This is a genomic window from Pontibacter sp. LHS1 (assembly GCF_058932855.1).
The window spans coordinates 55248-112761 of record NZ_JBZYWF010000005.1; the positions used below are offsets into that span (position 1 = coordinate 55248).

At 49.0% G+C, this 57514-nt stretch carries 54 protein-coding genes and 1 tRNA gene (2 of these 55 only partly in view); 35 read left to right on the forward strand and 20 right to left on the reverse strand.

Annotated elements, in window-relative coordinates; all coding sequences use genetic code 11:
• A protein-coding gene (locus tag AC5FXQ_RS11485; protein WP_493602568.1) for a DNA cytosine methyltransferase crosses the window boundary here: on the forward strand, positions 1-422 show its end. Its footprint begins 508 nt before the window's first position; only the last 422 of its 930 coding nucleotides appear in the window; its start codon lies beyond the left edge, outside the window; its stop codon occupies positions 420-422.
• A 37-nt stretch (positions 423-459) separates the two neighbouring features.
• Here the strand turns inward: AC5FXQ_RS11485 and AC5FXQ_RS11490 are convergent, their stop codons facing one another.
• Positions 460-828 (reverse strand): hypothetical protein, encoded by a 369-nt coding sequence (locus tag AC5FXQ_RS11490; RefSeq protein ID WP_493602569.1) that lies wholly within the window; start codon positions 826-828, stop codon positions 460-462.
• A 13-nt stretch (positions 829-841) separates the two neighbouring features.
• Positions 842-1024, reverse strand: coding sequence for a hypothetical protein (locus AC5FXQ_RS11495; RefSeq protein WP_493602570.1), 183 nt, complete (start codon positions 1022-1024; stop codon positions 842-844).
• Between the two features lie 124 nt (positions 1025-1148).
• Here AC5FXQ_RS11495 and AC5FXQ_RS11500 point away from each other — a divergent pair, with 124 nt between their 5' ends.
• From AC5FXQ_RS11500 to AC5FXQ_RS11515, 4 genes are all read left to right on the forward strand, one after another.
• Positions 1149-1880 (forward strand): hypothetical protein, encoded by a 732-nt coding sequence (locus tag AC5FXQ_RS11500; RefSeq protein WP_493602571.1) that lies wholly within the window; start codon positions 1149-1151, stop codon positions 1878-1880.
• A 19-nt stretch (positions 1881-1899) separates the two neighbouring features.
• Complete coding sequence (locus AC5FXQ_RS11505; protein ID WP_493602572.1) at positions 1900-2286, forward strand: hypothetical protein; 387 nt, start codon at positions 1900-1902, stop codon at positions 2284-2286.
• Positions 2287-2545: 259 nt separating this feature from the next.
• Positions 2546-5695 carry a type ISP restriction/modification enzyme gene (locus tag AC5FXQ_RS11510; protein ID WP_493602573.1) on the forward strand — a complete coding sequence of 1050 codons (3150 nt, stop codon included), beginning with the start codon at positions 2546-2548 and terminating at the stop codon, positions 5693-5695.
• A gap of 39 nt (positions 5696-5734) precedes the next feature.
• The gene (locus tag AC5FXQ_RS11515) at positions 5735-6292 is read left to right on the forward strand and encodes a hypothetical protein (protein WP_493602574.1); all 558 of its coding nucleotides are present in this window, start codon (positions 5735-5737) and stop codon (positions 6290-6292) included.
• 76 nt (positions 6293-6368) lie between these two features.
• On the opposite strand, the gene AC5FXQ_RS11520 is transcribed toward AC5FXQ_RS11515, so the two are convergent.
• Positions 6369-6524, reverse strand: a complete 156-nt coding sequence (locus AC5FXQ_RS11520; protein ID WP_493602575.1) for a hypothetical protein — start codon at positions 6522-6524, stop codon at positions 6369-6371.
• Positions 6525-7002: 478 nt separating this feature from the next.
• On the opposite strand from AC5FXQ_RS11520, the gene AC5FXQ_RS11525 reads away from it, so the two are divergent.
• The 4 genes from AC5FXQ_RS11525 (at position 7003) to AC5FXQ_RS11540 (ending at position 10584) form a co-directional block, all read left to right on the forward strand.
• Positions 7003-8571 (forward strand): hypothetical protein, encoded by a 1569-nt coding sequence (locus AC5FXQ_RS11525; protein ID WP_493602576.1) that lies wholly within the window; start codon positions 7003-7005, stop codon positions 8569-8571.
• Between the two features lie 350 nt (positions 8572-8921).
• Positions 8922-9317 (forward strand): hypothetical protein, encoded by a 396-nt coding sequence (locus tag AC5FXQ_RS11530; RefSeq protein ID WP_493602577.1) that lies wholly within the window; start codon positions 8922-8924, stop codon positions 9315-9317.
• Positions 9318-9501: 184 nt separating this feature from the next.
• The gene (locus AC5FXQ_RS11535; RefSeq protein WP_493602578.1) at positions 9502-10182 is read left to right on the forward strand and encodes a hypothetical protein; all 681 of its coding nucleotides are present in this window, start codon (positions 9502-9504) and stop codon (positions 10180-10182) included.
• A gap of 63 nt (positions 10183-10245) precedes the next feature.
• Positions 10246-10584, forward strand: coding sequence for a hypothetical protein (locus tag AC5FXQ_RS11540; RefSeq protein ID WP_493602579.1), 339 nt, complete (start codon positions 10246-10248; stop codon positions 10582-10584).
• 10 nt (positions 10585-10594) lie between these two features.
• Here AC5FXQ_RS11540 and AC5FXQ_RS11545 read toward each other — a convergent pair whose 3' ends face one another.
• Positions 10595-10954 carry a hypothetical protein gene (locus tag AC5FXQ_RS11545; RefSeq protein WP_493602580.1) on the reverse strand — a complete coding sequence of 120 codons (360 nt, stop codon included), beginning with the start codon at positions 10952-10954 and terminating at the stop codon, positions 10595-10597.
• A gap of 110 nt (positions 10955-11064) precedes the next feature.
• Between AC5FXQ_RS11545 and AC5FXQ_RS11550 the strand changes: the two genes are divergently transcribed.
• The 3 genes from AC5FXQ_RS11550 (at position 11065) to AC5FXQ_RS11560 (ending at position 13212) form a co-directional block, all read left to right on the forward strand.
• Complete coding sequence (locus AC5FXQ_RS11550; protein ID WP_493602581.1) at positions 11065-11322, forward strand: hypothetical protein; 258 nt, start codon at positions 11065-11067, stop codon at positions 11320-11322.
• A gap of 226 nt (positions 11323-11548) precedes the next feature.
• Positions 11549-11941: a LexA family protein gene (locus AC5FXQ_RS11555; protein ID WP_493602582.1), complete on the forward strand. Its 393-nt coding sequence runs from the start codon at positions 11549-11551 to the stop codon at positions 11939-11941.
• Positions 11938-13212 carry a Y-family DNA polymerase gene (locus AC5FXQ_RS11560; RefSeq protein ID WP_493602583.1) on the forward strand — a complete coding sequence of 425 codons (1275 nt, stop codon included), beginning with the start codon at positions 11938-11940 and terminating at the stop codon, positions 13210-13212. Before AC5FXQ_RS11555 ends, AC5FXQ_RS11560 begins: the two co-directional genes overlap by 4 nt.
• Before the next feature lie 6 nt (positions 13213-13218).
• On the opposite strand, the gene AC5FXQ_RS11565 is transcribed toward AC5FXQ_RS11560, so the two are convergent.
• Positions 13219-14415 carry a tyrosine-type recombinase/integrase gene (locus AC5FXQ_RS11565; protein WP_493602584.1) on the reverse strand — a complete coding sequence of 399 codons (1197 nt, stop codon included), beginning with the start codon at positions 14413-14415 and terminating at the stop codon, positions 13219-13221.
• Between the two features lie 1186 nt (positions 14416-15601).
• Here AC5FXQ_RS11565 and AC5FXQ_RS11570 point away from each other — a divergent pair.
• The 4 genes from AC5FXQ_RS11570 (at position 15602) to AC5FXQ_RS11585 (ending at position 21475) form a co-directional block, all read left to right on the forward strand.
• The gene (locus AC5FXQ_RS11570; protein WP_493602585.1) at positions 15602-18328 is read left to right on the forward strand and encodes a D-alanine--D-alanine ligase family protein; all 2727 of its coding nucleotides are present in this window, start codon (positions 15602-15604) and stop codon (positions 18326-18328) included.
• 209 nt (positions 18329-18537) lie between these two features.
• Positions 18538-19314: a PASTA domain-containing protein gene (locus AC5FXQ_RS11575; RefSeq protein WP_493602586.1), complete on the forward strand. Its 777-nt coding sequence runs from the start codon at positions 18538-18540 to the stop codon at positions 19312-19314.
• Between the two features lie 50 nt (positions 19315-19364).
• Positions 19365-21176 (forward strand): T9SS type A sorting domain-containing protein, encoded by a 1812-nt coding sequence (locus AC5FXQ_RS11580; RefSeq protein ID WP_493602587.1) that lies wholly within the window; start codon positions 19365-19367, stop codon positions 21174-21176.
• Positions 21173-21475: a rhodanese-like domain-containing protein gene (locus AC5FXQ_RS11585; protein ID WP_493602588.1), complete on the forward strand. Its 303-nt coding sequence runs from the start codon at positions 21173-21175 to the stop codon at positions 21473-21475. Before AC5FXQ_RS11580 ends, AC5FXQ_RS11585 begins: the two co-directional genes overlap by 4 nt.
• 579 nt (positions 21476-22054) lie before the next feature.
• Here AC5FXQ_RS11585 and AC5FXQ_RS11590 read toward each other — a convergent pair.
• Both AC5FXQ_RS11590 and AC5FXQ_RS11595 read right to left on the reverse strand, forming a co-directional pair.
• Positions 22055-23341 carry a site-2 protease family protein gene (locus AC5FXQ_RS11590; protein WP_493602589.1) on the reverse strand — a complete coding sequence of 429 codons (1287 nt, stop codon included), beginning with the start codon at positions 23339-23341 and terminating at the stop codon, positions 22055-22057.
• Positions 23328-23960, reverse strand: coding sequence for an HAD family hydrolase (locus AC5FXQ_RS11595; RefSeq protein ID WP_493602590.1), 633 nt, complete (start codon positions 23958-23960; stop codon positions 23328-23330). Before AC5FXQ_RS11595 ends, AC5FXQ_RS11590 begins: the two co-directional genes overlap by 14 nt.
• Before the next feature lie 91 nt (positions 23961-24051).
• Here AC5FXQ_RS11595 and AC5FXQ_RS11600 point away from each other — a divergent pair.
• Positions 24052-24125, forward strand: a tRNA-Ile gene (locus AC5FXQ_RS11600).
• Between the two features lie 183 nt (positions 24126-24308).
• Positions 24309-25418, forward strand: coding sequence for a Fic family protein (locus tag AC5FXQ_RS11605; RefSeq protein WP_493602591.1), 1110 nt, complete (start codon positions 24309-24311; stop codon positions 25416-25418).
• A gap of 216 nt (positions 25419-25634) precedes the next feature.
• On the opposite strand, the gene AC5FXQ_RS11610 is transcribed toward AC5FXQ_RS11605, so the two are convergent.
• From AC5FXQ_RS11610 to AC5FXQ_RS11635, 6 genes are all read right to left on the reverse strand, one after another.
• Complete coding sequence (locus AC5FXQ_RS11610) at positions 25635-27035, reverse strand: SusD/RagB family nutrient-binding outer membrane lipoprotein (protein ID WP_493602592.1); 1401 nt, start codon at positions 27033-27035, stop codon at positions 25635-25637.
• Positions 27036-27046: 11 nt separating this feature from the next.
• Positions 27047-30271 carry a SusC/RagA family TonB-linked outer membrane protein gene (locus tag AC5FXQ_RS11615; RefSeq protein WP_493602593.1) on the reverse strand — a complete coding sequence of 1075 codons (3225 nt, stop codon included), beginning with the start codon at positions 30269-30271 and terminating at the stop codon, positions 27047-27049.
• 179 nt (positions 30272-30450) lie between these two features.
• Positions 30451-30642 (reverse strand): CsbD family protein, encoded by a 192-nt coding sequence (locus AC5FXQ_RS11620; RefSeq protein WP_493602594.1) that lies wholly within the window; start codon positions 30640-30642, stop codon positions 30451-30453.
• A 186-nt stretch (positions 30643-30828) separates the two neighbouring features.
• On the reverse strand, positions 30829-33327 hold the full coding sequence (locus AC5FXQ_RS11625) for a TonB-dependent receptor domain-containing protein (RefSeq protein ID WP_493602595.1): 2499 nt from the start codon (positions 33325-33327) through the stop codon (positions 30829-30831).
• Positions 33328-34139: 812 nt separating this feature from the next.
• Positions 34140-34553: an OsmC family protein gene (locus tag AC5FXQ_RS11630; protein WP_493602596.1), complete on the reverse strand. Its 414-nt coding sequence runs from the start codon at positions 34551-34553 to the stop codon at positions 34140-34142.
• 64 nt (positions 34554-34617) lie between these two features.
• On the reverse strand, positions 34618-35337 hold the full coding sequence (locus AC5FXQ_RS11635; protein WP_493602597.1) for a hypothetical protein: 720 nt from the start codon (positions 35335-35337) through the stop codon (positions 34618-34620).
• A 168-nt stretch (positions 35338-35505) separates the two neighbouring features.
• On the opposite strand from AC5FXQ_RS11635, the gene hpf reads away from it, so the two are divergent.
• The 4 genes from hpf (at position 35506) to AC5FXQ_RS11655 (ending at position 37938) form a co-directional block, all read left to right on the forward strand.
• Entirely contained in the window at positions 35506-35811 is a 306-nt protein-coding gene (hpf, locus tag AC5FXQ_RS11640) for a ribosome hibernation-promoting factor, HPF/YfiA family (RefSeq protein WP_493602598.1), read from the forward strand.
• A gap of 108 nt (positions 35812-35919) precedes the next feature.
• Positions 35920-36702 (forward strand): SDR family NAD(P)-dependent oxidoreductase, encoded by a 783-nt coding sequence (locus AC5FXQ_RS11645; RefSeq protein WP_493602599.1) that lies wholly within the window; start codon positions 35920-35922, stop codon positions 36700-36702.
• Between the two features lie 51 nt (positions 36703-36753).
• Positions 36754-37392: a DsbA family protein gene (locus AC5FXQ_RS11650; protein WP_493602600.1), complete on the forward strand. Its 639-nt coding sequence runs from the start codon at positions 36754-36756 to the stop codon at positions 37390-37392.
• Between the two features lie 186 nt (positions 37393-37578).
• Positions 37579-37938, forward strand: a complete 360-nt coding sequence (locus AC5FXQ_RS11655) for a DUF1801 domain-containing protein (RefSeq protein WP_196115841.1) — start codon at positions 37579-37581, stop codon at positions 37936-37938.
• Here the strand turns inward: AC5FXQ_RS11655 and AC5FXQ_RS11660 are convergent.
• Positions 37925-38854 (reverse strand): cation diffusion facilitator family transporter, encoded by a 930-nt coding sequence (locus AC5FXQ_RS11660; RefSeq protein ID WP_493602601.1) that lies wholly within the window; start codon positions 38852-38854, stop codon positions 37925-37927. The genes AC5FXQ_RS11655 and AC5FXQ_RS11660 overlap by 14 nt on opposite strands.
• 117 nt (positions 38855-38971) lie before the next feature.
• On the opposite strand from AC5FXQ_RS11660, the gene AC5FXQ_RS11665 reads away from it, so the two are divergent.
• From AC5FXQ_RS11665 to AC5FXQ_RS11680, 4 genes are all read left to right on the forward strand, one after another.
• On the forward strand, positions 38972-39652 hold the full coding sequence (locus AC5FXQ_RS11665; RefSeq protein ID WP_493602602.1) for a response regulator transcription factor: 681 nt from the start codon (positions 38972-38974) through the stop codon (positions 39650-39652).
• Positions 39649-41046 (forward strand): ATP-binding protein, encoded by a 1398-nt coding sequence (locus AC5FXQ_RS11670; RefSeq protein WP_493602603.1) that lies wholly within the window; start codon positions 39649-39651, stop codon positions 41044-41046. Before AC5FXQ_RS11665 ends, AC5FXQ_RS11670 begins: the two co-directional genes overlap by 4 nt.
• Positions 41047-41217: 171 nt before the next feature.
• Positions 41218-42789, forward strand: coding sequence for a SulP family inorganic anion transporter (locus AC5FXQ_RS11675; protein ID WP_493602604.1), 1572 nt, complete (start codon positions 41218-41220; stop codon positions 42787-42789).
• Positions 42790-42803: 14 nt separating this feature from the next.
• Positions 42804-43445 (forward strand): carbonic anhydrase, encoded by a 642-nt coding sequence (locus AC5FXQ_RS11680; RefSeq protein ID WP_493602605.1) that lies wholly within the window; start codon positions 42804-42806, stop codon positions 43443-43445.
• A 481-nt stretch (positions 43446-43926) separates the two neighbouring features.
• Here AC5FXQ_RS11680 and AC5FXQ_RS11685 read toward each other — a convergent pair whose 3' ends face one another.
• Positions 43927-44550 (reverse strand): porin family protein, encoded by a 624-nt coding sequence (locus tag AC5FXQ_RS11685; RefSeq protein ID WP_493602606.1) that lies wholly within the window; start codon positions 44548-44550, stop codon positions 43927-43929.
• Between the two features lie 191 nt (positions 44551-44741).
• Positions 44742-45737, reverse strand: coding sequence for an SWFGD domain-containing protein (locus tag AC5FXQ_RS11690; protein ID WP_493602607.1), 996 nt, complete (start codon positions 45735-45737; stop codon positions 44742-44744).
• Positions 45738-46167: 430 nt separating this feature from the next.
• On the opposite strand from AC5FXQ_RS11690, the gene AC5FXQ_RS11695 reads away from it, so the two are divergent.
• Entirely contained in the window at positions 46168-46569 is a 402-nt protein-coding gene (locus AC5FXQ_RS11695; protein WP_493602608.1) for a hypothetical protein, read from the forward strand.
• Positions 46570-46609: 40 nt separating this feature from the next.
• On the opposite strand, the gene AC5FXQ_RS11700 is transcribed toward AC5FXQ_RS11695, so the two are convergent.
• On the reverse strand, positions 46610-49066 hold the full coding sequence (locus tag AC5FXQ_RS11700; RefSeq protein ID WP_493602609.1) for a type IA DNA topoisomerase: 2457 nt from the start codon (positions 49064-49066) through the stop codon (positions 46610-46612).
• 112 nt (positions 49067-49178) lie between these two features.
• Here AC5FXQ_RS11700 and AC5FXQ_RS11705 point away from each other — a divergent pair, with 112 nt between their 5' ends.
• Entirely contained in the window at positions 49179-49400 is a 222-nt protein-coding gene (locus AC5FXQ_RS11705) for a DUF2905 domain-containing protein (protein ID WP_493602610.1), read from the forward strand.
• Between the two features lie 66 nt (positions 49401-49466).
• Positions 49467-50231 carry a YdcF family protein gene (locus tag AC5FXQ_RS11710; RefSeq protein ID WP_493602611.1) on the forward strand — a complete coding sequence of 255 codons (765 nt, stop codon included), beginning with the start codon at positions 49467-49469 and terminating at the stop codon, positions 50229-50231.
• A gap of 1 nt (position 50232) precedes the next feature.
• Here AC5FXQ_RS11710 and AC5FXQ_RS11715 read toward each other — a convergent pair whose 3' ends face one another.
• On the reverse strand, positions 50233-51594 hold the full coding sequence (locus AC5FXQ_RS11715) for an NAD-dependent succinate-semialdehyde dehydrogenase (RefSeq protein ID WP_493602612.1): 1362 nt from the start codon (positions 51592-51594) through the stop codon (positions 50233-50235).
• Between the two features lie 259 nt (positions 51595-51853).
• Between AC5FXQ_RS11715 and AC5FXQ_RS11720 the strand changes: the two genes are divergently transcribed.
• The 5 genes from AC5FXQ_RS11720 to AC5FXQ_RS11740 are packed head-to-tail and all read left to right on the forward strand — an operon-like array spanning position 51854 to position 55060.
• The gene (locus AC5FXQ_RS11720) at positions 51854-52474 is read left to right on the forward strand and encodes a TIGR04282 family arsenosugar biosynthesis glycosyltransferase (protein ID WP_493602613.1); all 621 of its coding nucleotides are present in this window, start codon (positions 51854-51856) and stop codon (positions 52472-52474) included.
• Positions 52475-52532: 58 nt separating this feature from the next.
• Complete coding sequence (locus tag AC5FXQ_RS11725; protein WP_188500166.1) at positions 52533-52868, forward strand: arsenosugar biosynthesis-associated peroxidase-like protein; 336 nt, start codon at positions 52533-52535, stop codon at positions 52866-52868.
• Positions 52869-52871: 3 nt separating this feature from the next.
• A complete protein-coding gene (arsS, locus tag AC5FXQ_RS11730) occupies positions 52872-53936 on the forward strand; it encodes an arsenosugar biosynthesis radical SAM (seleno)protein ArsS (protein WP_493602614.1) in 1065 nt (354 codons plus the stop codon).
• Positions 53937-53943: 7 nt separating this feature from the next.
• A complete protein-coding gene (locus AC5FXQ_RS11735) occupies positions 53944-54462 on the forward strand; it encodes a rhodanese-like domain-containing protein (RefSeq protein WP_493602615.1) in 519 nt (172 codons plus the stop codon).
• Positions 54455-55060 carry a TIGR04282 family arsenosugar biosynthesis glycosyltransferase gene (locus tag AC5FXQ_RS11740; protein ID WP_493602616.1) on the forward strand — a complete coding sequence of 202 codons (606 nt, stop codon included), beginning with the start codon at positions 54455-54457 and terminating at the stop codon, positions 55058-55060. The genes AC5FXQ_RS11735 and AC5FXQ_RS11740 overlap by 8 nt, the downstream gene beginning before the upstream one ends.
• Positions 55061-55063: 3 nt before the next feature.
• Here the strand turns inward: AC5FXQ_RS11740 and AC5FXQ_RS11745 are convergent, their stop codons facing one another.
• A complete protein-coding gene (locus tag AC5FXQ_RS11745) occupies positions 55064-56230 on the reverse strand; it encodes a L,D-transpeptidase family protein (RefSeq protein WP_493602617.1) in 1167 nt (388 codons plus the stop codon).
• A gap of 203 nt (positions 56231-56433) precedes the next feature.
• Between AC5FXQ_RS11745 and AC5FXQ_RS11750 the strand changes: the two genes are divergently transcribed.
• The gene (locus AC5FXQ_RS11750; protein ID WP_493602618.1) at positions 56434-57117 is read left to right on the forward strand and encodes a DUF2461 domain-containing protein; all 684 of its coding nucleotides are present in this window, start codon (positions 56434-56436) and stop codon (positions 57115-57117) included.
• A gap of 68 nt (positions 57118-57185) precedes the next feature.
• Here the strand turns inward: AC5FXQ_RS11750 and AC5FXQ_RS11755 are convergent, their stop codons facing one another.
• Positions 57186-57514, reverse strand: partial view of a class I SAM-dependent methyltransferase gene (locus AC5FXQ_RS11755; RefSeq protein ID WP_493602619.1) — the 3' portion only. 265 nt of this gene lie beyond the right edge of the window; the window shows 329 of its 594 coding nt (coding positions 266-594); the start codon falls outside the window, past its right edge — the gene reads right to left on this strand; it ends in the stop codon at positions 57186-57188.

Here is a 57514-nt window from a genome sequence, read left to right on the forward strand (position 1 = left end):
AAGATAAAGGCGTAGTATTGCAAGATATACTTGAAAGTGGTTTCTCTGAAAGAGACAAAGCTTATTGCATCACAGCCACCTACGCTAATGCTACTGTTCAGAACTATTTCATAAATAGAGAAAGACAGTTAAAATTCAAACATCCAGTAAAAAAGATAAACAGCCGATACTATCTGCATGATGGGATAATAGTAGATATTTATCCAGAGGCTGGTTTAAACAGAAACTACTACAGTCTACAACTACTTAAACCGTACTTATCGAAGCTAACCTGCGAGGAAGTGGAAAAACTGCAAGGCATACCCGTTGGTTACACAGCAGGCGTTGCTAATCACTTGCGTTATAAGCTATTAGGCAACGGGTGGACTGTTCCCGTGATTTCTCACATACTAAAAAGCCTAAAATTTAATACTACTCCTTAATAATAGAGACAGTTTCTGAGCAGTAACTATAAGTTTGTCAGCTATCCATTTGCCAGTCCTGAAAGGTCTTGACCTTTCTGTATATGTAAGTAGAAACATCAGCATACGACTCATAATCTGCTTTTTGGATGCTTACCTTAACCGCCAGGGTAGCATGGAGCCTAAGTACCTCATCAAAGTATAAGAGCAGAACTCCTGCTGTGGGCTTAGGTGAACTGCAAGTTCTTTTGATATACTCGCTCATCACATAGTCATAATCCTCATAGCTGGTTATGCAATCAAACACATCATGTTTTCTGCTAATGCTTTCTACGACAGTTACCTTATGGTCACCCTTTTCCGTTTGGACAACAAGGTCATTTGGAATCTTTAGCCTATAAGCTTCAATTTCGGTGTCATATCTCATGGGGTTTTGATAGCTATTCATTCCCATCATTCCTTCCCTCCACGATAAGACCCATTTTCTCTTCCAGAGCCTTCAGGGCTGTGGTAACTACATGCTTCTTACTTACTTTCTTTTTTAACTTCTTTGCTAACAAAAGCTGGATTTCTAAGATTTTCAGGTCTGCCTCACTTGACAATTTTATGCTATGGCTCATCATGTTATATCTCTATATTTCTATTATATATAAAATCTGATAACTGAAAAAATCTAATTTAAGAGTCGGCTTATTGACTACTCCCACTTTTATTTTTGATATATAGATTAAAACTAAAAGAGATAAAATGGAACATATATTAAAGAACGAACTGCTTTATAAGGAAGGTGATGTAGAAATCTATAAGACATATAACAAGGAAGAGGATAGCTATGGGTTATACTGGACATCAACCGATGGCTATAGGAGGTCGGAGTACCAATACACTCTTATCCATCCATACGAGCAGCAAAAAGCTGCTGCGCTAAGATGTGTCGCTGGCATAGAGTGGGTGTGGGTTTGGATTGACACTGACCTGAACGAGACCAGAATGGATGAGTTAAGTTTGCTTATTTGGCAGGATTTGAGGGTGAGCGATTCACTATGTAATTGCAATAGCTTTGAGGAAATGGCTGAGTGCGAGATGTGCGTGATGGGTAAGATACCAAACAGCTATAACTTCAAGAAGATACTCGACTATGCATCTCATGTAGCTTATACATATGACACTGAGCAAGGCTTCTACACGATTACCCTCATTATTAGTGAGGAAATCCAGAACATGAACTTTGATTATATCTGGAAAAAGGAGGAATTGGAAGAACGATTGAAAGGCATTATAGACACGTACGAGGAACAGGTATTTGAACTGGAAAGCTACCTCAGGGTGTGCGTTACGGAAAGCTTAGAAGACAGCCCTGCTACTCGTTTAACGTTCTTTGATGTCTCATTCACAGTTGTCGAGGTATTAGACATCAATAAATCAGCAAGCCCCACCAATAAGACCATATTGGGCTATGATGAATTTCCATATAGATGAAAAAACAATATAAACATAAATGATACTTATAAATGAAATACTCTATGTAGATAGTGAAGAACTAATATTAAAGACAATAGATACTAATAGAATGCTATTTGGAATGCACTCGACTCTAAGAGGCAGGATAGCAGCAGCTACTTTTCACCATATCTTTAAATTTAAAAATGGCGCAACTTACACGGTTGCTGTAACAAAGGATGAAGATTATGTGGTGGTCGATTACAATGGTATAACAAGTGAATTAGCAGCAGAGCAAGTGGCATTTTACCGAAATCTGATAATTAAGAATAGTCGTTGCAATTGCTACAATCTTTCTGGTACATCTTGTATTTACTGCAACGGATTAAAGCAGATTTCTAATCCTTACGCTATGAAATTGCTGGACCAGATTTGGAAAGGCTAACTAAAAGGTAGCTAACAACAGGATTAAAACATATCAGCAATACGGTATTGCTAAGCAATATAAATGCGCTGCATAATCTAATCTTACTCTATGCGATAGGTGATTTATAGCCGTGGTATCAGGACTGTCTGGTGTGGATTAACTGCATCAGACAGTTTTGTTTATTGCTGAACCAACAAATTTGCTCATATAATCTCCTTTAATTGCTATATTGAACTTTTATTTTATTTAGCTTCATATAGCCATTATAGGAAAACAAATGACCATCCAGCAATACATTGACATCCTCAACACAAGGTATAAAACAGGCATTTCCAGAGAGCATAGCTATCGCAGTGATTTGCAAGTTCTGATATCAACCTTAGCACCCGATGTATTGGTTACCAATGAGCCTGCTCGGGTAGCATGCGGTGCGCCTGATTACATCATCACCAAGCAGGACATTCCAGTTGGCTACATCGAGGCGAAGGATATTGGAGTAGCGTTGAGTAGTAAATCATTAAAGGAGCAGTTTGACCGCTACCGTGCTTCACTGGACAACCTTATCATCACTGACTACTTGGATTTTCACTTATATATTGATGGTGAGTTTAAAACCTCGGTCAAGATAGCGGAGATACACAATGGTCAGATTCATCCCTTGCCTGAGAATTTCATGATGTTTGAAAACATGATGAAAGACTTCTGCTCTCACCTCGGTCAAACCATTAAGAGTTCGAAGAAGCTGGCTGAGATGATGGCAGCAAAAGCAAGAATGCTTGCAGACGTAATTGAGAAGGCTCTTAATAGTGATGAAGAAAATCATGAGAACAGTACCCTGCAAGAGCAGATGAATGCTTTCCAGCAGATTCTGATTCACGACATCAAGACAAGGGAGTTTGCCGATATCTACGCACAGACTATCGCCTATGGTATGTTCGCTGCTCGTTTGCACGACCCTACGCTTCCAACATTTTCTCGTCAGGAAGCTGCGCAACTAATACCTAAATCCAATCCGTTTCTAAGGACGATGTTCAACTACATCGGCATCGACTTGGATAGCCGTGTGGTATGGATTGTGGATGGACTGGCAGATTTATTCCGTGCTACTGATATCGCAGCATTGCTCAAGAATTTTGGTAAAGCTACACAGACACATGACCCCATCATTCATTTTTATGAGACTTTCCTTGCCGAGTATGACCCGAAGCTGCGTAAGGCTCGTGGTGTTTGGTACACGCCAGAGCCAGTCGTAAATTTTATCGTTCGTGCTGTTGACGATATCCTTAAAGCAGAGTTTAATCTACCACAGGGCTTGGCAGATACATCCAAGACGAAGGTCAAGCTCAGCATCCCAACGCACGACAAGCGATATAAAGCTGGTCAACGTGAGATAGAACATGAAGTGCATAAAGTGCAGATTCTTGACCCTGCAACTGGAACAGGAACGTTCTTGGCAGAAGTGGTGAAGCATATTCACGGCAAGTATAAGAGCATGCAAGGTGTATGGAGCAGTTATGTGGAGAATCACCTGATACCACGCCTGAACGGTTTCGAGTTGCTGATGGCATCGTATGCTATGGCACATTTGAAGCTTGATTTGCTGCTGACAGAAACAGGCTATAAGCCTACCAAAGACCAAAGATTCAGAGTTTATCTTACCAATAGTTTAGAAGAACATCATCCAGATACAGGGTCTTTGTTTGCAACAGCATTGGCAAATGAAGCTAATGAGGCTAATCATATTAAGCGTGATACACCTGTTATGTGTGTGATTGGTAATCCACCATACTCTGTAAGTAGCAGCAATAAAGGTGAATGGATTCAGCAATTAATGGATGATTATAAAAAAGGTCTAAAAGAAAAGAACATCCAGCCATTATCTGATGATTACATTAAATTTATAAAGTATGCTCAACACTTTATAGACAAAAATGGAACAGGTGTTGTCGCAATGATAACCAACAACTCATATTTAGATGGTGTGGTGCATCGCAGAATGAGGGAGAGTCTTTTAGAATCATTTGACAAGATATATATTCTTGACTTAGAAGGTGATTCAAAAAAACAGCTTTCGAAAGATGGTGTGGGCGATGAAAATGTTTTCGATATAAGGCAAGGTGTCTCAATTAACATATTCGTTAAATCTTCAGGTTCTAAAAAAGTAACGTTAGGTCAAGTTTTCTATAAAAAGCTTATAGGTAAGCGTGTAACTAAATACAGTTATTTATCCGAAAATTCTGTAAATGATATAGATTGGCAGTACCACAAACCAATAAGCCCAACATACTTTTTTGTAAATAAAGATAATGATGTTGGAGAGCTATTTAATTCCTATTTAAGTATTAATGAACTGTTTATTAAAACATGTACAGGTGTTGAGACTGGTAAAGATGACCTATTCGTAGAATTTGATAAAAATAAATTAAGCAATCATATTGCGAGTGTTATAGAGACCTATGATGATAAAGAGTGTAAGCTAATAGGAATAAAAGATACTTCAAGTTTTAAATTACTTTCGAGACTAAAATCAACGAAGTTCTCTTCTTCGCATATAATCCCATACCTATCTAAGCCATTCGACTTTAAGTTCTGTTATTATGATAATAAAATTTTAAGGCGAGCATCATCTGAGATTATCAAAAACTTGCTACAGCCGAATGTTAGCCTTATTTTGAAAAGAGCAAGGTTGCTTGGTAAGCAGCAAAACTTCAATCACGTATCTATAGCAAACATTGTTTTCGATAAAAATTACCTTGCAGACCAATCATATAGTTTCCCACTTTATCTCTATCCTGAAAGTACGCATCAGTCAAGTATAGACTTTAATAATGACCGCTCACCAAATCTTGACAAAAAGATTGTGCAGCAAATTGCTGATGCGATGGGTTTGAAGTTCACATCAGAGAAAGAAAATGTTCCAGGCACCTTCGCTCCTATTGACATACTGGACTACATCTATGCTATTTTACATAGCCCATCTTACAGAGAGAAGTATAAGGAGTTTCTGAAGATAGATTTCCCACGTGTGCCGTATCCAACGGAAGTCGATGAATTTTGGTCGCTGGTAAAGTTAGGCGGTAAACTGCGCCAGATACACCTGTTGGAAAGTCCTGCGGTGGAAGACTACATCACCAGCTATCCAGAGGATGGTAATAATATGGTGGATAAGCCACGGTATGAGAACGGCAACGTCTATATCAACGACAACCAGTACTTTGCTGACGTGCCACAGACTGCATGGGAGTTCTACATCGGTGGCTACCAACCTGCTCAAAAGTGGCTTAAAGACAGGAAAGGGCGAGAACTTACCTTCGAAGATATCCTACACTACCAGAAAATCATTGTAGCCTTGAACGAAACGGATAGGTTGATGAAAGAGATTGATGAAGTGATGGTTAAAGAGACGTCTGAAGCTACCACCAATTAAATACCTATCACTACCATATCTAAACCAGTATCTACTTCGATGATGAAAACTTCTGAGAAAAAGAACCTGATACTAACCGCTCTTTATGAGCAAGGTTTGAATGGTCAGTCATATGATGTGAAAGAACTAATGTCTTCTCACAGCATTTTCAAAGCTGGTGAACTCCGTGTACTTACTAAATCATTAGAAGATGCTGGTTTGATAAAGATGTCAGCTACACGGGAAGCGATTTATGTGGAGTTGAAAGCAGATGGAGCGGAGTACGTTGAAGACATTATTGGTGGTTCAACACAATCAGGGAATTACAAACCTACTGATGCGTTTTCCGCTTTTGAGAAGAAGATTATCATTGAGAAACTGAATGACCTAACTGAACAACTTAAACAGGTTCAGTTAGGTCAGGAAGTTACCTATGATGATTTACGTGCCGAGATGCAGGAGATGAAGCAACTGTCAAATGTACTCGGCAAGAAACACTGGTTCCAAGTACTGAAAGGCAAAATGATAGATATAGGTCTTGGCTCCTTATCTGATAAAGTTTTTTCTTTGATATCAGATGCATTTACAGATGGAACACCATTGCTGAACAGCCCATAATAAATGTGAGATAGTATAACAGCACATTAAACGTAAGACATCATCTTATTAACATCTAACTATGTTGATAGAATGACTATTCAATGTCTTTAAAGAATTCATCAAATTCCTTCCACTTATCATCTCTTTTATAGGTAGATTTTTCTTTTTCGAACATCATCAAGTCATTCTCAAGCCAATCATCCACTTCATCTACATTGTCCAGAAACAGGGGAAGTAATAATTCATCCATTTCGAAATCTGATATCCTGTAAGGTTGCTTCGGTGCGAACAGTGGGTTCTGACTATAAACGTATTTATTCTTGCTGTACATCTTATGTAATGTTATTTTAGATTATATATCCATAGTATAACATTACATATACCTATCATTTCTGACTTCTACAGCACACCCATCTACTTCAATTTTATACAAGTTAATGATATACTATACTATCATTAATATTAATTGATAGATGATATTTCTATTAACAACATATCAATAAAGTATTAAAAGTGTATGCTCATAAGAGAGCATCTTAACTTCTTTTACCTTTCTAACCTTTTTCTCTAATCTAAAAGATTTAAATCAAAGAAAAATCTAAAATTCCACTAATAGAAATAACTATTTAAGATAAATAAACTATAAATATTTAAACTTTTACTCTTTTTAGAATAAAAGAAATAGGTAATCATTTAAAGTGATTACCATAAAAATCAATAGTTGAATTTTGAATACGAATACTAATGAAATAGAATTCTATATCCCATATAATTTAGATATAAGAGAAATACTGAAAGAAGAGAAAAAGAAAAGCAATTACATCAATTGCCAGATTGACAAATACCACTGGTTCATTAACAGCCTCTACCTAAGAAGCACCATCGACAAAAGATATATCGAAGGTGATTTTATTCCCATGAATCACAAGATGATGGAGAAAATTTTAGGCTGTCGATATACCGAACATATCAAAACAATTCTTGAAAAGCATGGTGTCATAGAAAATGATAATGATTTCACAATTGACGAGAAAAGCATTGGTTACAGACTATCTCCCAAGTATCAGGTCAGGCATGTAAGACAATTATACGACAGCGATTCCACCTTTATCAATAACCTAAGGCAGCAGATTCCACGCAGGATAGCTGCAATGGATGATATCACGAGGTATACCTATCAGCAACTGAATGAAATCGGAATCCATCGTGAAGCTGCTGAACAGTATGTTGAGAACTGGTATAAGCAGAACTATCTCGTTGAGAACCAAAAGCTGGTCAAGAAGCTGAATAAGGACAATAAGAGAAGAAAAAGGGAGGAAGCTAAAGCCAGAAAAAAGGGTCAGGTGGTCAAGTCATTTCAGAAGACTTACTACCAGATGCTGGAAAACATGCGTGACAGCTACCTTTACCAGATACGTGCGATTGATGAAAAATTGTGGTTACCCATTCGTGATGATAAGGGTCGCAGAGTCCACACATATCTGAGCAATATGTGGTCTGACCTGCGCCAGTTCCTGTTTCTGAAGAACAGACCAGATGTTCAGCTTATGTCCTTGGATTGCAGTAATTCGCAACCTTACACGTTGGTGAAGATACTGCTGGAACACTTTAGAGGTAAAGACCTGTACTGTGGGCTGTATGACGATGTGCTGCATTACATTGACCTCGTGACATCTGGTAAGCTGTATTCTTTCATGTGCAATGAGATGGGTATATCAGACCAGGATGTAATTGCGGATTTCAAAGTGGATATGTTTTCACGAGTGTTTTATTGCGAAAACCACTTAGGCTATCATAGTAAGGAAGCAAATGCGTTTAGGAGGTACTTCCCAACGGTCTACGAGATAGTGATGCAGGAGAAGAAGCCCTTATTCAAACAATTAAGTATTAGGATGCAGCAAGTGGAGAGCGAAGCTATCCTGGACATCGCCTTGACCACTCTGAAAAATAAGTATGGTACATCAGTATGGTTCGGCAGCATACATGATTCAATTATATGTGAGAAGGGCTATGAGGATGAAGTACACCAGTTGATGCTGGATGCCTATACCAAGGTCGTGGGTTTTGCACCGCATATTAAATCAGCCGAGAGTGTGAATGAGGTCAAAGTTGCACCAGTAGTTGTTAAAGTAAATGCCGAATTACCTGATACAACGCCATTAGCTGAGCTACAGGAGCGTTTCGAGGCACAGTTCGCATCAGAAGCTTATAAGACTTCGATTGAGCGTAAAAAGCCTGAAATAGACTATAAAGTAACAAAGCAGAAAAAGGCGGTTGCGTATGGAATCGAGTGGTGATGATTCCTAAACAATATGGCGAAATAGTAAAGAAAAGACTACTCATCTGTTGGCTTCTGGTTGTTGCAAGCACATGCTATATCTTACATTGAGAATCATTTTGCATTTCTTTAATAATATAGAATTCACAATAAATTTGAATCTTATCGTGGCAGATAAGGAAATCAGACAATTATAAACCATATAATTGTCTGATTTTTTATGTTTAAAAGAACTTTTTAGCTACTTCTTCTCTGAAGCGTTGTTCTTGGTATTGCATCTTTTAAACAGATTTAATTTCGAATGAACATATAACTATACCAACCCGTTTGATACCATAGATGAACATAATTAACTCACATAAAAACAAAATGAACAAAACGAAACAGCAGATTTTACTGGACAACATTGATGTGTTAGTAAACAACAAAGTAGGCAGCATAACGGCACGTGTAATGAAGGTGGCAACGGAGCAGTATGTCACGGTACATATAGATGATTTCAACCGAGACTATGGATTGTGGGCTTCTGAAGTTGAATTCGGCAGGAAGTACATGTTGTTCAGAAACTTTAACGATAGTTCAACCTTAACATTGGAATGGAAAATAGTTGGACCCCAAAATGAAAAACTAATCGGTGTCTATATGAGCAGCGGTGCTGCAACTGCATCTCTGCCTACATTGAGACCTGATGTCATAAATACTGGATATGATATGCTGAAGAGGTTTTACCATAGGAAGAGGAAAATCAGTATTGCGTTAGCTTAATGAATAGACTAATTGGGGAAGATATGATGAATAGATATAGGTATTATTTCGAATCAAGAGCGATGCTGTCAAGCTAATGATTTCCAATTATTACAATAGCACTTTATATCTAACAATATCTAATTACCTTTATTTAATTAAAAATTCTAAAGACTTAAGTTATCAAGCTTATTAATATAATTGAATGACAGTAGCAAAAAAGAAGCACATAGAACAGCTAATCGAGTATTTGCTAATTAATAATGACAATCTTTTTAAAGATGTAAAAATAGCTGCTCCAGTTTTTAATTATTCTACCAATGAAATTGAGGTGACTGTTACAGAAAAGGTTTGGAGAAGTAACAGCATAAAAAAAGTAAAAATAGAAACCAGTATAACAGACGTTTGGAATAAAGCCATCAGGGTGATGGGAAAAACATACTACTTAGAGTATGACTACTTCAAAAAAGCAGCTAATTGTGACAAAATGCTGTTCACTGATGAACTCATATTTGATGCAGTTGTAAGACCCTCAATTTCACAAGACTACGATGAAACTGGAAATGTACGCTACTATGATAATGTAACATGTGTGATATCCTTTAATGAGCTTATATATCAGTCTATAGAATGCACTTATGATTACGTTAGAAATAATGGTAACATTGAACATAAACCTACTGATGTTATACACACTTTCTGGTCAGAAAAATTTCGAATCATAATCATTATGAGGTCTGATGCACATTCAGATGGCAGTAGCGTGGATAATGCATATGTTAAATTTGAATCTGAACTTGAGTATTCCGAGCTAAAAGCTAAAGCAAGAGGTGGTAGATTAAGAGATATGTTAGGACAGGCTAAAAGCGCATTTACTATTAAATAAAATAGTTAAACTCACCAACGAACAACGTGCCTGAGGTTGTTAACTCACTTTAGTCGAAGTTGAATGGGAAACATCACACAAGCTGTCTGTGAATGTGGTCTAAAATCCGACACCATCTACCAAGGTATCGGATTCAGATTTTTTGAATCTGGCTCCAGGATAGAACCAGCGTACTGCGATGCCTGTGATATAGTGGTCGGCAGAGACATGAGCAAAAGCTTCTCTAAGTGTCCACAATGCAGAAAGAAGGTGAAGTTCTACAAAGAGGGTGTAGAAGAAAGTGATGTTGATAAGATTCCAGGTTTAGCTACTGACGATTACCTGAATGAAAAGGAGTTCTGGCATTGCCCAAGATGCAAACAGGAAACTCTGCGTTTTGAGAGTATGGGTCTGTGGGATTAGGTTTATGAGGCTACTTGTTGATTTTAACACCTGCCGCATACACGACCTTGTTTAACAACAACAGAAACTCATCGAAGTCTTCTGGATAAGCATTAGAGCCATAGGAATTGATGTTAATAGCATCACTTTTGACCTTCAGTTCCCACTGCGTGCCATCCAGGATATCGCTGTCGTACCTTTTATTCCATTCACAGCGTGTTAGAAACTCAACCAGCCTATCCCAATCCTCGTTCTTGTTTATGGAAACTGATTTATCATGCTCTGGTATAGGAATGCCGATATAATCGGAAATGAAAAGGTTATCATTCTTCAATATGATGCGATAGCTGTGGTCACGCCCGTAGCCACCAAGGTAGAGGTCAAATTTCATTCAGATATCAGTAGTTAGAATTAAAGTAATATAGCTTACCTTCTGTTATTAGAAAAGGTATAACTTCATGTATCTTTAAATCCTATGTATAAAAATCAGTTAGTTTAAGAATGGAAAACGAAGCATCATTCAATAACATTGATATCAGGGAATATATTGAAATCATAGTCGGTAAGTATGACTGGCAGGTATATTCACTATATAAAGAAACGTTGAATAAAATAGGTTGGGAGATAGAAGTCTCGGTTTGTAAAGATAAAGGATTGCCAGTAGGTGATATCATAGAAGAGAGACAGTTTTACTATGAAACAGAAGCCGAAATGAATGAAGACTTTAGACTTCTTGATTCAATCGCTGTATTTGATTAGTTATTCACCTTGCTCTACTTCAATACACGTCTATATCGCTGCTTACATCTACACATACTGCTGTGAATAAATAAAACTAATATATTTAGCTTTTATAATTCTTGTTTACGTATTTGCTAACTGTTTTAGTATTTAAGACTAAGAGTTAGACGATATGTGCAGCGCAAAGATTATCCCCATAGACTCACATCTATTAGAGTCACTTGATTTTGATTATTTCGGAAGCATGGAACTTCCTCTCTATGCTTCTTTTGTATCAGCAGGATTTCCAAGCCCAAGTGACGATTACCTGGAAGATAAAATCGACTTGGGTAAGTATCTCATCCAGAACCCCACATCTACTTTCATGATGCGAGTGAAAGGCTCTTCCATGGTCGATGCAAACATACACGATGGTGACATACTGGTAATTGACAAATCTCTAAAAGCTTCGGATGGTATGCCTGTGGTGTGTTTTCTGGATGGTGAGTTCACAGTCAAGACATTCAGGAAGGAGGGTAACAGAGCCTATCTGATGCCAGCCAATCCTGCCTACAAGCCCATAGAAGTTACTGAAGAGATGGATATGAGGGTATGGGGTGTGGTAGTCTGGATTCTCCATAAACCAGTAAGGCAATGACCTCGCTATTCGCTTTATGTGACTGCAACAACTTCTACGCATCGTGTGAGCGAGTATTCGACCCCTCTTTGAACGGGAAACCAGTTGTGGTGCTGAGCAACAACGATGGGTGTGTTATAGCCCGTAGCAACGAGGCTAAAGCGTTAGGTATACCCATGGGTGAGCCATATTTTAAAATCAGGAATCTGGTAGAGAATGGGCATCTGCGTTCGTTTTCCTCCAATTATGTACTTTATGGCGATATGTCGGATAGGGTAATGCAGACCCTATCTACTTTTACACCAAACGTGGAAGTATACTCGATTGACGAGTGCTTCCTTGACCTCGGTGACTTCTATGACATTGACCTTTTCTCCTATGCTTGGGAGATTAAGCGAACGGTGCAGCAGTGGACAGGCATACCCGTAAGCCTTGGAGTTGCGCCCACCAAGGCATTGTCTAAGGTGGCTAACAGGCTCGCCAAGAAGTCCAGCAAAGCAAACGGGGTGCTGGTATTGACAGACCCGTACCACATCCAGAAGGCGTTGGAGGCTACCAAAATCGAGGACGTGTGGGGCATTGGTGGTCGGTACGCCAAGTTCCTGAAGAAGCGCAGCATCAACACCGCACTGGACTTCACCAAGCTGTCGGAGAATTGGGTAAAACAGCACATGACCATCGTGGGTGTTCGGTTGCTGAAAGAACTGCGTGGTGAGTCTTGCCTGGAACTGGACGAGGTTGCTCCACCGAAGAAGAATATCTGCACATCCAGAAGCTTCGGTAAGAAAGTGAACACATTCGATGAACTGCGGGAGGCTACGGCTTCCTACGCAGCCAAATGCGCCAAGAAGCTGCGCCAGCAGAAGAGTTGCGCCAACCTTATTACCGTGTTTGTGACTACAAATCGCTATTCTGAAAACGACAAACAGTATTACAACAGCAAAACCATCTGCGTGCCTGTTGCCACTAACTCAGATATCGAGTTAATCCACTATGCCAATATCGCTTTGAAAGAAATCTATCGGGATGGCTACTGGTATAAAAAGTCAGGTGTGATTGTGTCCGATATTGTACCTGATAGCCAAATACAGCTTGACCTGCTGGATACTGTGGATAGGGATAAGCATGCACGGCTCATGGAGGTGGTAGATGTTCTAACGGACAGGTTCGGCAGAAGCAAGGTCAGAGTAGCTACCCAAGGTATAGATAATTCATGGCAACTGAAGAGCGAATTCAAGTCTCCATGCTACACGACTCGAATTGATGAAATACAGAAGGTTTATGTAAGGTAAGTCTCGCTAAAACTGAAACACTTTGCTTAATTGTGGTAAGTTGTTCATGTGTTTGTCTAAATAATGCTTTAATACAGTATTTATTTCTGTATGACCTGTAAAGCCCATAATGATAGGAATCGGCACACCTTCCTGCACACAAAGATTGATGAAAGTCTTTCTACCTACGCTATGTGATGAAAGGGCATTGAATTTCTCTTTTAGTTCACCTCTATAATTTACCAATTCTTTCAATGATGGTGTAGGCAACTCAGCTAAGAAATTATGTATGTATTCTGATAATCTGGATTCACAGTAGATAGGTATTTTGTAATTATTTCTTTCAAGAATTTCAGCAACTGGTTTTGATATAGGCACTTTGCATTGAATTGTTTTTTTTTCTGTTTTGCCTGGTCGAAAGACTAAACAGCCATCGACTATTGATTCTTTTGAAATTACTTCAGCATCAGCTTTTCTCATTCCCGTGTGGCTAAGAAAAACTATTATGTCTTTTGTTCTCTGTTCTGTTGCGTTTTTGGGTACGTAGTCCAGGATATCATTTAACTCATTGCGTTCCAAACAAAGCATGTCTGACTTAATGCTGTTTAGCTTCTCCCAATCTTCAATACCAGCATTATGCTTTATCTTTCGTTTATTCAAATACTTTACAAACGCCTTAAAAACATCTATCCTTAGATTAACAGTATTGGGTGAGTTGCCTTTTAAAAGACAATGGTCTATGAATTTTTCAATAAAATCATAGTTGAAATTTTGCAACGTTAGCTTATACTTCAAAGCCTTATCTGCTTCTTTCAAAGCTAATGCTACATATTGATAATATTCGATTGTGCTTTCAGTTACCCTTTTCTTTTTCGCTCCTATGTAATCCTGAAAAAGCTGGTGTATATCCGAAGAATCTTCTTGCCTGTTTAAATGTGATTCTATGTGCTGTACAGGTGGTAGCTGGTGATGCTCGTATTGATAATCAGAAATTAACTTTGATATCTTATTGTACAAGCTGTCTACAATAGGTTCATCATAGCTATCTAATGCACCTCTTTTCGGTTTAGAATTCTTTTTATCCCATTTATCCTTATCGAGCCTTACGCCAGTAGAGAACCTTCTTACCAGACCAGCATTAGAATAGTAAATACAAATCGTGCCTTTTTTAGTTTTTGCTGATATGTTATGTAGTATGCGTTTGAGATTTTTGCTTCTGTCCATAGAATAGACAATCAGATGAGTTAGTCAAAATTCAGTCAAAAATATGAGCCAAATATGTGTAATATGTTTGTTTTTACATGCCCTGAAAAGCCTTTAAAACAATTATAAGGCAAATATTTGTCTTATGTTAACTTATACGCGTCTACAGTTCTCATGATTTGTCTTTTTCGTTAGTCTTACTCGTTTTTCGTTTTTACGGAGTTTTTGTTTCCGGTAGTCAGAAATGATAAGACAAATATAGGGGAAAGGATATTTTTCTGAATCAGGATTTTCAGGATTTAAAGATTAACAGGATTCTTATGCACGATTAACCCACCCCTGCCCCTCCGAGGAGGGGAATTATGATATTGCCGCTGCGCAGGTATAAGACTCGTGGGGCGTCTTGTGCATGATTGTCATCCATTGCCCCCTTTTTTTGAGGACTCCTACCCCTAAGGGGGACTTCGGCTGTTCCAGTTTGGCAGGTAAAGATGCTTAGCTGAAGTCTGTTAATCATCCACGTAATTTAACCCACCCTCGCCCCTCCCTTTAAAGAGGCCCCTACCCCCAGAGGGGAATTAGTCACTGTAGTTCGAAGGTATAAGCTTCGTAGTTTCAGTCTAAAGACCACACATACCGCTGGCACGCAATGAAAAACTAACTCGCACTGAACTATAAAACATGTAGCAGTGCCATGTGCGCTTTTCGGCGCTCCACTGTTTGAGCGTTCAGCGAGTTTGGAGTGTCTTGATTTTTTTGCTTACTTTTTTCATCAAGGAAAAAAGTGAGTGCCCGCCGCACAGGCGAAGCTATAGAACAAGTCATGTTGCTATACATAAGCCTAGCTACGCCAGTTGCAAACTGGCTTCATGTGTAACCACAAGTTGCGCTGACGCTAAACTTGCGGTATAACTATTGATTCCCTATACATGGGCCAGGTGTTCCTTGGAGGTCCCACCATAGCAAGCACAAGGGAGGACATACCGAATCGAGTCCGGGATCTTTGACTCGCGCCATAGGCTTATAAAGAGAGCTCCGCCGGCAAGGCGAACAACCCCATCCCCTGGTTAAACATTGAATTTTTCCCAAACCACATCGTTATCATGATAAGGAACATCATAAATCCCGATTTCGCTATGTATTTCCAAATGCATCCTGTATCTTTTGCTCCTTAAAATACTGAGTGTATTTGTTACCTTTGCATACCATGAGAGTAGGAATAATATTTGGCGGACCGTCCCGTGAGCGTGAGATCTCTTTCGCAGGCGGCCGTACCGTGTACGACAATTTAGACAAAGCCCTTTTTGAAGCCGTTCCGGTGTTTGCCGACAGCCTCGGCAATTTCATTTTGCTGGACTGGCAGTACATCTATAAAGGCACCATCCGCGACTTCTACCCGCCGGTGGAGGCCCTGCCGGAGAGTGAGCACGGACTGCAGATCTATATGGAGTCATTGGGCGAACTGAGCATCGAGGAGCAGGACCGTATCATCGCGAAAGCCGGTAAGCGCCTGTTGCCGCACGAGTTCCGCAATCACTTCGACTTTGCTTTCCTGGCCCTGCACGGACCTTATGGAGAGGATGGCAGCATTCAAGGCTTGCTGGAATGGTACCACATTCCGTACTCCGGGTCTGGTATTTTGCCATCAGCCATCGGTATAGACAAAGCCGCACAGAAGGAATTGCTCAAGCAGCATGGTTTCCCGACGCCGGACTACCGTAAGGTGCAGTACACTGAGTGGAAGGATGTTAACAACCGCCAGCAGCTGTTCGAGTCGCTGGTAGCTGACTTGGGTCTGCCGCTGGTGCTCAAGGCGCCGCATCAGGGTTCGTCCATTGGCGTTTCCATCGTGAAGGAGCATAACTACGAGCTCTTTGAGCAGGGCATGGACCGCAGTTTCTTTACCAAGAACATTTATAAGGCGCAATGGCAGGCGCTGGGTGAGGAAAAGCAGTTGGGCAGCATGAAGCAACTCGTGGACATCCGCGAGGGCATCGGCATGCCGGTGGTGCTCGAAGATGGCACTATTCTGTACCACCCGGAAGAGCTGTTGAACCATATCAATCATACTTTTGCCACTACAGATACCGAGACCATCGTGCTGACCAGTGTCGAGCATGAGCAGCAGGTGCTGGTGGAGGCTTTCATCAACGGACGTGAATTCTCCTGCATTGTGGTGCAGGACGAGACTGGTGCGCCGATCGCTTTGCCACCGACCGAGATCGTGAAGGGCAGCGAGGTATTCGACTACCGTTCGAAGTACCTGCCAGGTCTGGCGCGCAAGATCACGCCGATCAATTTGCCAAGCGAGCAGATTCAGGAAATACGCAAGGCCTGCAGCAAGCTGTTTGTGGACCTGGGCTTTAACGTGTATGCCCGTTTGGATGGTTTCATCACTGAGGAAGGCAACATCTTCCTGAACGACCCGAACACGACGTCGGGTATGCTGCCGTCGTCGTTCTTCTTCCACCAGGCAGCTGAGATCGGCTTGAATCCTTCGCAGTTCCTGACCTACATCATCCGTACCTCCGTGGCCGAGCGCCTCAAGTCTGGTAAGGACACCGTGACGCTGACGAGACTGTTGCAGAAACTTGATAATGCCATCCGCGAAGAGAACGCCCACCGCCATGACAAGATCCGGGTAGGGGTGATCATGGGTGGTTATTCATCTGAAAGACATATTTCGGTGGAGAGCGGTCGTAACATTTACGAGAAGCTTTCTTCCTCTACTAAATACGAACCGCTGCCGATCTTCCTGACAGGTAGTAACGAGGAGCACCGTCTGTACAGCATTCCGATCAACATCATGCTGAAAGACAATGCCGACGATATCAAAGAAAAGGTATTGTACTTTGAGCAGGGCGGCAAACCGCACCCGGTGCTGCAGGAGATCATCAGCGAGGCCGAAAGCATCACCCGCAAGTATACCGGCAAGAGCCTGGAGGAGCCGCAGCGCATCACTTACAGCCAGTTGCAGAACATGGTCGATGCGGTGTTCATCGCGCTGCACGGTCGTCCAGGTGAGGACGGTGCTCTGCAGCAGGAGCTCGAGAAACTGGCTATACCTTACAACGGTTCCGGCATCAGCTCTTCGCAGATCACCATCAACAAGTACGAAACGAACGAGATCCTTGCCAAGCACGGCGTGCCGGTAGCGCATCACCGCATGGCCTGGAAAGAGGATTGGTTGAAGGACAAAGAGGCCTTCTACCAGAGCCTCGAAACCGAGTTCCGTTATCCGTTCATCGCCAAGCCAGCTGATGATGGCTGTAGCTCGGCTGTGAAAAAGATCAAGAACCGCGCAGAACTAGACGCTTTCACGACCCTGATCTTCCGGGAGATGGAGGAACTGGATACAGAATGTGCCAGAACACTGTCGCTGGGCTTCAAGGAGGAATTCCCGAACAAGCAGGGCTTCCTGGTGGAGACGCTCATCAGCAAAAACGGCGCGAAGCATTTTCTGGAAATTACCGGTGGCTTGCTGACCACTTATGCACCAGACGGTACGGTAGCGTACGAGGTGTTCGAAGCCTCCGAAGCACTGGCTGAAGGTGAGGTACTGTCGCTGGAAGAGAAGTTTCTGGCAGGAGAGGGGCAGAACATCACCCCGGCCCGTTATGCACAGGACCCGGAGCGCCGTCAGAAAATCTCGGACCAGGTGAAGGAAGACCTGAAGCGGGTGGCCCAGATACTGAACATCGAAGGCTATGCCCGTATCGACGCCTTTGTGCGCGTGCTGGAGAACGATGAAGTAGAGACGATCATCATCGAGGTGAACTCCCTGCCAGGCATGACGCCGGCGACCTGCATCTTCCACCAGACCGCCATCAACGGCTATAAGCCTTACGAGTTCATCGACCGCATCCTTACCTTCGGTGTGGAAAGAAACGAGCGGGCAAAAGACCTGCAAGGGTATAAGTCGAGGAATGTGTAAGTTTGAATTGTTGATTGCTGATCGCTAATTGTTGGGTGCACGATTGGTGCATGATTAACCCACCCCTGCCCCTCCAAGGAGGGGAATTAACTATTGTGAAAAATCCCCACTTGGGAGGGGCAGGTAATCGTTCAAGGACAAAAATTCAACAATCAACTATTAACAATTAACATAAGCCCCACAGGGGCAAACAATCAACAATAAATTAAATGTTAAAGACGAATTCATTTGTGGGGGTGCTGGTGCATCTGGCTTTGATGGGAGTGATAGTGGCCGCGTTGATCTTCGGATTCTTCTACCTATACCTGCCATCGGCTACCAACCATGGCGAGACTATCTCGGTGCCGAAAATCACAGGTATGCAACTGCCGGATGCCGAAGAGTTTCTGGAAGAACAGAACCTGCGCTATTTCGTAAACGACTCCAGCTATCATCCGGAGTACAAGCCTTTCGAGATCCTGACGCAGGATCCTGCACCGGGCTCAAAAGTGAAGGAGAACCGCAAGATCTACATCAGCATCAACATGAAAAACCCGCCGATGATCAAGATGCCAAAGCTGATCGACGGTTCGGTGAAAAATGCGGAGCTTATCCTGAAGAGCTACAACCTGCGTCGCGGCAAGATTACCAATGTGCCTGACCTGCAGCATGGCGCTGTGCTGAAGCAGTTCGTGAACGGCAAGGAAGTGCAGCCAGGCGACCTGGTGCCAAAAGGCGCTGTGGTAGACCTGCACGTAGGCGACGGACTGGGTAATACTGAATTTGAAGTGCCGGACGTTGTAGGTATGCCACTCGACGAAGCTTCGGTACTGCTCGTTGGCCAGAAGCTACAGCTGGGCAATATCATTTATGTGGCAGGCAGCGGCAAGCCGGATGGCACCGTCATCCGTCAGCGTCCGATCGCTGATGTGAAGGCCATGATCCGTACAGGCGAGCTGGTGGACCTTTGGGTAGCCGGCGAAGAGCCAGTACAAGGTATAGACTAACAGATGCGCCCGCTACTCACTGTGGCGGGCGCATTTTATATAACTTAGGTATGGGTATAAGACAGTCTCTGTTTACGCTAGTACTGCTCTGCTGCGGCTCGTTTGCCTCGGCTCAGGGCGTGCTGACGCCCTTGCAGCAGGATCCGCAGCGTATACCTGCCAGCAGCCCCTACCAACTCCGGACAGAGAGTAATCACCTGTCTCTTCCGTTCTTCGACGATTTTTCCGGTGTTACCACTACGCCTGATCCTGCCTATTGGATCAACGGCGGGGTTTACGTGAATAACCGCTTTGCCCTGCGACCGCTTACCCGCAACGTGGCCACCTTCGACGGCCTTGATGCGCAGGGCAATCCCTATGGCAGCAACATCGGCGGACCAACCGATACCCTGACTTCACAGCCCATCCGCTTGGCCGGACTTACGCCAGCCGACTCGGTATACCTGAGCTTTTACTGGCAGTCAGGCGGGCAGGGGAGTGCGCCGGAGCGAAACAATAACAACCCGCGTCTGCTGCGGCTGGAGTTTAAAGAAAGCAATGGCACCTGGACACAGGTATGGCAACAGTCTGCCCCTGGCCAGGTAACAGCGTTTGCCCAGGCCTGGGTAGCCATACGGGAGCAGCGCTTTATGCACGACGAGTTTCAGTTCCGCTTCCGAACAGAGGGCACCCGCAATGCCATGCGCGATGTCTGGAACCTCGACTACGTGGAGTTGGACCGCAATCGCCGCCGTGGCCAGAACACGACCCGCGACATCGGCATCAGCGAAAGCGTGTCGCGACTAATGGACTACAGCGCAGTGCCTGCCCGTCAGTTTCTGGCTAACCCCGAGCTATACCTGCGTGACGAGATTTCCGCAAGTCTGAATAACCTGGGCGACCTGCCGGGAGCGATCGCCTGGCGTGCCTTTATACAGCAGGTCGGTACCACGCCAACCGACACCTTTCTGCGCGAAGAAGCCCTTATACCTGGCCAGGCCCGGCAGCGTCAGATCACGGCCACACCACGCATCAGCAACCTTAACCTTAATCCCGAGGGCTTTGTGCTGCAGCACGGTTTCTGGCTCGACACCAAAGAGCAGAACGCCCGCCAGCGCGCCAACGACAGCACCCTGCAGCGCACGACCTTCAGCGATTACTTTGCCCTCGACGATGGCACAGCAGAGGCCGGTTACAGCAGTCTCTATACCTATGGCAACACCCAGGTGGCGCAGCGTTTTGAGGTGGCGACGGCAGACCAGGTGCGGGCTTTCCGGGTGCATTTTCCGCAGGTAGGCGTGCGGCATAACAACGTCGCCATCGTCTTCCGCATTTGGGCCGACGACAACGGACGGCCGGGCCGTACCCTGCACGAACAGTCTTTTCCGGTGCAGCAGAACGAGGGACTCAACACCTTTTATGAAATAGAACTGAACCAGCCGGTTCCGGTGGAGAGCACCTTTTATGTTGGCTTCAGCCAGCCCGCTACCTTATACCTGAACATCGGTTTTGACCGCAATGCCGGTGCCACAGGCCGCTTGTTTTACAATACCGTGGTGGGTGGGTGGCAGCAGGACAGCGTGAATGCAGGCGCTGTGATGCTGCGTCCCGTGATGGCTGGGCAGGCACTTGGTCTGGAGGAAGAAGCACGTGAAGCTGGCCTGAAGGTATACCCAAATCCCAACAACGGCATTTTACATTTCTCCGGATCTTACCGCTCTTTTTCACTGTATGACGTAACCGGAAGGGAGATTTTGCGTCATAAAGCAACGGCATGGCAGGAACCAGTGCGCCTCCCTAAGCTTTCGCCGGGCTTATACACTATCCGAATTGAAACCGACCATCATAAATTTACTACCAAACGCATCCTAATAGACTTATGATTACAACAGACATCACGGCCGAGGAACTCAAGGAACGACTGGCCAAGGGTGAAACGCCCGTTATTATCGATGTTCGCGAAGACTGGGAGCACCAGGAGTCCAGGATTGAAGGCGCTCAGAACATCCCGCTCGGAGCATTGCCGCAACGCCTCGATGACTTAGAAGATTATAAAGACCTGGAGGTGATCGTGCACTGCAAATCCGGTATGCGTTCGGCTTCTGCCAAAGCTTTCCTGCAGCAGCAGGGGTTCAAGCAGGTGAGGAACCTGCTTGGCGGGATTACTGGTTATCAGGGGTAATTTGATTTTTGAATATGGCGCGGGTCGGAGATTTCGGATTTGATTCGGACTCTTTACACTTGTGTCTGCTATAGAGGGACCTATATGGCCCCTTTTTCTATTAGGTGATTTTGCAGAAATAGCGGCTGCTGTAGGTATAGCAACGTGAATTGTTTTATAGCTTCGCCTGTGCGGCGGGCACCTTCTTTTTGTCTTGACACAAAAAGAAGGCAAAAAAGTCAAGACGCTCCAAACTCGCTGAACGCTCAAACAGTGGAGCGTCGAAGGGTGCACCTAGCTAATGTGATTCGTTCTATAGTTAGTGTGCAAGTTAGCCTTGCTATACCTGCCAGTGGTCCGCGCTGCAACAGGGCCAACCCCGCTTATACCTGTGAAATGGCAACAACAGATTCCCCTCCTTGGATAAGGAGGGGCAGGGGTGGTTTGACCCGGTATAGCGAAAGGACTGCTGTAACTACTGCATTTATACTTTTAGAGAGACAGCAGCAGAAAATCCCCTATCGAGAGGGGCAGGGGGATGTTTATTATCTGCGAATATCCTATTAATTCTGGGGTAGGGGCCCTATATAAAGATTCCGACTACTCAATCACAAACGGCGTCGGACTGAAGCACAGCAGAAAGATCACAAAAGCCAGTATCCCCAGCACTTTCCGCCCCGGCGTAAGTGGTGCTTCGTTCGGACAGGAAGGGTGGAAGATGCCCATCAGGCGCGAGAGCAGCAGACCGAAGAGTAGCCAGCCGCTGTAGCCGTCGGCGGCTGGGTATAGCCAGGCGATGCCGACTTGCGCTACCACCACGATCAGCACAAGGTAGGCGGTAAAGCTTAGCTTCGGGGTGGCGGGCTCCAGCACGAAGAACAGGTATAGCACATACAGCGGCCATGCCCAGATATAGCCAGCCAGCTCCGGGAATGTCTCGGCCAGGCTGTATTGCGCCAGTAGCATCCCCAGGGCCGCCAGCAGGCCGTGGCGGTTGTCGTGCAAAATACCCCGGAAGGCGAAGAACACAAAGGGTGCCAGTACCACCAGCAGACTATCGTCCCAGAGCGGCTCACGGTGCGGCGAGATCATCCCCATACCGGCATACAGAATAAAAAAGCTGAAGAAGATTGGGGAGAGCTGGTTGAAGCGTCTGTACCCGATCAGGCCGTAGAGCACGTGTCCACCGTCCAGCTGACCGATGGGAAGCAGGTTGAGAGCCGTGAAGAACAGGGCCAGGTAGCCCGCAAAGAGCAGCGGATAATGAATCACTTCATAGGCATTGGGCACCAGCGCCGGGTCTGCCACATACCTTTCAAAGAACAGAAAAAGCAGGTTCTTGCCGAGCGAGAAATTGCCCTCTCCCTGGTAGACATATTGCGCATAATCCTGCCCGAACTGCAAGTACTCGGGGTGCACCGTGAAAATAAAATCCGGGTCGGGGAGGTGTGTGAAGCCGTACCAGAGCAAAGGGATCGCCACCACAAAGCCCGCCAGCGGACCGGCTATACCTATGTCGAAAAACTGCTGCCGGGAGAAGATGCGGCTTCTGATCCGGATGAAAGCGCCCATGGTGCCGATGGTGGATGTGATGCCGAACCACAGCGGGATGTAATACGGTAGCGTGACGTTGGTGCGGTAATGTTTGGCCGTGAAGTAATGCCCGAACTCATGCACCGTAAGCACACCCAGAAAAGGGATAGAGAAGTATAGCCCGGCAGCCAGTTCGGCCCAGGTAAAGGTACCCGTCCACGAAAAGCCCTCCGGCCCCCAGAAGAACAACTTGCCGAAGCGCCACTCGGCCCCGGCAATGGTCGTCGTGATCAGGGTGAGCACAAAGAGCAGCAGGTGCAGGCTATACCTGTTTTGCTGCTTAGGAAACCGCATCCTTGAACACCTGGTTGATGGTGAGCGGCGGCTCCAGGAAGAGCGTCTGCAGCCCCACTTTTCGGGCACTCTCGATGTGCTGAATGCTGTCGTCGATGAAGAGCGTCTCTTTGCGCTTCAGGCCGTTCTGCTCCAGTATCTGCTCGAACACAATAGCATCGGGTTTGCGTTGCCCGATCAGGTGCGAGTAATAGGCCTGCTCAAACAGCGAGTCGAGGCTTGGCATGGTAAAGCTGTGGGCCACCATCTCATTGAAGCGCTTCATGTGGATGGCGTTGGTATTGCTGAGCAGAAAGATGCGGTATTTATTGCCCAGTTCACGGAGCAGCTCAATTCTTTCGGCCGGAATATCGAGCAACATGGCGTTCCAGGCCTCGTCGATCTGCTCGTCGGTGGCGTTGAGCTGGTAGGCTTCGCGCAGGTGCTGGCGAAACTCCTCGGGGCTGCTGTTGCCGGTCTCGAAGAGGTCAAACAGGTGAGACTGTGCACGTTGGCTGTACTCGATGGTATGGCCCGCGGTGCAGTACTGCTCCAGCTCGCGAATGCTCTTATGGTAATCGATGTTGATGATGACCCCGCCGAGGTCGAAGATGATGTTTTTAACAGTAGTCAGGTCCACGAAAATATTTTGGTCTGGTATTTGAAATTGTCCCTACAAATATGTAGAATTGCACTCCCAAATCAAAGGAAGCACATTCTTTTAAGGGAACGGGCCTATAGCTCATTCGGTTAGAGCAACTGACTCATAATCAGTAGGTGCCTGGTTCGATTCCAGGTGGGCCCACAGAAAATCAAGCACTTATCTCAGGGAGGGGTAAGTGCTTTTTTTGTTTACACACAATTTGCATACGCTGCGCACCACTTACCTATCTTGAATAACAATTGATTTGTCTGAGCCGATTAATTCTTTTATTCGGCTCAAATTTGCCTTATATTTGATTCGATTAAACAGTGTATTCGGCTCAAGATGTATAATTGGCAACAATCCGACTGGCCTGATTTCAGGTATGATGTACGTGTAGTAGAGGATTTACTTTTCGAGTTTGCAGAACTGACAGGCCAGGTAGCAGGTATGCTAAAAGCGCTTCCCGAACCGGTGAAGATGGAAACCGTGCTGGATATAATGGTAGCAGAAGCTATCAAAACATCAGAAATCGAGGGAGAGTACCTTAGCCGTTTGGATGTTGTTTCGTCTATTCGCAATAACCTTGGCCTTAATCAAACCCCGGCGGCCACAAAAGATAGAATGGCGCAAGGGGTGGGAGAGCTGATGGCAGATGCCCGTAAGACCTATGCCGATGCTTTGACAGAAGAGAAACTCTTCCAATGGCACAGGATGCTCTTGAAAGAGCAGAAGCGCATCAATGTGGGGGTGTGGCGCAGTCACGAAGCACCGATGCAGGTAGTTTCCGGGTCCCTCGGAAAGGAAAAGGTGCATTTTGAAGCTCCTCCTTCTTCTCGTGTTCCTGCTGAAATGAGTCGATTCATTCACTGGTTTAATCAAACAGCGCCTGGAGGAGAAAAGGAGATCAAAAAAGCACCTGTCAGGTCGGCGATTGCCCATTTATATTTCGAAACCATTCACCCATTTGAAGACGGCAATGGCAGAATAGGGCGTGCCCTGGCAGAAAAGGTGCTGTCGCAAACTTTGGGCAGACCCGTGTTGCTAAGCCTATCCAGAACAATAGAGGCAGATAAACAGGCGTATTATACAGCCTTGGAGCAGGCGCAGAAAAGCAATGATATCACGCCTTGGCTCACTTACTTTGTCCGCATCGTTTTAACCTCTCAGCAGCAGGCACTCCACCTGGTCGATTTCATTCTGAAAAAGTCAAAGTTCTTTGACCAGTTTAAAGACGCCTTGAATGATCGGCAAGTAAAGGCATTAAATAGAATGTTTGAAGCAGGACCTGAGGGTTTTGAGGGCGGAATGAATGCGCGTAAATACATGGCCATTACCAAAGCCTCCAAGGCAACCGCTACACGGGATCTGCAACATCTCCTGGAAATAGGAGCCTTTATCCAGGAGGGCGGCGGACGGAGTACGCGCTATGGTCTGAATTTAAGAGCAGGATAAATTAGTTGCGCATACTATATAACACCTGCTTACAACCCCTGACCGATGAGCAAAGTAGTTGTGCCCCCTAATAGAGCAGAGCAGGGTTAGCAGGAGGCGGTAATGCGCCTAGACAGCCTGCTCGACATGAACCCCGAGCCATTCCCCCAAACCACAAAAAAAGACCGCTCCCAAACCCGGGAGCGGCCTTCTCTTACACACTCAAACAATCTAAACTTACTTATCCCACCACACGCGGCCATACAGGTTGTCCTGTCCGCCGAACTGGCGCTGCACAGCCTCGTTGTAGCTGGCGGCGTTGTTAAAGGCTTCGTTGGCCGGGTAGCTGTTGCGGCGTGGCACGGCACGGCCACCGTCTGGCTCCACCAGGTTGGCAGGATAGCCAGTGCGGCGCCATTCGGCCCATGCTTCGTAGCCGTGCATGAACAGGTGGATCCAGCGCTGCGTCGCGATCTGCTCAATGGCATTGTCCGCGTCGTAGGCCACACCTTCCTGGCTCAACAGGTCAGAGGCACCTGCTGCGCTGCCCGTCCACTGCAGCAGCGACTGCTCAATGGCTTTGTTGTAATTGGCTTCTGCCTCGGCATCGCCACCCGGTATCCAGCCACGCTTGGCAGCTTCTGCTTTGGCGAAGAGCGCCTGTGCGTAGGTTACCAGCTGGATGTGCGCGTCCTGCTTCCAGATGGCCTGACCCAGCAGTGAGTAGTTGGTCACGTTTGGCAGACCTTCTACGGTGCCATAAGGCAAGCCTCTGTACTCGCCTGAGGTACGGGCCGGAGCGCCGTATACCTGCAGTCTTGGGTCTTCGACAGGCTTCAACTCGTTTACCAGCCTTTCTGTAAGCGCCCACCACTCGCGGTTCTGGTTCGATACCTGCCCAAACCAGTAGTTCTGGTTGTTGGCGTCGGCCAGATGGCGGAACACTAGGTTGTCGGCATTGGAAGTCATGATGCCGGCTTCCAGGGCCTTCTTAAACTCAGCGGCTCCTTTGGCAGGGTCTACCTCAGACAGACGCAGGGCCATCAGCATGCGGATGGTATTGGCCAGGCGCTTCCACTTATTCACATCCCCATTGTAGATGATGTCGTTGGAGATGTTGCCGGCCGTGATCTCGTTGTTAGCCTGCTCGAGCTGAGCAAACAAGCTATTGTAGATCGACTCCTGGGTGTCATACTTCGGGGTGAAGTTTTCGGCACCTTGCAGGGCCTCCGTGTAGGGTACATCGCCCCAGCGGTCGGTCACGTGCCAGAAGTAGTAGGCCTTCAGGATACGGGCCACCGCCAGCTGGTTGTTCACCGGGCCTTCCGTAGCGCTCAGGTTATCTGACGTCAGCACCGTTTCCAGGTTCATGAGCGGCCCCTGGTAGATCCAGTAGAAACTTGTGCCGCCCTCTGGGTAGAGCGAAGCGCCCGGGTACTGCGTTTCGGACAGGTACTGGGCATGGAACTGGGCCGAAGGCGAGGAACTCAGGCTCGACAGCGAGAGCGCCGAGTTGGCGATCAGCTGTGTGCCGGAAGCGTTGCTCGGCTGGTTCGGGTTGATGTTGATGTCTTCATCAAACTTGTCGCAGCTTGCCAGCACAAAGCACGACAATAGTACTGCATATATTTTCTTCATTCTCATCTTCCTTATAAAGTAATGTTTAGGTTAATGCCGTAAGAGCGCACAGAGTTGGTCATACCTGACTCGTACCAGCTGATGGACTGAGAGCCGGTTGATATCTCAGACGGGTCGATGCCCTTAGGGGCTTTCTGCCACAGCTGTGCTACGTTACGGGAGATCAGAGCAACGCCTACACTCTGGAATGGCAGACGGCCCAGCATAGACTTGTCGAGGGTATAGCCCAGGCGCAGTTCGCGCAATTTGATGTAAGAGGCGTCGTACAGCCACTCTTCGTACACACGGCGTCCTACCACGGTGTTGTAGTAAGACTGGGCGTTCACGTAGTTAGAGGCCGGCTGGCCGCTCACATCCACACCACCCACGATCGTGCCCGGTGCGTAGATGCCTTCCACTTTCACACCACCGCCTTCTTCCAGCGGATCACGCACGTTCGCACCGCGGTCGTTGGTCGCCACTGTGATCAGGTCCTGACCGGTACGAACTGCCAGCATCTTAGAACGGCTGAAGAACTGGCCGCCAAATTGGTAGTCGATCATGGCAGAGAGGTCAAATTTCCACACGCGGAAGATGTTCTGCCAGCCACCTGTCGCATCAGGCTGCACCGTGCCGAAATCATGCGTCGCGTCGGTATACAGCGGCATGCCGTTCGCACCGATCAGTTTCTGTCCGGTGGCAGGGTCACGCTGGTAAGCCTGGCCAACGAGGCTGCCATAAGGCTTGCCTTCATAGTGGTTGAGGTAGGAAGTAACAGAAGAGTAGGTAGTAGAGTACTGCGTCAGCACGTCCACATCCGGGTGAAGCTCCACGACCATGTTGCGGTTGCGGTTCGCGTTGAAGGACGTGTTCCAGGTGAAGTTACTCGTCTGGATTGGCGTGCCGCTGAGCACTACTTCTATACCTTTGTTCTGAATCAGACCGGCGTTGATCGTGGTGGTGCTATACCCGCTGGTGCCTGATATAGGCAATTGCAGGATCTGATCTTTGTTCTTCAACTGGTACAGCGTCAGGTCGAGTCCTATGCGGCCATTGAGGAAGCGCAGGTCTAAACCGGCTTCGTAAGCGTGCGCGAAAGAAGGTCTTACGTGCGGGTTGTTCAGGTTGTCCGGCACAGACAGCGTGTTAACAGTCGGGCTGCCGGCATACACGGTGCCTACGTTGTAGAAAGGTGTGGTGAAATAAGGGCTCAGGTCAGAGCCTGCCTGTGCGTAGCTGGCCCGGATCTTACCAAAAGATAGCGGGTTCCAGTCGATCAGTTCACTGAACACCATGCTACCTGACACGGATGGATACCAGTAGGAGTTGTTTTCAGGCGGCAGGGTAGAAGAGATGTCGTTACGAATGGAAGCGTCGATGAAGTAGGTGTCTTTGTAACCCACCGAGGCCATACCGTACATACTGCGGATCTGCTTGCGGCGAAGCGTCTGGTTGGTAGTAGGGCGGTCAATGGAGCCGTCGATGTGGTAGAAGCCCGGTGTGGCTAGTCCACCTACCGAGCCCATGTAGAGCGCCGTGTAGCGGGTGTCGAACAGGTTACCGCCGGCATTCACGTTGAGCGAGAAATCACCTAGTTGCTTCGTGTACTGCGCCAGCAACTCGAAGTTCGTTTCGCGGCCCTGGTATTTACCTGTCGTGAACTGAGGTACTCTTCTGCCACCGAAAGCCTGGCGGGTTTCGATGTTCTGGGTATAGCTGTCGTTGCGCACATGGCCGCTCACTTTCAGGTCAGGCAGGATCTGGTAGGTCAGGCCTACGTCGCCGAACACACGCTCGCGGTTGTCGTTGCTGATGTTCTCGTATGCCTCAAAGTAAGGGTTGTTCCAGTACAGCGGATTGAAGTTGGTGATCTCACCGGTAGCTGTGCTTGGGCGGCGCAGGTTCCAGTTCAGGAAAGTGCCGTCGGCGTAGCGGTAGTTCTTCATGCGCTTCATGTCGATGTTGCGCTGGAACCACTGCACCATGTAGCGGGCGCCATACTCAGAGCCCTGTGAAGGACGCTGGGCATTGTTGCGGGCATAGTTGATGTTGGTCGATACCGTCAGCTTTTTAGACAGGTCCAGGCTGCCGCTCACACCCACGTTGTTACGGTTGAGCCAGGTATTCGGCTCCACACCCTCGATGCGGGTATCGTTTACGCTCAGGCGGAAGGTGCTGTTCTCGTTGCCACCCGTGATGGTCACGCCATTGTTCAGGTTATAGCCTGTTTCGTAATAGTCTTTGATGTTGTCAGGATGCGGTACGAAAGGGGTCAGCTGACCATACTCCGGATCCTGCGGGTAGAAGCTGAAGATCTGGCGAACCGGTGTGCCGTCCATTTTAGGGCCCCAGCTTTCGTCTACGGACATGTCTACATACTTATCGCCGTTTGGCAGGGTGCGCCAGGTCTGGCTCGAGCCGCCGCCGTACATGTTCTGCATCGGCATAAAGTTGACGGCACGCTCCACCGAGAAGGCAGAGTTAAGCTGCACGCTTACTTTTTTAGGGCCTTTCTGACCTTTCTTGGTGGTGATCATGATCACACCATACTGTCCGCGGATACCGTAAAGGGCCGAGGCAGCAGGGCCTTTCAGCACGTTCACCGACTCAATATCCTCCGGGTTGATGTCCTGGGCCAGGTTACCGTAGTCGGCCTGGTCGGCACCGGCGAAGTTGGCGTTGGAGATCGGGGTGCCGTCCACTACGATCAGCGGCTGGTCTACGCCGGCAATCGAGTTAACGCCACGGATCTTGATCTTCTGGGTACCGCCCATGCTGGCGCCCGAAGAGCCCTGTACCTGCACACCGGCCACTTTGCCGGCGAGGGAGCCGATCACGTTCTGCTCTTTGGTGAAGGTCAGGTTGTCGCCCTGCACCTGCTGCGTGGCATAGCCGAGGGAGCGCTCGCTTCGCTCAATGCCGAGAGCGGTCACCACCACCTCGTCGAGCTGACGGGCATCGGTCTGGAGGCTCACATTGATCGTGCTCTGGTTGCCCACCACTGCCTCGCGGGTGGTATAGCCCAGGTAGCGGAACACGAGGGTGGCATTGGCATCGGGTACCCGGATCTGGTAGTTACCCTCCGCGTCAGTTGCAGTGCCGATGGTTGTGCCTTTGACGGCAACACTCACCCCGGGCAGGCCATTGCCTGACGAGGCTTCTGTCACCTTACCGCTAACTGCCCTGTCCTGGGCAAAGGCGCTGGCGGACCAGAGCACCATAAGCGGTAAAATGATGGATAGTAGTTTTTTTCCCATAATTCAACATGTAGTTTAAAGGTGATTAGGTTAGTTTCGTTGAATATAGGATATATTTAATTAAAATAAAAGCACTATTTGTTATAACATGGTGCACGAATGTGCGGATATAAAAAAACACCCCGCAGCAGGCCGTAGCCGGTGCGGGGTGTTTTTGGGTGTTAAATCCCTGTTTTAGCCTAAAGAGAGTCAATCCACTTTTTCAGATCACCTTTGGCTTTGCCGGTTTTTTGCTGGAGTTTGCCCAGCCATTCGTCCTGCTGTCCCTCCTGGTAAGTCAGATCGTCTTCAGTCAGGTCTGCGTAAGACTTTTTGATCTTACCTTTCATTTCGTTCCAGTTTCCTCTGGTTCTATATTCTGTCTCGTTCATCGTATTTTAGGCTTTAAATTCCATAAATCTTATACCTTGATATACGGATGGAAAGGGGGAGCCGTTCAGCAAGAGCGGCTATACCCACTTCCTGAGCAGCCCGACCAGGTTGCCGGGACAACTGTTATACCAAAACAAAAAGCCCTCATGACAGGAGGGCTTTTTGCTGGTTAAGGGTTTTAGGTTTTAGTTCATGCCGTTGCTGTCGCCCTGCTTGGCGTCGTCGTTGCGGATGCTCTTCTTGCGCCTAGGCGGACGCTGCTGCTCCATCTTGCCGAAGTTGTAGTTGAAGCTCACACGCACACCGCGGTTGAAGTTGTTGATGCGGATCTGCTGGGTATAGGCTCTTGGGTTGGTCGGTGATTCCTCCACACGCACATCGTTGCGCATGCGCATGCTCTCTCTGAACGGATTGTCCAGACCCAGGCTGATACCGCCTCTCTTGTCAAACAGCTCTTTCTTGATCGCGATGGTGTGATACGAGAAAGCTGCAAACTCACCCAGCAGCTGGATGCGACGGGAGTTGAAACCACCGTTAAACTGCGCCGATATACCTTTGCCGAAGGTATAAGACGAGTTAGCGTTGATGTTGTACATCCAGCCGCTGTTGCTGGCATACTTTCCGTTCAGGTCTACATAATAGATGTTGGAGCTACCACCAATGGTCCAGTTGTTGGTCGGCTTGGTATTTCCGAACAGGCTAACCCCATAGGTTTTGTTCTTGGCGATGTTGTCGAAGGTGAGGGTGGTCACGTCCACAGGCAGGCCGTTGGTGTCTGTCTCTCTTTCGATGGTAGCCACCGTTTCGATCGCATTATCCGTCAGGCGCATGTAGCCGGTCACGCTGAGTGAAGTAGTCTTGAAGAAGGTGCTGTAGCCCAGTTCAAACAGATCGGTCAGTTCGGCGTCGAGGTTCGGGTTACCCTGCACGCGGGTGTTGGAGGTCTGCTCCTGCACGTACGGGTTCAGGTAGAACAGGGAAGGACGCTGTATACGCTGCGTGAAGTTGGCGCGGAAGGTATGCTTCTGCTTCAGATTATACGACAGGGCCACGCTAGGTATAAAGTTGTCGTAGTTCAGGCTGTAGTCATTGTCTCCCTGCAGGTCAGCGTTGATGTCTGTATACTCGTAGCGGCCGCCCATTTTCACGTTCAGCTTTTTCTTCAGCATGAAGCCGTAGGTCATGTAAGTAGCGTACACATCCTGCTCATAGAAGAAGGCGTCGGTGCGGCGTGTTTCGTCACCGGAACTCAGAATGTCGCGGTACAGGGCGTCACTTTCCACATCACGGAAAATAGATTTCGCACCCAGTTCCAGCATCGTCTTGTTGGCAAACGGATGGGTATAGTCCGCCTGGAAAGTCAGCTCCTTGTTGGCGCCTTCGTTCAGGTTGCGCTTCAGCAGGTATGGGTTTTCACTTTCGTTCAGGTAGTCCTGGCGAATGTCGTTGTCGGTATTGGTAACCGAGTAGAGCGACAGGATCGCGAGTTCCTGGCCGGGCTTCTTGAAGGTGCGGGTATAGTCGAGGTTATAGTCCGTGCCGATGCGCTCGTTGCGGTTACGGATCTCGTTGCGGAAGTCCTGGATCAGGGTATTGCCTTCGCGGCTGCTCACCTCCTGGTCATTCTCCATTTTGAAAGTACCGCCGTTGGTGCGGATGCTGCCCGAGATGTTGTTCTTAGGAGTGAGGTCGTAGTCAAAACCGATCAGGGCGTTCATGAACGAGCCGTTGATGCGGGTCTTACCAGACTGGAAGCTGGTCGTGTTGCCAGCCAGGATGGTGTTGCTCATGTTGCCGTGGTTATAGAACATGTTGCCACCAAAGGTGCCGTTTATGCCCAGTTTGCCGCGACGGATGTTAAGGCTGGCGTTGGCGTTGCTGTTACGCGTGCCTGCCGTGGCTGCAAACGAACCGGTTACACCCTGCAGACCACCGTCTTTTTTGGTGATGATGTTGATGATACCCGCTGTACCTTCCGCATCATACTTCGCAGAAGGGCTGGTGATCACTTCCACCGATTTGATCTGGTCGGCCGGGATTTGCTTGAGAGCATCGGCCACGCTGCCCGCCATGATGGCCGACGGCTTGTTGTTGATGAGTACGCGCACGTTAGAACTACCGCGCAGCTGCACATTGCCGTCTGTATCCAGCGAAAGGGCCGGTACCTTCTGCAGCACGTCAGCTGCGTTGCCACCCGAGTTCGTGATATCCTTTTCAGCATTGTATACCGTGCGGTCGATCTTCTCTTCTACCAGCGGCTTCTCACCTGTTATCACGACCTCGCTCAGCTTTTTGGCATCAGAGGCAATGGCCACGGCACCCACATTCACGCTGGCATTGTCAGAACTCACGGTCACATCCTCCACCAGCTTCTGCTGATAACCCAGGAAGCTCACCTGCAGCCTGTATTTACCTACGCCTACCTTGCTGATGGTAAAGCGGCCTTTGTCGTCAGCCATGGCCCCGTCAATTGGTTTGCCCGTTGCCAGGTTGATCAGCGCAACAGTAGCAAACTCCACTGGTTTTTTGGTGTCAGCGTCCTGCACAATACCCACGATGGTAGCGTTGCCGCGCGGTACGGCCATGCCGGAGGCTGCCTGTTGTTGCGGGGCAGCCTGCGGCGCCTGTGCGAGAGCCGGCACCGTGCTCAGTCCCAGCAGGGCGAGCAGCAGGCTCTTTTTCATAGTTTTTTCGAGTTGGTGTATACGTTCTCTTTTCATATTTCCGGTCTTCTGTAATAAATCTCTATGGTAAAGGAAAAGCAAGATTTTGAGTCCCGAAAATGGAATATACCAAGGCGTCGCATTTCTATATGAATAGCCGAATATAGCCTATCAGCCATTCGTCGGTAAATAGGAGAGGTTGGTGGAGGGAAAGGTGGTTTGTTAGGTATAGCAGGGGGGATTGCTTTATGGCGCGAGCGTCCACGCCCGTGTCTACTATGGTGAGGTCTCTGGCCCAGGTATAGGTATAGGTCCAGCGAGTTTACTGTTTCTTTTTCATACCGCAAGTTTAGCGTTAGCGCAACTTGTGGTTTTGCATGAGGCCAGTTTGTAACTGGCGTAGCGGCGGCTGTTGGTATAGCAACATTATTTGCTTTGTAGCTTGCCCTAGCCGGGCGGGCCCTACTTTTTTTCTTGATAAAAAAAGTAGGCAAAAAAATCAAGACGCTCCAAACTCGCTGAACGCTCGAACAGTGGAGCGCCGTAAAGTGCACATGGCACCTGTGTCTGTTTCATAGCTGGCGTGCAAGTTACTCTTGCTATACCTGCCAGTGGTGTGTAACCAAAACTACAGAGCTTATATCTTAGGACTGGCAGTTACTTAAGTCCCCCTTGGGGGTAGGTGCCCTCGATAAAGAAGGGGGCAGGGGGATGACAATCGTTCCCAATTCCCCTCTTGGGAGGGGGTAGGGGTGGGTTAATCGTGCCCAGTTCCCTCCCCTGTTTTGGAAGTAGGGGCCCTCTTTTAAAAGGGGAGGGCCGGGGTGGGGTGACTACACAATCTCAAAAGAATGGGTAATCGTCGCTGTCTTATAAAGGATAGCGGCTACAGAGCAGTATTTCTCCAGTGAGAGCTCAATGGCACGGCGTACTTTGTCCTCGTCCAACTGACCACCCAGGGTGAAGTGAATGTGGATGGTGCTGAAGAGATTAAACTCCTCTACCTTCTGGCGCTCGGCCTTCACATTGATATCAAAACTTTCGATGGGCTGGCGCTGTTTTTTGAGGATGCTGATAATATCGATGGCGCTGCAGCCGCCCAAGCCCATCAGCATGAGCTCCATTGGGCGGGCACCCTCGTTGTGGCCCCCAATTTCGGGGTTGGCATCTATGTTAATGGCGACATTGGCTGCGCCTCTGGCTTCGAAGTGATAGTCCTGGTCTACGCGGGTGAGGTTGATTTCCATGGTGCTGTGTTTCTTTTTCTGAGGTTCGAAGGTATAAATTTATACCCTTTGCACCAAGTCCGGCTCAGGCTGCCAGGCGCGTCACGTACTTCACCAGCGATCGTTTGGCGATGGGCAGCAGGGCATTGTCGAGCGGGCAGGGGACCTTGGCCACGACCACAAATGTAGCGGGGTTCGGGAGCTCCTGGTTTTCTTTGACCAGCTGTACCTTCAGGTTCTCGTGCGTCTGGGCCAGACCCCGGCGCACCGTGCGGACCAGCTGTGTGTTGATGCCGCGGTACTTCTCATAGGTGTTCTCAAAAACCGTGATGCGGTATACGTATACCTGCGTTTCCTTGCCCGGAAAAGCGTCGAGGAAGAGGTAGCCCTCGTTGAAGTACATCGGCGTAATACCCACCGGATTGATCTCGAGGTGCCGCTCTATAAAGTCATACAGCTCCTTGCCTTCACTGACGGCCTCCTTGAAAAGCGGCGCGGCATACTGGATCACCTCTTCGATCTGGGCCATGGTTTCGTCGTCCTCCACAATCTTTTCATACACCAGCTCCAGCTTCTCAAAATCGGCGCGGGTTATTTGCTGCGGAAACGTTTCGTATACCAGCTTTTTGTGTTCGCGCACTTGTTGCAGGTTACGGTAGTGCATGATCAGATCAGAAAAGACAGGGTAGAGGCGCTGTTGCCCAAACTCGGACCGGACGGTCTGCAGGTAGGCCAGCAGACGGTATTTTTTGTATTCAAAGTCAAGCAATCCTTCTGTCAGCCAATTGATGGGTAAGTTTTGCATAACGGTAAACCTTGGGTGATTATGCATAAAAACGAACGGTGCCGGGGCGATGTTGCTTCGCAGAGCACTTTGTCAGCGTAAACTTTAATGGCAGGCGACCGTTTAATTTCAGCACCGGGATGCTCAGAGCAAAGCTTCCCATATTATACCATATTTATAAGACAGAACATGAATTATACAGAGAATTTCGAAGGAATCAAGATTGATGTACAGGCTGTAGACATATCGATTTCGGATGACGTACAGCAGCATATTCGCAACACCATTTCCAAACTAAAGCGTCACGCCAAGAAGATAGACTCTGTGGACGTGTACTTCAAGGAAGAGGCGAACCACGCTACTGACACCAAGAAACTGAGCATGCGTGTAGGTATACCCGGTACCGACGCTTTTGCCGAAGACAATGGCGATAACTGGTATGAGTTGCTGAAGAACGTAGAAGAAAAACTTAAGCGCCAGCTAGAGAAAAGATAAGCCGGAAGGCACAGCAAAGCAAACCCGCTGCGTGGCCAGGTATAGCACCTGCCCGGCAGCGGGTTTGCTGTTGGGTGCAGACAGGTATAGAGAGATAAAACAGAACGTATGGCCACAGCAGATTATACAAATAAAGTAGTACTGGTTACGGGCGGAGCGCAGGGTATAGGCCTGGGTATAGCGCAGGCTTTTGCGCAGGCGGGGGCCCGCGTCGTGCTGACAGATGCAGATGAGGAAGCAGGACAAGAGGCCTTGCAGCGCCTGCAGGCCCGGCAACTAACTGCAGGCTTTATACCCTGCGACGTGAGCGTCGAACACGAGGTGATTTCCCTGATGCAAAAGGTGGAGGAGGAGCACGGTCAGCTGGACGTGCTAGTCAACAACGCAGGTATAGCCGATCCTTTTATTGGCAATCTGGATGAAATGCAGATGTCCGAATTTGACAGGGTGCTGGCGGTGAACCTGCGTGGGCCCATGCTTTGTGCCAAATATGGTTTGCCGCTGCTGCGCAAATCAGCGCATCCAGCCATCCTGAACATCACGAGCACACGCGCTTTCATGTCAGAACCCGATACCTTCGCCTACTCCGCTTCCAAAGGCGGACTGGAGGCGCTCACCCATTCCCTGGCCGTGAGTCTGGCGCCTGACCGCATCCGGGTCAATGCCATCGCACCCGGCTGGATCGAAACCGGACCCTGGCAAAAGGAAAAGAATCGCTACGAGCCGCAGCATACCCGCGAGGACAAGGAGCAGCACCCGGTAGGCCGGGTAGGGGAGCCGCAGGACATCGCCGAAGCAGTGCTCTTCCTGTGCTCCGACAAAGCGGGATTTATCACAGGGCAGCATTTAGTGATAGACGGCGGCATGACCATAAAGATGATTTATGCCTGAACCTATCTGCCGGCATTGGGGTAAAACCTAAGGAAAGTGTAAAAATTGCCTATGACCAACAGTCCTTACAATCCGGTTTTGCTGTACGTGACCGACCCCATGTGCGCCTGGTGCTACGGCTTCACACATGTGATTCGTCGTTTGCGCGCCTTATGGCATGGTCGGCTGACTGTGGAAGTCGTTGCCGGAGGGCTTCATCCCTTTGCCCGCGAGCCTATTTCGCGTGAGCAGCGGGAGCGACTGGCGGTGAGCTGGCACCGGGTGCAGGAGCGTACCAGTCTGCCCTTTAACTACAGCCTGTTTCTGCGGGAAGACTTTGTGTACGATACAGAGCCCGCCTGCCGTGCCCTGCATGTGGTGCGTCGCCTCAGGCCTGCCCTCACCCTTGAGATACTGCGGGCCATGCACTCGGCCTTTTATGCCGATGGCCTGAATCTGGCTGATCCGCAGGTGCTTGCCCATGTGGTACGTCCTTTTGGCATCCAGGAAAACCTGTTCTATACCTTGTTTGAGGCTGAGGAGATCATTGACGCGACCGAAAAGGAATTTGAGTTTGTCGAGATGCTGGGGGTTACAAACCTGCCCAGCGTTTACATGGAAGGAGGCATGGGGCCGGAGCTACTCACCAGCGGCTTTTGCCAGCTCGACGAATTAGAAGAAAGGTTATTGCAGCATCTGGAAATGGCCTGATCCTATACCTGAGGTATAAGTATTTGTGAAAGACAGGCTTACCTACCCGATAGTACGCAGTGAATGGCACTGGTACAAGGAGTCCCTTACATAAGCAGTGATAGATTTTTTGCTCCAATATTAAAAGATATGTATATTTAGCTGTAAATTAACGGCTCAGGCCACTCAGGCCGATACATACCCTGTATGAGAAGCAAGATATCCACTAACCAGGTCGATGAATACATCGACAAACTTACACCTGAGAAACAGCTATTAGCGCAAGCAGTACGCCGCATCATCAGCCAGACGGCTGCTCACCTGGAAGAGTGTGTGCGCTGGGAAAATCCCTGCTATTTCTTTTACGGCCCCGTATGCTACTTCGCCTCTTCGCGTAGCGGACTTCATTTTGGCTTTTTCCGCGGAAAAGAACTTGATGACCCCAATAAGCGTCTGGTTAGCCGCAATGGGCAGTTGCCACACATCAAGCTGCGTACGCTAGAGGACATAGATGAAGAGTATTTCAGCGACCTGGTGCGCCAGGCGGTGCTGCTTAACCAGAATTAGGTACATCCGGGGTGCAGTGCTCCTGGCTGCATTCCTGCCCCGGCATCTCCAGTTCTACCGTTACGTGGTCTATGTGCGCGTCCTGCATGGTATCGCGTATGCGCTGCTTCACACCGTGTGCCTCTTCTAAGTTCAGGTTTTGATTTACGACGGCGTGCATGGTCAGTACATGACTCATGCCGTCCAGCGTCCAGAGGTGCAGGTCATGCACTGAGCGCACTTCAGGGAGAAGTTGCAGTCGTCGGCGCACTTCCTGCAAACTGATGTTGGCGGGAGTGCCCTGAAGGAGAATCTGGAGTCCTTTGCGCAGGTTGCGCACCACATTGTAGAGTATGAAGCAGGTGATGAGCAACGAGAGCAGCGGGTCGATAATGGGCCAGTCAAAGAAATAGAGTAGAATACCGCCTACGAGTACGGCCGCCCAGCCCAACACATCTTCCATCAGATGGAGCATGGCCACCCGTTCGTTCAGCGACTCTCCCTTGTTGAGGCGCAAGGCAGCCGCTCCGTTCACCAGCACGCCCAGTATAGCAAATCCGATCATGCCAGGTGCGTGCACGGGTTCCGGGTTAAAGAGGCGCGGGATCGAAACCCAGAGCACGACACCTGAACCAATTAATAAAACGATCGAATTGATAACAGCGCCCAGAAGCGAAAAGCGTTTATACCCGTAAGAGTACTGCTGATCGCTGCCTTTGCGGGAGAGACGGTCAAAATACCAGGCCAGTCCCAGTGAAAGCGAGTCGCCCAGGTCATGCAGCGCATCCGAAAGGATGGCCATGCTGTTGATCCAGAGTCCGCCAAATACCTCGATCACGGTGAAGCCCAGGTTCAGGAAGAAAGCCACCTTGATGTTGTCGCCTCCGTGGTGATGGTGATGGCCGTGGCCTCCGTGATGGTGATGATCGTGTGCCATAAACTGTTTGTCTTCATCTAAAATATACAGATATTGGCGCAACTGCAAGCTGCCGGACGGCTCAGTAGCGTTTTAGTCGTATCTTGTCCGGGTAAACACGTAAACGGTGACTGGAATATGAGAATACTGCTGGTAGAAGACGAACCCAAAGTAGCTTCCTTTATCAAAAAGGGTCTGGAAGAACAGTCATATGAAGTGGAGCAGGCCTACGACGGTAATTTTGGCCTGAAGATGGCCATGCAAAACGAGTACGACCTCATTATACTGGACATTATTCTGCCGCACATGAACGGGCTGGAAGTTTGCCAGGCCATCCGGAAGAAAAAATCGCAGGTCCCGATCCTGATGCTCACAGCGCTTGGTTCCACAGACGATAAGATCACCGGACTGGATGCCGGGGCGGATGACTACCTCACCAAGCCTTTCGAGTTCAAGGAGCTGCTGGCCCGACTGCGTGCCCTTACCCGCCGGTCAGGCGATAACGGGGGAGGGGAGAAGCTCTCCATCGCAGACCTTGAAATGGACCTGAGCAGCAAGACGGTATCTCGTGGCGGAAAGCCCATCAACCTCACGGCCCGGGAATTTGCCCTGCTGCATTACCTCCTCCGCAATCGCGGTCGCGTCGTGTCACGCGTCGATATCACCGAAAACGTATGGGAAACCTCTTTTGACACGGGCAGCAACGTGATCGATGTATACATCAACTTCCTGCGCAAAAAGATAGACAAAGGCTTTCCTGGTAAACTGATCCATACCCTGGTGGGCATGGGCTATGTGCTCAAGGAGGACGACGCATGACCATTCGCAGTAAACTGACCCTGCAGTTTGCAGGTATATTTGCCCTGATCCTGGTCCTGTTCTCGCTGGTGATCTATTACTTCACCTCCCTCTACCGGCAGGACGACTTTTACAAGCGCATCGAAGGCCGGGCTTATGACACGGCCGCCCATATACTGGAGGCTGACGAGGTGAGCGAAAGGGCACGCCGCAGCAATCAGATCCGGTACTACCGGGTGCTTCCTTATGAAAAGGTGAGCATTTACCGGCAGGACGGCAGCCTGTTTTTCTCAGACGGAGATGGAGAGCTGGAAGTGGCGCCTGAGGTGCTGGAGCGAGTGAAGGAGGAGCGCATGGTGCAGTACACACAGGACGAACGCCAGGTCGTGGGCATCCTCTACGAAGACAATGAGGGTGATTTTATTGTGCTCTCATCTTCGGTGGATGCTTACAGTTTGCGGAAGCTGCAGCACCTCAAGATCATCCTGATCGTGGGTTTTCTGGGTTCGATGGTCGTGATCCTGCTGGCGGGCTGGGCCTTTGCCCGTGAAGCGCTGCGTCCTATTACCAAGGTGGTGAGCGAGGTAGAGAAGATCAGCGCCTCTGACCTGCACCTGCGCCTGAGCGATGCGGACGGCAAAGACGAGCTGTCGCACCTGGCCCAGACTTTTAACAAGATGCTGGACCGGCTGGAGATGGCTTTTGAAATGCAGAGCACCTTTGTTTCGAACGCCTCCCATGAACTGCGTACGCCGCTTACGGCCATGATCGGTGAGTTAGAGGTGGCTCTGATGAAACCCCGTGAGAAAGATGAGTATCAGCGGGTGCTGGCCTCGACCCTCGAAGATGCCCGTTTGCTGGCCGAGCTGTCGAACGGACTGCTGCAGATAGCCCAGGCGAGCGTGGATACTTCTAAAATCAAGCTATCCCAGTTGCGTTTCGATGAATTGCTGTGGATGGCGCATGAGCAGGCCTTGAAGCGACATCCGGGGGCGCTGTTCAACATAGATTTTGATAATCTACCTGATGATGAAGACCGCCTGATCGTGAAGGGCAATGACGCGCTGCTGCTGATCGCGATTGTCAATGTGCTGGAGAATGCCGCCAAGTTCTCACCGAAGGGAGAGTACAGCACCGTACGGCTTTCCGCTGACCGGCGGGAGGTCGTGTTACAGGTTGCAGACAAGGGAGTAGGTATAGCACCGCACGACCTCAGGCATGTATTTGTGCCATTTTTCAGGGCAAATAATGTGCGCAATATCACGGGTCATGGCATAGGTCTACCCTTGACAGAAAGCATCATAAAACTCCATAAAGGCTCCATTTCAATAGATTCCCGTGTAAACGAAGGGACAGTCGTGACCTTGCGTTTACCACAGGCAATCGGATTTATTTCGGCCAAAAACGCATTTTAATTTCATTTTAATGCCGTTTTAATACTGGCTTAATACCTCCCCCGTACATTTGTAAACATAAGGTGAGTATTCTGACTTATGTTCCTGCAGCTGGCCTGTTGGTCAGCGCAGGGATGTGAGTTGGGACTTTTATTTTATAAGCTCACCTAATATTTTACTCTCCGCCTTATTATGAAAAACATCTCTTCTAAGCCAGATTATTTTGCCAGTCTGGGTAAAGACATTCCTGCTGGCCTCGTCGTATTTCTCGTTGCGTTACCGCTTTGTTTAGGTATATCACTTGCTTCCGGGGCTCCACTCGTTGCTGGTATTATTACCGGTGTAGTAGGTGGTCTTGTGGTATCCTGGCTCAGTGGGTCACACCTGAGCGTGAGTGGTCCGGCAGCTGGTCTGACGGTGATCGTGCTAAACGGTATAGAAACCCTGCAGTCGTATGAAGCCTTTTTGCTGGCCGTTGTACTGGCGGGTGTGTTGCAGGTTGCGCTGGGCTTCCTGAAAGCCGGTGTCATTGGTCTTTATTTTCCCTCCTCTGTTATCAAAGGCATGCTGGCAGCTATTGGCCTGATTCTTATTCTGAAGCAGATTCCGCATTTTATGGGTGCCGATGATGACTTCTTCGGTGAAATGAACTTCTTACAGCCGGACGGACGTAATACTTTTTCTGAAATACTCCATGCTTTCACTGCCATACAGCTAGGTGCGCTGATCATTGGTATCATCTCGCTTGCGATCCTGATCTTGTGGGAGCAGCCATTTATGAAGCGTATCAAGCTCTTTAAACTAGTGCCGGGTGCCCTTATCGTGGTGATTGGTTCTGTCGGTATCAACTATTTGTTCCTCAATTATTCCCCCGAACTGGCTGTAGCAGGTACACACCTGGTTAGCTTACCTGATATTTCCAGTATAGGAGCACTGCAGAACGAGCTTCGCTTGCCTGCGTTTGATCAGTTAACGAACCCTTCGCTCTACGTGGTCGCCTTTACGATCGCCATCATTGCCAGTCTGGAGACCTTGCTGAGTGTAGAAGCTGTTGATAAGCTTGACCCGCACAAGCGCCGTACCCCAAACAACCGCGAACTGAAGGCACAGGGTGTAGGTAATATCATAGCAGGTATGCTGGGCGGTATCCCGATGACAGCCGTAATTGTGCGAAGCTCTGCCAATGTCGCCGCAGGTGGTAAGACCAAAATGTCGGCCTTCATACACGGTATATTCCTGTTGTTGTCTGTCTTGTTCCTGGCCGGCTTCCTGAACCAGGTACCGCTTTCAGCACTGGCCGCCGTGCTCCTGATGGTGGGTTATAAACTGACGAAGCCAACCCTGTTCAAAGGGCAGCTTAAGTTAGGACATGAACAGTTCATTCCGTTTGTGGTAACGATCGTGGCCATCCTGTTTACTGACCTATTGGTAGGTATCCTGATTGGTCTGGCTGTGGGGGTATTCTTCATCCTGAAGGCCAACTACAAGTCGCCTTACTTCTTCCACAAAGAAGAGCACCGCGACAAAGAAACGATTCGCATCAAACTGAGCGAGCACGTGTCGTTCCTGAACAAAGCTAGCATTGTGCTGACCCTGGAGAATCTGCCTGATAACAGCCATGTGATCATCGATGGGGCGAGTTCTGAATATATCGACTACGATGTGCTGGAGGCTATACACGAGTTTAAGAAAACAGCGCACGAACGCGGTATATTTGTGGAAGTGCTAAACGTAGAAGAAGTACAGGTGCTGGATATGCACTAGGGTTAAATAAAACTATGAAGAAAATATTCGAGAATAATAAAAAGTGGGTAGAGCAGAAGCTCAGCGAAGATAAGGACTACTTCAACAAACTGGCCATGGGCCAGGAGCCGCGCTACCTCTTTATTGGCTGCTCCGATAGCCGTGTGCCAGCCAATGAAATTTCGGGCACAGGCCCGGGTGAGATGTTTGTGCACCGCAACATTGCCAACATGGTGGTGCACACGGATATGAACATGCTCTCGGTGCTGCAGTATGCAGTGGAAGTGCTGAAGGTAAAGGTGATCATTGTGTGTGGTCATTACGGCTGCGGTGGCGTAGCGGCGGCTGCCGGCAACAAGCAGTATGGACTGATTGATAACTGGCTGCGCAATATCAAAGACGTGATCCGTCTGCACGAAGAAGAGTTCATGGCGATCGAGAACGAAGAAGCACGACTGCGCCGATTGGTTGAACTGAACGTGATCGAACAGGTGCACAACCTGTCCAAGACTTCTATTATTCAGAATGCCATGCAGACAGATGATCCGCCAAAACTCTACGGTCTGGTATATGATATTAGAGAAGGTTACCTCAAAGACCTGAACGCCCTGGAAAGCGACGGTTCGATCAGAAAGTACGAGCACATTTATAGCCTGCTGCAGGAAGCCGGAAAATAACAAAGAGACAACTACTACCTATAATTTCCCAAACACATACATCTATGTCGGACAAAGCCCTCGCACTTGCGGGGGTTTTGTTTTTTAGGGACAATCAGAAAGCAAAATATCTTATCTTTTGTCATCCTGAAAGGATCCAGGTGAAGAGGAGTCCTGCCCCCGCAAATAGTACCGGCTTTACCTCCGGGGGAGGCAGGGCCACTACTGTTCGAAACCTGCTGAATAAGCGTTCCTGCACGAATAAGGCTGATTTTACAGTAAGAGAAAGTGTCCCCTCAAGGGGACAGTCCTGGTTTGCTCAAATAGGCTTTACTGACTTGGTAGAGGGTGGTTGGCAGGTTTCGAACAGTAGGGGGTAGGGGCCCCTCTATTTAAACCAGGTTCCTTAACAGCAGAACGAAAGTCCAGTTTTGATCTCGTTTTCCTGGAATGAAAAAGCCCTCCTGGTAGGAGGGCTTTAGGGTATATGGTATGGTTGCTTCTAGCGTCCGCCGAGCAGGTAGCTTAGCATCAGGCTAAAGCCGGCATTACGACGCTCACGATTCACAAATGGACCTTCATCATCTATCTGTTTCAAGCCGCCGGTGTATCGTACTTCAAGGCCCAGGCCATTGGGAGCACGGTAGCCCACGGAACCAACATAAGCAAAGTCAATGGTGTAAGGGTTGTCTGAAATGTTGTGCTTGGTTGTCACAATCTTATCGCCGTTGCTGGAGTGCGCTTCGTGCACATGACTCGCATTGTAGATAAAGGATACTTGCGGACCAAGATCAAAAAACACCCCACTGGCGGATACGTGGAAAAGCAAAGGGATGTCGATGTAATTCAGCTTAAACACCTCGGCTGTTTGCAGGCTGCTGCCCGAGTAGATCTCGCGGCGGGCTCCCTTGGAGGTATAGAGCGCCTCCAGTTGCAGACCCATCATGTTGTTGATGTGCTTTTGCAGAAATATACCACCTGTATACCCAACCCGGTACTTGTAGTTGTCGGTGTCAGCGCCGGTAAATGTAGTGTAGGTTGCGCCGCCTTTAAAGCCAAGCTGTTGGGCGAAGCCAGTGCCTGACATAAGTGCAATGCAGCACAGAACCAATAAGAGTCTTTTCATAGGAAATACCTGTTTATATGGGTTGGTTTAATCGGGGTGAAATTACTGAGAAGCAGAAAACAGGTCAATGGAGGATATATATAAATTGTACTATTTTTCTCATGCAAAAAGCCCGGCCAGTATTGGCCGGGCTTTTCTTTAATGATATGGTTTATGTCAGGTCGTCGACTGATAAGCCGTTTGCCTTCATACTACCATTCGTAATCTCTGCGTGAGGACGAACCATAAGAGTACGGGGGTCCACTGTAGGTGTTACCGTAGCTGGTGTGTGTTCTTTGGCGACTGTTATAGTCGTTGTCGTTATCTCTGTCACGCATTTCGTCCATTCTTCTTCTGCGCTCTGCTTCTTCGTCGCCGAACCATGACTTTACTTCGTCACCGGCACGGTCAAAGAAACCTCTGTCGTGGTCTCTGTCTCTGTCGCGATCCCAGTCGCTAGAGCCGCGGTTGCTGCCGTAGCCTGAAGAACCATAGCTGCTGCCGCTTCCATAGCCAGAACCATAGCTTGATGAGCCATAATTGCCTGAACCGTAGTTGGAAGAGCCACTACCATAGTTACCAGAACCATAGTTAGATGAACCTGAGCCATAGTTAGACGAGCCGGAACCGTAGTTGCTGCCGCTGCTGCCATAGCCACCACCATAGTTGGATGAACCCGAGCCGTAGTTCGAGCCACCATAGTTAGAGGAACCACTGTAGCCACGGTTTGATGAGCGGTAGTTATCGCTACCACGATCGCGCATGTCGTCCATTCTTCTTCTACGCTCAGCGTCGTCATCACCGAACCAGGATCTTACTTCGTCGCTACCGCGGTCCCATGTGTCACGGTCGCCAGAGCGATTAGAAGAGTCCCAGTCGCTGCTACCATAACGGCGGTTTGAGCCAGATCCATAGTTTGAGCCCGATCCGTAGTTAGAAGAACCGGAGCCGTAGTTAGAGCTGCCAGCTGAGCGGCCATAAGATGAGGTGCCGCCATATCCTGATGAGGAGTAGCTATCGCGGCCGCTACCGAAACCACCCATGCGGGAAGAATCGCCGCTTCTGCCTGATGACTCGCTTCCATAGGAGCCTCTTATTCGGCTGGTCGGATCAAAATCTCCTGAATAATAATTTCTGCCTGAGCCTCTGGTCTCAGACCTATAGTTGTCATTGTATGGGTTACTACCCAAGTTTTCATAGCTTCTCATAGCTTTGCTTAATTTTTAGGTTTGAAAAAGAACAAATTTAAGGTGCGCCAAAAAAGGTACGCCGGTATTTTTTACGGCTATAGTGTGCATAAGTTATTAATGGAAAAACCCGATAAGAGTGCGGCCGGAAGCTACAGGCATAACATAGCATATGAGTAATGTCTGTAGAATTACAAATTGTATTTAATTATTAATAAATAAAGACTATGTATATATATTAAATTGAATTATAGGGAGCAGGTTAATTCTTGTTGAATGAGTTAAATTTATTTATATAGTTTTAAATCAGTTTGTTGTGCCTGATTTGGGGTTATGTGAGTAGCTTTGATGTAAGATGTTAAATTGAATATTTTTTATTTTAATATTTTTGTAAATTATATTGATTTAGTAAATTGCAGGCCTTTAGCTTATTTTCTCTATTTACTATTTTATGAAGTTTACAAAATTGCTGGCCTCAGCGGTGATGGTTGTCTCTTTGACAGCCTGTGAAGATGTGTTTGAGGATGGGAGCCTGCAGCCAGATGGTTCAAAGCCCGCTCTGACAATCCGGAACCCAACTAACAACCAAAAGCTATCGAAGTCGTCAGGACTTCGTGTAAAGCTGACAGCCTCTGACAAAGACAAAGTGAAGGAGTTGCAGGTGCGTGTGCGTGCTGTTGGTGGCGATGCAGACCACATCAACTTTACCACCTTACCCGACAAGAAGATACTTGAATTCGATACGCTGCTGAACGCAAGTGACCTGCCACAGGGCGACTACACCCTATGGATTCGGGCCACTGACTTCCGTACGAATGTCTCAACTGGCGAAGTGCTGTTTTCAGTAAAGTAAACCGTATACCTGCTGCTTATACCTATAGCCCTTGTGTGGCTTAGTTCAGCAGGTATACGACCTGCCAGTTGTCGTTGATGGTCAGGGCTGCGTCAAAGCTGTTGCCGGTCTTGGCAGAGGTAAAGCCCTTGATCTTACCGGTTTTGCCTTTGGTGAGCAAGGTGCCGATCTGCTTGTCGGTGAGCTGTTTGCCGCCTATTTCGAAGGGCACTACAAACTGGCAGCCCTCCCGGAAGCGACTGCAACCATAGGCCGACTTGCCTTTGAGCATGCTGCCCTGCTGACACCGTGGGCATGTAGCGAAAGGGTCTGCCTCGGGCGTTTTCTCCGCTTTCTCCAATACTACCTGCTTGTTGCCATCCAGCTTAAGTGAGGCATCAAAGCTATTCCCTTGCTCGTCTTTAAAGCCCTTGATTACCGGCGACTTGCCCTTGCTGAGCAAGGCTGTGATTTGTTTGTCGGTGAGGGTTTTGCCCTGCTGCTCAATCGGGATCAGGAAACGACAGCCTTCCTTAAAGCGGATGCAGCCGTAAGCTTTGGAGCCTTTCAGGATATGCCCTTCACCGCAGGCTGGGCAGGAGCCGAGGCCTTTTCCTGGTGTAGTTTCTGTAGCAGCTTTAGGCTTTTTACCTGCCGCTTTTTCTTTGCCAGTTTTGGCAGATCCTCCTTTAGCAGGGGCGGGCTCCGGCTGTGCCTCCATTGTCACGGTGGCTTTGTCGTATTTCACCTCCTGCACCAGGCTCACCACAAACTCCTGCAGCTCCTGCAGAAAAGCCTCGGCTTTAAAAGAACCTCCTTCAATCTGGCGCAGCTTGCGCTCCCACTGCCCGGTCATCTCTGCCGACTTCAGTGTCTGGTTGCGGATCACCCCGATCAGGTCGATGCCCATCTGGGTGGGGATGATCTTCTTTTTGTCTTTGCGGATGTACTGGCGCTTGAACAGGGTTTCGATGATGGCCGCTCGGGTGGAGGGACGGCCAATGCCGTTTTCTTTCAAAGCCTCTTTCAGCTCTTCATCGTCTATCTGCCGACCGGCTGTTTCCATGGCCCGCAACAGGGTTGCTTCGGTGTATTCCTTAGGTGGATTGGTCCACTTTTTATCGAGCAAGGGCGCATGCGGACCATGCTCGCCCTTCTCAAAGTTGGGCAGTATGCCGGCTGTTTCCTCTTCCTCTTTACCGTCTTTACCCGTGCCACTGTCAGTTTTTACGTCCTCGGCGCCATAAAGCACGCGCCAACCCGGCTCCAGGATTTGCTTGCCGCGTACCCGGAAGGTATAGCCCGCCGACTCCGCCATGACCGTGGTGTTGCTCACGATACAGTCTGGATAGAAGGCAGCCAGGAAACGGCGTGTGATGATATCGTATACATCCGCCTCACGGCCATACAGACTGGCCTGTGCGCCGGTAGGTATAATGGCGTGGTGATCGGTTACTTTATTATTATTGAAAACCTTCTTACTCTTGCGGATTTTGCTCTGCAACAGCGGCGCCACCTCCTGTTGGTAGCCGCTCAGGCCTTGTAGAATGCCCGGAATCTTCGGGTAAATGTCATCGGGTAGAAAGACAGTGTCCACACGTGGGTAAGACACTACCTTTTTCTCGTAGAGGCTCTGGATGGTTTTGAGCGTTTCATCGGCCGACATGCTCAGCTTGTTGTTGCACTCGATCTGCAGCGATGTCAGGTCGAACAGCTTGGGCGGGCTTTCGGTGCCCTTCTTGGTCTCTATGTCGGTGATGGTGAGTTCATCCTGCTGGATGGCCTCGAGTATTTGCTGGCCCTCTTCCTCTTTGTGAAAGCGGCCGTTGGTGCTCGAAAAAGTCGTGTCGCGGTATACTGTCTTGAGTTCCCAGAAAGGCTGCGGCACAAAGTTGGCGATCTCGTGGTGGCGGTTCACGATCATGGCAAGGGTAGGGGTCTGTACTCGTCCGATAGAGAGCGTCTGCCGTCCCTGCGCATACTTGAGCGTGAAGAGTCGGGTGGCGTTGAGACCCAGGAGCCAGTCGCCGATGGCGCGACTTTTGCCGGCCTGGTAGAGCGAATCAAACTCGGAGCCTTCGCGCAGCCGTGCAAAACCCTGGCGTATGGCATCCTCAGTGAGTGAAGAGATCCAGAGGCGTTTGAAAGGCTTGCGGTAATTGGCCTCCGTTAGCACCCAGCGCTGTATTACTTCCCCCTCCTGACCAGCGTCACCGCAGTTGATCACCTCCTCGGCATTGTCGAGCAGCTTTTTGATGATGTTGAACTGCTGAACCACGCCTTTGTCCTGCATCAGCTTGATGCCATACCTTTCGGGCAGCATGGGCAGGTCGTAGAGGCTCCAGCGCTTCCACTCGGGGCGGTAGTCATCGGGCTCGCGCAGTGTGCAGAAGTGGCCGAACGTCCAGGTGACCTGGTAGCCGTTGCCTTCGTAATAGCCATCCTTACGGGTTTTGGCTCCAATTACCTGGGCAATCTCACGCGCAACACTCGGTTTCTCAGCAATGCAAACTTTCAAAGTATAGGGTAATTTTAGGGTGACTCTAACATTCAAATTTACGCTTTTAGGCTCTAAATCCCTAAACTTGCTTTGTCGTAAACTAAGGCATTATACCATTAAGCGTCAGAAAATGCAGCCAATTGGGAAATACATTATCATTATCGGGGTCGTGATTATAGTGATCGGGCTTATCGTCTGGCTGGCCGGCGACAAACTGGGCTGGTTTGGCAATCTGCCCGGTGATATTCGGGTGGAGCGGGAGAATTTCAAATTTTACATGCCCATTACGAGTATGATCCTGGTGAGTATTCTACTCTCTTTGCTGCTCTGGATCTTCAGACGGCTCTTTTAAGGTATAGCCTTTCAGAGATGCATTGCCTTTTATACCTTTGCGGCTTCTGCTATACCTGAAACCCTTATGTTTTTTGTCCTTTCGAAGCTGCTGCAGTACTTCCTGATGCCCATTATCTGGATTGCGGTGTTACTGTTGCTGGCTGTTTTCCTGCGATCGGCTAAGTGGCGCCGCTATACCTTGGTTTCGGCTACCGTGCTGCTGCTGGTTTTCTCAAACCCATTTCTGGCGAACGTGGCCATGCGGTCCTGGGAGCTGGAAGCGGTGCCGCTGGAGCAGGTAGAGAATTATGACGTAGCCATCATTCTGACGGGTGTGACCCAAGCCATTGGCTTTGCTGATGACCGGGTGCATACCAACAAAGGGGCAGACCGCTTTCTGCATCCGCTCAAACTCTACCGCATGGGCAAGGTAGACAAGTTTCTTATCACGGGAGGTATAGGCACCGTTGCCATGGACCGCAGACCGGAGGCTGAAATGCTGCAGGAAATCCTGTTGCTGGCAGGAGTACCGCAGGAAGACATTATCATCGAGACCCGCAGCGACAATACCTACCAGAATGCCATCTTCACCGGAGATGTTTTGCAGAAGCACCCGGAGCTGCAGCGGCGCCTGCTCGTGACATCCGCCTTTCACATGCGCCGCTCCAAAGCCTGTTTCGACAAAGCAGGTATAGCCACCGATGTTTTCCCTACTGACTTCTATACCACCGAAATCCGCTATACCCCCGACGAACTACTCATACCTAATCCTGACGCCTTCCGGCTCTGGCATCGCATCATCCACGAAATCACCGGTTTTGTGGTTTACAAGGTGGTAGGGTATGCGTGATTTACCCCACCCAAATGCTCTTCTGGTTCGTGAATTCACGGATGCCGATGTAGGAGAGTTCTCGGCCGTAGCCTGACTTTTTGATGCCGCCGAAAGGCATTTCAGGAGTGGAGGCGACCATGGCGTTCACGAACATGGCACCGGTCTCTACCTGTCGGGCGACACGCAAACCACGCTCCTGGTCACTGGTGAAAACGGTGCCGGCCAGGCCGTAGCGGTGGTCGTTGGCTATTTTGATGGCTTCTGCTTCATCTTTCACCACAAAAACGATGGCGACCGGGCCAAACAGTTCGTCTTCGTAGGCTGGTGAACCGGGCTTCGGATCCTGGATGATCATCGGTTTGAAATAAGCAGAGTCTTTTTCATGACCGCCCTCTAACACGACTTTAGCGCCTTGTTTAATAGTTTCCTGCACCTGCTGCTCCAACTCCTCGGCCAGGTCTTTGCGGGCCAGCGGACCATAGTCGCAGTCTTCGGTGAGCGGATCGCCGGTGCGGAGGGCCTGCATTTTCTCCTTCATCTTCTCCAGGAAGGCATCGGCTATACCTTCCACTACAATGAAGCGCTTGGCTGCAATGCAGCTTTGGCCTGTGTTCACCATGCGCGACTTCACAGCGGTAGTGGCAGCGGCTTCGAGGTCGGCATCTTCCAGAATGATAAAAGGATCGCTACCGCCCAGTTCTAGTACCGTTTTCTTGATCTCGCTGCCCGCTTTTTCGGCTACTTTGGAGCCAGCGCCTTCGCTGCCGGTCAGGGTCACGGCTTTTACAATAGGGTTTTCGATGATCGCATCTACCGCCCTGGAGCCAACGAGCAAGGTATGGAACACATCCTTCGGGAAGCCGGCTTTGTGGATGATCTCCTCTATTGCCAGCGCGCACTGCGGCACATTGGAGGCATGTTTGAGTACGCCTGCGTTACCGGCCATGAGAGCAGGGGCCAGAAAGCGGAAAACCTGCCAGAACGGGAAATTCCAGGGCATGACGGCCAGCACCACACCCAGCGGCTGGTAAGCGATCAGGCTACGGCTTGCTCCGGACTCGACCTCCTCATCTTTCAGGAAATCAGCAGCGTGTTCAGCGTAGTAGCGGCATACCTTGGCGCATTTCTGTACTTCTGCTATGGCATCCTTCAGTGGCTTGCCCATCTCTAAGGTGATGATGCGCCCATACTTTTCAGCTTCCTCCTCCAGAATTTCTGCACAGCGGTTCATCAGCCGGGCTCTTTCTTCAAAACCGGTGTTTTTCCACTGCTGAAATGCTTCATCGGCTGCTTTCAGTTTCTGCTGTACCTGGTCGGAGGTATGCTCCTCAAATGTTTTGACAACTTCATTGGTCGCAGGGTTTATTGTTTGTATCGCCATTTGTTTCAGATTCTTTGTAGGATATGCTGTAAATATACGGTTGCCGGACTATTTATGCTGCCGTAGGCAATAAACTGATAAAAACAAGGTTAAATATAGTGTTGATAAAGTTCTATTTGCGTGATTTTGCGGATATTGTTACTTCTTTCGCAAATATTCCCTTTTTTATAGATTGTTTCTTATTAAATTGCCTTCCATTAGGGTTTCAAATGGATTTCATTTCTTACAGGTAAACTCTTTATTTTTAAATTTTTCCTTTTTGAATACGCTCCAACACGATACTGTCATTTTACTGTTTGCTCAGACTCCTGAGCAGCAGGTCCGCTTTAAAACGTTCACGCAGGAGCATGGCCCTGAACTGAACAAGCAAGCGGCTGACCTGCTGTTGCAGCATACCTTGTTTGTAGCCAAGGGCTCCGGTATTCCGCTGGTGGTGATCTACCCGGAGCGGCAGGAGGGAAGCAATTTCGGAGAGCGCCTGGCCAATGCCTTTCAGGAAGTTTACTCCATGGGCTACCAGCGTGTGATCTGCATCGGAGCCGACTGCGTGGACCTGACCTCGGCTGACCTGCTGCTGGCCCAAGATGCGCTTAGCAAAGGCCGCATGGTCGTAGGACCAGGTACAAACGGCGGCGCTTACCTGGTGGGCCTGCACATTGATTGCTTCGACCCCGAGGCACTTGCCATGCTCAACTGGCAAACCGATGAACTGCTGAACGAGCTGGTGCTCTATGGCTACCGCATGCAGGCCAGCATGGGCAACCTGACGGTGCTCGACGAAAAAACCGAAGCAGGCAGCGGAGCCGACCTTTCCCGCCAATTGAACATCCTCCCCGTATACCATCACCTGCACAGGCAACTCAGTGCTATTCTAAGCTAACCAGACAGGAGTCTGTAGTTTCTTGTTACCTTTAAGGGAAATAAGACTTTATTCTTCTATGGAAAATACGTATTATAATCCGGCGGACCTGAAGAAATTTGGGAACATAAGCGAGTTGCAGCCAGAGATGGGCCGCAAGTTTTTCGATTACTACGGTGAGGTATTCAAAGAAGGCGCCCTGACCGAGCGCGAGAAAGCCCTGATTGCCCTGGCCGTGTCACATGCCGTGCAGTGCCCTTACTGCATCGATGCCTATACCTCTGACTGTCTGGAGAAAGGTGCCGACGAGAACCAGATGATGGAAGCTGTGCATGTAGCCGCCGCCATAAAAGGAGGCGCTGCGCTGGTGCACGGCGTGCAGATGATGAACAAGATCAAGGACCTGACCATGTAGCCCATGCCTATACCTGTTAAATCGCTGAAGGCGCAGCAGCACCAGTTTGCCAACCCGGCTTACCAACTGGAGGTGCTGCAGCATGCGGGAACGGAGGAAGGCGATTTTCCGCTCTTCGGAGCTAAGTTGCAGGAGCATCGCCTATACCCGTTGCAGCCCACTGGCACTACGATTTTGCAGGTGAACGTGGGCAAGATGTGCAACCAAACCTGTCGCCATTGCCATGTAGATGCCGGCCCGGACCGCAAAGAGATCATGAACCGCGACACCATGCAGCTCTGTCTCGATGCCTTGGCCAAGTCCCCGCAGCTCACCACCGTGGACCTGACGGGCGGTGCGCCGGAGATGAACCCGGATTTCCGTTGGTTTGTGGAGCAGCTGTCGGCAATGGGGCGGCAAGTGATTGTGCGCTGCAACCTGACCATTATACTGGCCAATCCGAAATACCACGACCTGCCGGAGTTTTTCAAGGAGCACCGGGTGCAGGTGGTGTCTTCGCTGCCTTACTTCTCGGCTTCACGCACCGATGCCCAGCGCGGCGATGGCGTGTTTGAGAAATCCATCAAAGCGCTGCAAATGCTCAACAAAGTGGGTTACGGACAGGAGGGAAATGATCTGGAGTTGAACCTGGTCTATAACCCGGCGGGTGCTTTTCTGCCTGCGAGTCAGAAATCGTTGGAGGCGGAGTTTAAGCGGCGGCTGTTGAGTGGTTATGGCATCGTGTTTAATAATCTGTTTTGCATCACCAACTTGCCGATCAGCCGTTACCTCGACTACCTGATAGAAAGCGGGAACTACAGCAGCTACATGGAGAAGCTGGTGACGGCCTTCAACCCCGTGGCGGCGGCCAACGTGATGTGCCGCAACACCATTTCAGTTGGCTGGGACGGTGCACTGTATGACTGCGACTTTAACCAGATGCTGGAGCTCAAAGTACAGCCCGGCGCACCGCAGCACATCGGCGACTTTGACCTGACCCAGCTCGACGGAAGGCAGATCGTGCTGAACCAGCATTGCTACGGCTGCACAGCCGGAGCCGGCTCCAGTTGCGGTGGCTCTACTACCTAACCAGCCTATGCGCTATACCTGGCATCATCGGCTATACCTGATTTTATCGTTCTGCCTGCTGCTGTCGGCCTGCAAAGAGCAATCCGATGCAGCTTACGACCTGATGCTCCGGCAGCTCTACAGCCACAGCGTCGATACTATTTCGGCTTCGCAAGTACAGCAGCAGCTGTGGCAAGGTACAGCCCCGTTGCTACTCGACACCCGCGGCAAAAGCGAATACCAGGTGAGTCACCTGCCCGGAGCCCGGTATGTAGGCTACGAAGACTTTGACCTTTCTGACCTGAAAGACGTACCCCCAAATACACCCCTCGTGCTATACTGCTCGGTCGGCTACCGCAGCGAAAAAGTAGGGGAGCAGCTGCTGGCGGCAGGTTATACCCAGGTGCGAAACCTGCATGGCGGCTTGTTTGCTTGGGTAAATCAAGGGCTGCCTGTTTATAACGGGCAGGGCCGAACAACAAAAGTGCATGGCTATACCCGCGCCTGGGGAGTATGGCTGCGCAAAGGAGAGAAAGTATATGACTGAGAAAAACCTGTTGATGCTCTTTGTCCGCAACCCGGAGCTGGGCAAAGTAAAGACGCGTCTGGCAGCCAGCGTGGGACCAGAAACCGCACTTGATATTTACCTGCACCTGCTCCGCCATACCCGCGACATCACCCAGCAGCTGCCACTGGATAAAGTGGTGTACTACTCCGAAAAAGTGGAGCAGGATGACCTCTGGCCGGAGCAGCACTACCAAAAGAAGCTACAGCACCCCGAAGGTGATCTGGGTGAGAAAATGAAAAAGGCTTTTGAAGCCGCTTTTGCTGAAGGCTATACCTCGGTGGTCATCATCGGGAGCGACTGTCCGCAACTTACTCCCGAAATCATTAACCAGGCATTCGAGGCACTGAAGACACACGAAGTAGTGGTGGGTCCTGCTCTGGACGGCGGCTATTACCTGCTTGGGATGAAACGCCTATACCGTGATTTCTTTCAGGAAAAACGCTGGAGCACCGAGCACGTATTTCCCGACACCATCGCCGACATAGAACGCCTGCACCTGAGCCATGCCCTGCTGCCCTACCTTTCGGATGTGGACGAGCTCGAAGACCTGCAGGAAAACTGGCCGGAACAGGGCTAGATTTTACTGCCCCAGCCGCACTTCCTCCAATCTGTCATACCCATATATATCTTCCCGAAACTGGATGACCGAAAACTCATCGGCCCAGGCTGTCATGTACACAATGATCAGGGGCACCGGCTTTTTGAGCCGGATGAACTGCTCATCTTTATCAGATGCCAGCACCTTTTCGATGCGATGCTCCGATAGCCCGCTCCTTTCCTGCAGCAGGTATAGCGCCAGGTTTTCGGGGTTTTGCAGCCGGATGCAACCATGGCTGAAGGCTCTTTTCTCAAGTGAAAACAGGTGCCTGTCTTTGGTATCGTGCAGGTACTGGCTCACGCGGGTATCAAACAGAAACTTCATCAGCCCCAACTCATTATGCTGCCCTGTTACCTGTACTATCCGGTAGTTAAAATCCGAAGCGCTTACGGTGCTCCAATCTACAGTCCAGGGACTTATCTTTTGCCAGCCACCCAGCGACTTCGGTCTGAAAAGCTCCATGTCGCGGCTCTCCAGGTAGCCGGGATTGCGTTTGAGCAGGGGCAGGATCTCTTTGGAAGCAATGGAGTTGGGGATGTACCAGTAGGGATTGAAAACGATTGTATGCAGCTTGGTGTGGTTGACGATAGTTGGGAGCTTGGGCTTGCCCACGATGGTGCGCAGGTATAGCTGCACACTGTTCTGGTCGATCAGCCGCAAGGTATAGTCTGGTATGTTGACAATAATGTAGGGCTGCGGCAGATCGTTACTAAAAGCTTCCCAACGGTACAGGCTGTTCTGCAACTGGCGCAGTCGCTGCAGGGGTGGCACATTAAGCGCAGCTACGGTGCGAGGTCCTACAATGCTGTCGGTTTTGAGCGCGTGCCTTGCCTGAAAACGTACAACGGCCGCTGCAAGCTGAGGGGTATAGCGCGTTGCGTTTTCTGTTGTGTCCGCTATGGTCAGGTCACCAGTCAGGAGCAGGTTGGCACGGAGGTCTGGGGTATAGCGGCTGGAGTCACCGGGGCGGAGCAGCAGCTTATCAGGGAAGGTATGCCAGGTGCGGTTGCTCAAGCCCTCGTACTGCGCAATGGCCTGGCGGAGTTGCTCTTTCTGATCCGGCACGAGCAGCCATACCTCCGTAGAATCGCTGGCTATACCCGGCAGCGAGTACAGAAACAGCAAAATAATGAAGAATAGGCGTGCCATGGGCGTTAAGAAAGCGGTGGTATTAAAATGTATGCAAGCGGCAAAAAGAAGGCGCTTGCCTCTCTGTTTTAACAACTTACAGGAGCGATTGGTTTGCTCGCAGGAAAGGTATAAATTGGCTCATCTGGCATGGCAACAAACAAAGCCGTTTACCAATCAGTATAAAGCCCAATGCATCGCTAAAAGCACGACGAAACTAGCCCATGGCAACAACAATAGACAAAACCACACTGGCTTTTCTAGCCGATCTGACACAAAACAACAACCGCGAGTGGTTTCAGGAGAACAAGCCCCGCTACGAAGCCGCCCGCAAAAACTACCTGGCCTTTCTGGATGAACTGATGGAGGAGATGGCGCTATTCGAGCCTGTGGCGATCGGGCAGAAAGGTAAAGACCTGGTGTTTCGCATTTACCGCGATGTGCGCTTTTCTAACGACAAGCGACCTTACAAAGATCATTTCGGGGCCTATGTGGCCGAAGGAGGGCGTAAGTCAATCTTGCCGGGCTATTACCTGCATCTGGCCGCCAACAACAATTCCTTTCTGGCCGGCGGCCTGTGGATGCCGCCCGCAGATTACCTGAAAGCCGTGCGACAGGAGATCGACTACAACCTCGACGAACTGGAGCGCATCATGCAGGCTCCTGACTTTAAGGAGCGTTTCGGCAGCATACAGGGTGAGCAGCTCAAAACTACGCCCAAAGGCTACGACAAAGACAACCCGGCCATCGAGTACCTCCGCTTCAAAAGCTGGAACGCAGTCATGCCGATTTCGGATAAGTTGGTGCTCAGCAAGGATTTCATGAGCACGGTGCTCGAGGGCTTTAAAGCTGTGAAGCCGTTTAATGATTTTCTGACAGCGCCCTTGCGGGATATAGGGGAGGTGTAGCAAGGGGAGGTTGATATGTCTCTGCTATACAATGGATTAAGTTGTCGGCTGATTCGTTGCTGCCCTATTCACGTTGTCTTTTTGGCAATCATAAATACATGCTTTTCGGGATACTGATCAAATTCTAAGTGTTGGCATTCACAGTTGCTTTCAATGATGATTTTCAAATTTTCATTGATCCCAACTGTGCTATAATAGAACTTGTCCTGATGCCAGTCACTTTCGTGCTCTCCATAACCCTTTCCAAACGTATAGGCTAAGATACCATCCTTCTGAAGCATTCCGCACAGCTTTGAAATCACTGGCGAATGCATGGAAAGGGGTAGATGGAACAGACTATCCCATGCAATAATAATATCATACTTCTGGTCGGCTTCCCAGGTGCAGATATCGGCTA

Coding starts and splice junctions, on each gene's coding strand:
- AC5FXQ_RS11580 (WP_493602587.1), top strand. CDS start 19,365: ATGGGTATAAGACAGTCTCTGTTTACGCTAGTACTGCTCTGCTGCGGC.
- AC5FXQ_RS11725 (WP_188500166.1), top strand. CDS start 52,533: ATGGAAAATACGTATTATAATCCGGCGGACCTGAAGAAATTTGGGAAC.
- AC5FXQ_RS11560 (WP_493602583.1), top strand. CDS start 11,938: ATGACCTCGCTATTCGCTTTATGTGACTGCAACAACTTCTACGCATCG.
- AC5FXQ_RS11680 (WP_493602605.1), top strand. CDS start 42,804: ATGAAGAAAATATTCGAGAATAATAAAAAGTGGGTAGAGCAGAAGCTC.
- AC5FXQ_RS11500 (WP_493602571.1), top strand. CDS start 1,149: ATGGAACATATATTAAAGAACGAACTGCTTTATAAGGAAGGTGATGTA.
- AC5FXQ_RS11650 (WP_493602600.1), top strand. CDS start 36,754: ATGACCAACAGTCCTTACAATCCGGTTTTGCTGTACGTGACCGACCCC.
- AC5FXQ_RS11745 (WP_493602617.1), bottom strand. CDS start 56,230: ATGGCACGCCTATTCTTCATTATTTTGCTGTTTCTGTACTCGCTGCCG.
- AC5FXQ_RS11660 (WP_493602601.1), bottom strand. CDS start 38,854: ATGGCACACGATCATCACCATCACGGAGGCCACGGCCATCACCATCAC.
- AC5FXQ_RS11505 (WP_493602572.1), top strand. CDS start 1,900: ATGATACTTATAAATGAAATACTCTATGTAGATAGTGAAGAACTAATA.
- AC5FXQ_RS11635 (WP_493602597.1), bottom strand. CDS start 35,337: ATGCAAAACTTACCCATCAATTGGCTGACAGAAGGATTGCTTGACTTT.
- AC5FXQ_RS11645 (WP_493602599.1), top strand. CDS start 35,920: ATGGCCACAGCAGATTATACAAATAAAGTAGTACTGGTTACGGGCGGA.
- AC5FXQ_RS11735 (WP_493602615.1), top strand. CDS start 53,944: ATGCGCTATACCTGGCATCATCGGCTATACCTGATTTTATCGTTCTGC.
- AC5FXQ_RS11530 (WP_493602577.1), top strand. CDS start 8,922: ATGAACAAAACGAAACAGCAGATTTTACTGGACAACATTGATGTGTTA.
- AC5FXQ_RS11535 (WP_493602578.1), top strand. CDS start 9,502: ATGACAGTAGCAAAAAAGAAGCACATAGAACAGCTAATCGAGTATTTG.
- AC5FXQ_RS11715 (WP_493602612.1), bottom strand. CDS start 51,594: ATGGCGATACAAACAATAAACCCTGCGACCAATGAAGTTGTCAAAACA.
- AC5FXQ_RS11615 (WP_493602593.1), bottom strand. CDS start 30,271: ATGGGAAAAAAACTACTATCCATCATTTTACCGCTTATGGTGCTCTGG.
- AC5FXQ_RS11515 (WP_493602574.1), top strand. CDS start 5,735: ATGATGAAAACTTCTGAGAAAAAGAACCTGATACTAACCGCTCTTTAT.
- AC5FXQ_RS11670 (WP_493602603.1), top strand. CDS start 39,649: ATGACCATTCGCAGTAAACTGACCCTGCAGTTTGCAGGTATATTTGCC.
- AC5FXQ_RS11710 (WP_493602611.1), top strand. CDS start 49,467: ATGTTTTTTGTCCTTTCGAAGCTGCTGCAGTACTTCCTGATGCCCATT.
- AC5FXQ_RS11490 (WP_493602569.1), bottom strand. CDS start 828: ATGAGATATGACACCGAAATTGAAGCTTATAGGCTAAAGATTCCAAAT.
- AC5FXQ_RS11690 (WP_493602607.1), bottom strand. CDS start 45,737: ATGAGAAGCTATGAAAACTTGGGTAGTAACCCATACAATGACAACTAT.
- AC5FXQ_RS11510 (WP_493602573.1), top strand. CDS start 2,546: ATGACCATCCAGCAATACATTGACATCCTCAACACAAGGTATAAAACA.
- AC5FXQ_RS11740 (WP_493602616.1), top strand. CDS start 54,455: ATGACTGAGAAAAACCTGTTGATGCTCTTTGTCCGCAACCCGGAGCTG.
- AC5FXQ_RS11655 (WP_196115841.1), top strand. CDS start 37,579: ATGAGAAGCAAGATATCCACTAACCAGGTCGATGAATACATCGACAAA.
- AC5FXQ_RS11695 (WP_493602608.1), top strand. CDS start 46,168: ATGAAGTTTACAAAATTGCTGGCCTCAGCGGTGATGGTTGTCTCTTTG.
- AC5FXQ_RS11520 (WP_493602575.1), bottom strand. CDS start 6,524: ATGGATGAATTATTACTTCCCCTGTTTCTGGACAATGTAGATGAAGTG.
- AC5FXQ_RS11495 (WP_493602570.1), bottom strand. CDS start 1,024: ATGATGAGCCATAGCATAAAATTGTCAAGTGAGGCAGACCTGAAAATC.
- AC5FXQ_RS11675 (WP_493602604.1), top strand. CDS start 41,218: ATGAAAAACATCTCTTCTAAGCCAGATTATTTTGCCAGTCTGGGTAAA.
- AC5FXQ_RS11605 (WP_493602591.1), top strand. CDS start 24,309: ATGTATAATTGGCAACAATCCGACTGGCCTGATTTCAGGTATGATGTA.
- AC5FXQ_RS11590 (WP_493602589.1), bottom strand. CDS start 23,341: ATGCGGTTTCCTAAGCAGCAAAACAGGTATAGCCTGCACCTGCTGCTC.
- arsS (WP_493602614.1), top strand. CDS start 52,872: ATGCCTATACCTGTTAAATCGCTGAAGGCGCAGCAGCACCAGTTTGCC.
- AC5FXQ_RS11540 (WP_493602579.1), top strand. CDS start 10,246: ATGGGAAACATCACACAAGCTGTCTGTGAATGTGGTCTAAAATCCGAC.
- AC5FXQ_RS11620 (WP_493602594.1), bottom strand. CDS start 30,642: ATGAACGAGACAGAATATAGAACCAGAGGAAACTGGAACGAAATGAAA.
- AC5FXQ_RS11550 (WP_493602581.1), top strand. CDS start 11,065: ATGGAAAACGAAGCATCATTCAATAACATTGATATCAGGGAATATATT.
- AC5FXQ_RS11705 (WP_493602610.1), top strand. CDS start 49,179: ATGCAGCCAATTGGGAAATACATTATCATTATCGGGGTCGTGATTATA.
- AC5FXQ_RS11610 (WP_493602592.1), bottom strand. CDS start 27,035: ATGAAGAAAATATATGCAGTACTATTGTCGTGCTTTGTGCTGGCAAGC.
- AC5FXQ_RS11630 (WP_493602596.1), bottom strand. CDS start 34,553: ATGGAAATCAACCTCACCCGCGTAGACCAGGACTATCACTTCGAAGCC.
- AC5FXQ_RS11565 (WP_493602584.1), bottom strand. CDS start 14,415: ATGGACAGAAGCAAAAATCTCAAACGCATACTACATAACATATCAGCA.
- AC5FXQ_RS11585 (WP_493602588.1), top strand. CDS start 21,173: ATGATTACAACAGACATCACGGCCGAGGAACTCAAGGAACGACTGGCC.
- AC5FXQ_RS11555 (WP_493602582.1), top strand. CDS start 11,549: ATGGAACTTCCTCTCTATGCTTCTTTTGTATCAGCAGGATTTCCAAGC.
- AC5FXQ_RS11665 (WP_493602602.1), top strand. CDS start 38,972: ATGAGAATACTGCTGGTAGAAGACGAACCCAAAGTAGCTTCCTTTATC.
- AC5FXQ_RS11570 (WP_493602585.1), top strand. CDS start 15,602: ATGAGAGTAGGAATAATATTTGGCGGACCGTCCCGTGAGCGTGAGATC.
- hpf (WP_493602598.1), top strand. CDS start 35,506: ATGAATTATACAGAGAATTTCGAAGGAATCAAGATTGATGTACAGGCT.
- AC5FXQ_RS11685 (WP_493602606.1), bottom strand. CDS start 44,550: ATGAAAAGACTCTTATTGGTTCTGTGCTGCATTGCACTTATGTCAGGC.
- AC5FXQ_RS11545 (WP_493602580.1), bottom strand. CDS start 10,954: ATGAAATTTGACCTCTACCTTGGTGGCTACGGGCGTGACCACAGCTAT.
- AC5FXQ_RS11750 (WP_493602618.1), top strand. CDS start 56,434: ATGGCAACAACAATAGACAAAACCACACTGGCTTTTCTAGCCGATCTG.
- AC5FXQ_RS11625 (WP_493602595.1), bottom strand. CDS start 33,327: ATGAAAAAGAGCCTGCTGCTCGCCCTGCTGGGACTGAGCACGGTGCCG.
- AC5FXQ_RS11575 (WP_493602586.1), top strand. CDS start 18,538: ATGTTAAAGACGAATTCATTTGTGGGGGTGCTGGTGCATCTGGCTTTG.